Here is a 57671-nt window from a genome sequence, read left to right on the forward strand (position 1 = left end):
TGTAAAAATGCGTTAATTAGGGTTTCTTTTTGAACAGGATTGTTCCACGAGCACGGCTCAACGCCTGCTTGCGAACTTGACGGCCCTTCAAGTCGAAGGTTCTCGTTGGTAGGCGGAGTTGCTGCAATTTCATTATCTGTTTTGCGGCAATATCGGTCTTGGAAGTATCCTGTTTACTCGTATCCGCGACTGAGGTGTCAGCAGACGAGGTGTCGATTTCAGAAGTTTCAAGAAGCTGCCAAATAAAATCGTCGCCGGAGCCCTTCGGGTTCTGCACCACGGTCGTTCCTACCGCTTGGAGGTAATGTCCGCTTTTGAAATTCTTGAGGTAGAATGCGTTCGGCGTATCGACCATTGCCTCTTCAAAAATATACCGCTGGTGCGCGCCGCCGTTGTAGCCATAGGTCGATGCCTTCACGCCAGCCGCAGTCGATTCGTTCGGGATGTCGATTACGCGGCTCCCCATCTGAACATAATAGGTAACGGGGTTGTCGCCAACAGAGAAAATCTTCACGAAAGTCGCTGACTCACTACAATCCATCAATTCCAGTGCGTTGGAAGATGTAATCCCCATGCAATTTTTGGTGTCGCCGAGGGACTTGATTCTCCCCTCCTTAAAAAATGCCACCTTGAAAAGTTGCTGGTATATAGTCTCTACGATAAGCACGTGGTTTATCAGATCCTGTTCGGACTTGGCTTCGCTCGCCTGGTTCAAACCGTACGGCCAAATATGCTGACGGTCGCAATGGAGTTCCGCGTTCGGTCCGTCCATTTCGCGGAGTTTCGCCTGAACCTTGTCATTCCTGAAAACTCCGTCCACGCATGTTGCTGCGTATTCTGACGTGGTGCCAACACCCATCGTGTGCGCCATTTCGTGCATTGCGGTCGGCACGACCATGTAGCTGCGGTTCTCGCCAAAACGCAAGTCTCCGTTGCTGCTGGCCTCGGCCGTGGGCACGCCCGGCGCATAATACACGTTGATGTATTTCGAAAGGTTCGAGTAAGTATTGTAGAGCTTGACTGCTGAATCCATCACGGCCGTGATTCGTTTATAGGCGTCCTGCTCGTCGGCGCTCGGATTTGCCGATTTGTGGAGCGTATATTCTACGGCCGCTAGGGAGTTTGCCGCAAGGCATGCGACAAGCGAAAAGGACAAGGCGACGGGTTTAATTATAGCAGCAATATTCATCAGTTCTCCAATCCAGACACATGTTTAAATTTATATACAAAAATTTAATTTATCAAGTAAAATTTTAGTAGGAGAAGAGATGCCTGGTCAAGTCGGGCAAGACAATAAAAAGCCTGGCGTACGTGCTGGCGTATGAAGCCCAATGAGGGGGACTTCTCCCCCATCAATATTTTTTTGTACATTTATCATACCATAAATTAACCCGATGGGAGTATTAGATGAAAACAAAATATTTAATTGCGGGAACGGCTCTTGCCTCCCTCGCATTCTTGTCCGGTTGCGCCGCTAGCGTAAACGCCACAAAGTCCATTGAAGTTGCCGACAGCAACAAGGCTATTGCCGAAGAAACAAAGGCAGACACCGCCCAGATCGAAGCCGCCAACGCAAAATTGGATTCTGCGAAGGCCCTGCAGGCAAGTGGTGAAGAAGAACAGGCTGCCGCTCTCGCCGAAGAAAGTGTCCTGGATTACAAACTCGCTGTTGCAAACGCCGAACTGAAAGCCGCCAAGACCGAAGACGAAAAGGTCGAAAAGGAACTGAGAGGCGATGTCGAACGCAAGCTCATCTACCAGAGCATCCTTGACCAGGAAACCAAGAACGGAGGTGCCAAGTAATGAAAACGAGAAATCTTTTGATGATTAGCGCCATGGCAGCCGCCTTCACCTTCGCTGCCGAAGAAGCCGCCCCCGAACAGGCCGCACCGAACGCCGTGGAAACATGCCAGGCCGCCATCGATAACGCCGCAAAGGATATCCCCGCCAACGCCACTGCAGCAAAGTACTCCCTCGCCGGCGCCAAGTCGACACTCGCTGACCTGGACGCCGCCTACAAAGATGACCCGGAATCTGACCAGGTGAAATCGCTTTCTAGCAAGTGCGATACTCAGGTGAAGATCGCCGCTATCCAGGCAGAAACCCAGAAGGTCCGCAACAGCACTGCCGAAAAGTGGGAAAAGCGCGCCGCCACCGCCCGTTCTATCGAAGCGATCCAGGAGCAGATCAACCAGGCCCGTAGCGGTAAGGTGAATGACCTCGAAGCAGAAAAGGCCAAGATGAAGGACCAGGAAGCACGCCTCCAGGCCGAAATGCAGCAGAACCAGGAGAAGTTCCAGGCCGAAGCTGCCGCCCAGGAAGCTGCGTTGAAGGCCGCGAGCGAACGCGAAGCAGACCTGCAGAAGAAACTCGCCGAAGAGCAGAAGGCTCTCGCCGAAGAACGCGCCAAGGCCGAAGCACGCCAGCAGGAAGCCATGAACAAGCTGAACGAATTGCAGTCCCAGATGATTCAGGTGTCCAAGGACGCCCGCGGCATTATCCTTTCCATGTCCGACATCCTGTTCGCCGTGAACAAGGCTGACTTGAAAGCTGACCTGAAGACGAGCCTTGCCAAGGTCGCCGGCATTCTTTCCGTGTACCAGCAGTTCAACGTGTCCATCGAAGGTAACACTGACAACACCGGTTCTGCCGAACACAATATGAAGCTTTCCCAGCAACGCGCCGACAACGTGAAGGCATTCCTCGTGGAACAGGGTATCGCCGAAGACCGCCTGACCGCCAAGGGGCTCGGCATGACCATGCCGGTCGCCGACAACTCCACCAAGGAAGGCCGTCAGAAGAACCGCCGCGTGGACCTCGTGATCCAGGACAAGGCCCTGCAGCAGGAAGCGAAGTAATTTCAGATTTCTGATTTCGGAGTTCGGAATTGTTTTTTGGAGGTTAATTCTGAAATCTGAATTCCGAATTCCGATTTTTTTACTAAATTTAGCTCGTAACTTTTAACCGGCGATGCAAGTCGCCAAAGAATCAAGAGGTAAAACAAATGGCAGTTTCTTACAAGGAACTCGGCCTGGTGAACACCAGGGAAATGTTTGCAAAGGCTGTTAAGGGTGGCTACGCCATCCCGGCTTTCAACTTCAACACCATGGAACAGATGCAGGCCATCGTGCAGGCTGCTGTGAAGCAGAAGTCTCCGGTGATCATGCAGGTCTCTAAGGGTGCCCGCAACTACGCAAACGGCACCATCCTCCGCTACATGGCTCAGGGTGCTGTTGAATACGCCAAGGAACTCGGCTGCGCCAATCCGCAGATCGTGCTCCACCTCGACCACGGTGACTCTTTCGAACTCTGCAAGGATTGCATCGACAACGGTTTCTCTTCCGTGATGATCGACGGTTCCGCTCTTCCGTACGAAGACAACATCGCCCTCACCAAGAAGGTTGTTGAATACGCTCACCAGCACGACGTGACCGTCGAAGCTGAACTCGGCGTTCTCGCCGGTGTGGAAGACGAAGTCCAGGCTGAAGAATCTCACTACACCAAGCCGGAAGAAGTGATCGACTTCGCTACCCGTACGGGCTGCGACTCCCTCGCAATCTCCATCGGTACCAGCCACGGTGCTTACAAGTTCAAGCCGGAACAGTGCACTCGCGACCCGAAGACTGGCAAGCTCGTTCCGCCTCCCCTGGCATTCGACGTGCTCCACGCCATCGAAAAGAAGCTCCCGGGCTTCCCGATCGTTCTCCACGGTTCTTCTTCTGTTCCGCAGGACGAAGTCGATACCATCAACGCCCACGGTGGTAAGCTCCCGGATGCCGTCGGTATTCCGGAAGAACAGCTCCGCGAAGCTTCCAAGTCCGCTGTCTGCAAGATCAACATCGACTCTGACAGCCGTCTCGCCATGACTGCCGCTATCCGTAAGTATTTCGACGAACATCCGGAACACTTCGACCCGCGCCAGTACCTCAAGCCGGCTCGCGAAAACATGCAGAAGATGTACGAACACAAGATCGTCGACGTTCTTGGTTCTAACAACAAGCTCTAATGAGACCGCTCGGCTCTATCGCAGATTAAAAATGTGATATCGCCTCGCTCTCGCAAAAGCGTGCAAAACGAGCGTCACGAAATTATGCTTGCATAATTTCATGACCGAGTGAAGCCGCGGACGCTGAAAGCGTCAACCGCCCTCGGTTAACACCCGAGGGCTTTGTTGCTCACGGGCAAACTGTAATCAGTCATCCTGGAGGTCGCGCAGCGACCGATAGGATCCAAAGCCAAAAGCTTTAAAGACCGCTAGGCAATCGCCTGGCGGTTTTTTATATTTAAAGCAAATTAAGGAGAATATTTATGATTCTCAAATCATTATTTCTAGTTTCTGTTGCCGTTTTCGCCTTGAATGAAGCAGCTTCGGCAAATACGTGTACAGACGCCGTTTTCAAGTTGAAAGCGAGTATATACACGAATCAAGTATTCGGCATTTTTATTGATTCTATATACACCAAAGAAAATACGGGAGACGAAGACTTTCAAAAATTTTATTACAGCAATGAAAAATTAGACAGCATCCTTGAATATTCTTCAACAAAGGATAATAATCCTAGTGTTGAATATTTTTATAACGATACAAATGAAACTATTTTAAAAAATCGCAATCACGAGATAATCTCAAAAGATTGTAGTACACAAGATACAATATGTTTTCATTTATCTAAATATAATAACGGGATTAAAAATGAAATAAGCAACACAACAAAAGCGACCGATTCATACATAGCGACCATTGAATATGATGACGAATCCTATTTCGTTTACGAGTACTTTTTGCAAAAAGATTCCGTTATTGAAGTAAGGACATTGAATTACAGAGATTACGGAATGAATGATACTGAAATAGAAAAATTCTTTTATATTGCAGATAAAGAAGATGATTTTAAATGCAGCCGATACAATGAAAACGGTGTTCTAAAAGAAAGTACGCTGTATGTACCCAATCACCAGGGTTACTCACTAAAAATCACTTCGGACTATTCCTTTGAAGAAATATTTTTTATCAATAATCAACAAAAGACCACTTCCATCCGCAAGACTCTCAAGCCCGTCAAAATCTCCCCCAGGGCCCGCTACTTTGACCTCCTCGGCCGTTATAAGTACACGAGATAATCCCACGTTCTGTCCGCACTGCGGGGTCGATGTCAATAGGATTCAAACAAAAAACGTTGAAACCGTTAGGCACACGCCTAGCGGTTTTTTTATATTTAAAGCAAATTAAATAGGAGGAAAAATGGAACAACTCAAAAAAAGCGATTTTATCGCCTTGTTTTTATCGAGTGTATTCGCGATAAGCACCACTGTCTCAGCCAACACTTGCACAGACGCTGTTTTCAAAGAGATTGCTGGTTACTACATGATTGAAGATAGCGGACTCCAATTAGATTCCGTCATCTCGCCAAATTTTTACAATCAAACATACACATACTCCAATGGCAAAGTGAGCAGAAGCCTATTTTTCGAGAAAGAAAGCGGCTCGACCTCCACCATGAATTACTATTGGAACAAGGATGAAAGCACCTTGACAAAACAGGGCATCGAGTATTTCATGAAGGATTCCACCTCAGGAGATACCACATTTATTTTCGAGAATTATTATGTCCAGGGAGTCTTGGGGAACCAAAAGACCATAAAGGTGACAAGTCAGTCCGCAAGCGTTCTGACAAAAGATCTGGATTTCGGTCAAGAAATTTTCGAGGAAATCATCAACAAGGGCGATTCCGTCATCTTCAACAGATACTCCGGGAAGGACAACTCGGCTGCGCTCTCCAATGCAGAAATCTATGTCAGCGATACGGAAAATACCAAATGTCTTGAACTGAACCAAAACGGAACTATCACCAACACAATCACTTACGAACCTATGACCAACGGCTATTCGTTGTCATTTTATTCCGATGGATTCATAACGATACATTATTATTCAAAACCCGAAGGAACAACAGCCCTACGCAAGACTCCCAAGCCTATCAAGATTTCCCCGAAGGCCCGCTATTTCGACCTTCTCGGCCGCTATAAATTCACGAAATAACCCCTCACCTCAAAGGGGTTAAAGCCCTGACATCAAACTTCTCTACTATTTACTACATTTAAATCATGAACTTGAATATCGTTTCTTCCGAAAATCTCAAAAACACTGACAGCAAGGCATACGCCCTGTTTTATGTCAAAGAATCTGTTCAATTTTCCACCGTTCTCTCCCCCGAAGGCGAAGAACAGGTCGAAACCATTCTGAAGGGCATGAAGGAAGGCCCCTTCGAAGACCTCGAATACCTAGAAATTGACGGTTGCAATACCATCTTTGTGGACGCCGCCAAGGAACGCGGTCTTTCCGCCCTCGACCACCTGCGCATGGCCGCCTACCGTCTCGCCAAGAAGGCGATGAAGAAACAGATTCCCTGCGTAAGCCTGTTCCTCGCCGACGCGGCCGATGAGCAGTTCAAGGCCATTTTGCACGGCCTGCATTACGCTGACTACAAGTTCGATGCCTACAAGAGCAAACAAAAGCCGAACTTCCAGGTGACCTACGAAATCGTCGCCGGCGAACACGTCAAGGATTTCAAGAAGATTGCCGAAGACGTCGCCGTAGAACAGAAGGCCATTACACTTGCTAAGAACTTGATCAACACAAGTGCTTCCGACCTCTACCCCGCCGAATTCGTGGAACGCGCAAAGACCGTCGCCAAGTACACCGAAGGCTTAAGCATCAAGGTTCGCAACATGAAGCAGCTCGAAAAGGAAGGCTTCATGGGCCACGTGACCGTCGGTAAGGGCAGTTCTCACGAGCCGCACATGATTACGCTCGAATACAAGCCCGCAAAGCGCACCTCCAAGGACCACTTGGTGATTGTCGGCAAAGGTCTCACCTTCGATACCGGCGGCCTCTGCCTGAAACCGCCTAAATCCATGCCCGAAATGATTAGCGACATGAGTGGTGCCGCGACCGCGCTCGCCGCCATCCAGGCCATTGCAACACTCAAGCTCCCGATTCGCGTGAGCGCCGTCTGCTGCCTCGCCGAAAATGCTATTGGCAATAAATCCGTGCTGCCGGGCGACATCTTTACCGCCAAGAACGGCAAGACCGTCATGGTCGACAACACTGACGCCGAAGGCCGTCTGGTCCTCTCCGACGGACTTGCCGAAGCGGGCCTTATCGGAGCAACGCACATCGTGGACCTCGCCACCCTTACGGGCGCCATGGTCCGCGCCCTCGGCTATGCCGTCACGGGATTCTTCAGCAACGATGACGACCTTGGCCTCAAGGTGATCAACTGCGGCGAAGCCTGCTGCGAAAAATTCTGGAGCATGCCGCTCGAAGAAGAATACGCCGACGCGCTCAAGGATCACTTCGCCGACCTCAAGAATACCGGCAGCGACGCAGGTGCCATTTCTGCGGCCCTCTTCCTCCAGGAATTCGTGCCCGAAAACACCGCCTGGACGCATTGGGACATCGCCGGCACCGCCTTCGTCGACAAGAAGTGGAAATACACCGAATACGGCGCAACCGGATTCGGCGTGCAGACCCTTATCCAGCTTGCCCGCGAAATGTCCTGCGGCGAATAATCGCGCAGACGAACGCGGACCAAAGTCGATTAAAGGCTCTAAAAATGGATACAAAAGATCCCGCACAGACCGTGCGGGATTTTCAGTTTATAGACAAATTTACAATTTCAATCCGAAAAATTCATCAAGAATTATTTTCTCACAATCATAATTTTGAATGCTAAAGTATAGTAGATATTTTCATCGTCTTCGTCGGTACGGTCTGGAGAATCAAATGCCATTTGTACTCCGGCTCCAACATTCCACATATCTGTCATATACCATAATTTACCGAATTCAAAACCAACACTTCCTGCTGATTGAGAGAAATAGGCTTCATCTAATGGCCTAGTGCGCCTTTCTTCGTCAAAGTACGAATCATCGTCACCTAGGTTGAAGTAGGCGATGGCAAATGAAGCACCTGCATATAGACCATATAACGGATTAGATGGATCTCTGACAAAGTAAACATTCAATCCGCCTCCAATCGCAAATCGTATTCCGCCTTCGGAATTTTTTTCAACGTAGCGGATATCGCCATTTTGTCTTTCCGCATATTCATAATCAGCTACCTTGAGCGAAGATATTTCCAAAAGACAGAACAGGGCGACTCGGCTAGAAATTATTCCGCCAAACCGAGCAGAAAATTCAGGACCCATACCGGAAAAATCAGTTTCATAGATATTCCCACTGGATTCATAGAGGATTTCTTCTTCGTCTTTTTTCTCATCGCTGATATTCAGATACTGCAAGCCCAGCGATGCTTCAAAATAGAAGGCATTGTGGATATAGGAATACTGCCCCTGACTGGCATAAGTAGCTTGAGAAGGATTGTAATCGTAAACTCCAGCATAAGAAACGGCGGCAAGGCCAAACGTTAGAAGGAGCGCATTCAATACGGATTTTAGACGCATTTTATTTTCTTATGACAGCCAGGTTGGCCGACAACGAATAGTAGTCCGAGTCGTTTCCGCTTTCGCCGTCACGAATTCCGCCATCCAACGAACCCTTTACCGTAAGGCCTACGTTCCAGGAGTCATTGACCATCCAGACCTTTCCGAGCTGCAAACCGAAGGAGAGGTCGCTCTTTGAAATTTCAAGTTCATCGTGGTCGTTATACGAAGAGGTCAAGCCAGCTTCTTCAGCGACAATACTGACCGAAGCACCGATAAAGGTTCCGTAAAAAACGCTGTTCGGATCAGGGGTAAAGAAGAAATGGGTACCGCCACCGAATGCAAAACGGATGGCGTCTGTTTCAAAATCGGCACTGGATTTTTCCCAACCGTTTTCAGTGCGGGAAGCCTTAAAATTTCCATCCATAGACGAGAATTCCAGATTGCAGTAAAGCGCCAGGCGGCTAGCGACGATTCCGCCGAACTTGAGGCCGAAATCGGGACCGAATCCCTTGAATCGGCTCTCGGCTGAGTTTCCGTTATCGCCTACGATCAGTTCACCGTTCCGTTCATCGAAATAGTCGTCATATTCCTTATTTTCAAGCCTCATGTAACGCACGCCCAAATCGGCTTCGAAGAAGAATCCGTTATGGATGTAGTTCTTTTCAGGAACTTTTTCCGGAGTGTCCGAACGAGGTTGTTGCATCGGTTGGGCAACCGGCCGCTGTGCGTAAACAGGACTCGGCTGGACATATTGTGCCGTTGGATAGATTTGCGGATGCGGGGCATATTGCGGCTGCATCATCGGTTGTTGGGACTGCGGTGGTGGCAGAGGTTGCTGAGATTGCGGAGCCTGCTGCGAAATTTTTTGTGATTGCAGTGGTTGCTGAGAAGGTTCCTGAGACGGAGCGACCGTGGGCGCGACCTGGACTTCCGTTTGTGACGGTTCAGGTTGAGAAGTAACGGTTTCTGTCGAATCGACGGCAGCATAGGCCGAAACGGCCAATCCAAGAAAGAGATAATTTAAAATACGCATAAACTAAATATAATAAAGGAAATTCAAAGTGTTCAATGTGATATGTAAAAAAAACAAAAATCAGCAATATCCATCACATCGGTGGTATTTTTATCCCAAGAAACGCAAAATATTCTATTTTTGGAGCGTATGAAGAATGTCGATACTATTGCAGTTTTGGACTTTGGCGGGCAGTACGCCCACCTGATTGCTAACCGCGTGCGCCGCCTGGGCGTGTTTACCGAAATCCACTCCCCCGCTGCTCCCGTCAGCGAGCTCGAAGGCGTGAAGGGAATCATCTACAGTGGCGGTCCCAGCAGCGTGTATGCCGCGGACGCCCCGGAATACAATCCCGAGATTTTGGACCTCCCGGTGCCGAAGCTCGGCATCTGCTACGGTCACCAGCTCATTGCCCAACAGTTAGGCGGTCACGTGGAACCGGGCAAGGTCAAGGAATACGGCATTGCCGACCTCATCGTCGGCGACGAAAAATGCCCGCTTTTGAAGAGTCTCCCGAAGGCATCCCCGATGTGGATGAGCCACGGTGACCAGGTCACGAAGCTCCCCGAGGGCTACAAGATTGTGGCCAGCACCAAGGACTGCGAAATCGCCGCTGTCGCATTCGATAGCGACAAGCCCGAACGCCAGATTTTCGGCATCCAGTTCCACCCCGAAGTCACCCACAGCAAGTTCGGCATGAAATTGCTGGAAAACTTCGTGGACTTTACCGGTGCAAAGAAGACCTGGAACATGAAGAGCTACCTGCCGCTCATCACGGAACGCATCAAGGAACAGGTCAAGGACCGCAAGGTGTTCCTGCTTGTGTCCGGCGGCGTGGACTCCACCGTTGCATTCGTGCTCTTGAACCGCGTGCTGGGCCCCGAAAAAGTCCTCGGCCTGCATGTGGATAACGGCATGATGCGCCTCGGCGAATCCCAGAAGATTATGGAATTTTTGAAGGCCGAGGGAATGAACAACCTCAAGGTCCGCGACGCCAGCGAGCACTTCCTCGCGAAGCTCAAGGGAGTGACCGCGCCCGAAACCAAGCGCGGCATCATCGGTAAGGAATTCCTGACGGTCAAGGACGAGGAAATGGCGAAGCTCAACCTCGATCCGAACCAGTGGATGATGGCGCAGGGCACTATCTACCCCGACACCATCGAAAGCGGCGGTACCAAGAACGCCGACAAGATCAAAACGCACCACAACCGCGTGCAAGAAGTCCTGGACCTTATGGAAAAGGGCCTCGTCTTGGAACCCCTCGCCGACCTATACAAGGACGAAGTCCGCGCGCTCGGCGAAGAACTCGGCATTCCGCACAACCTCGTGTGGCGTCACCCGTTCCCGGGTCCGGGCCTCGGCGTTCGCCTGCTCTGCAGCGAAGGCAAGCTCACCGACGATATGGTGAAGTTCGAAGACGTGAAGGACACCGCTGGTCAGTCCCTCGCCGACTACTTGAAGGCAAACAACATCGCGGGCCGCCTGCTCCCCATCAAGAGCGTGGGCGTGCAGGGCGACGGTCGCACCTACGCGCAACCGTTCCTCATCACCACTCCGGGTCTCTCCTGGAAGTATTGCGAAAAGTTCTCCACCGAACTTGCCAACCGCTTCAAGGCCATCAACCGCGTGATTTACCAGATTGGTAGCGTGGCCGATGAAGACCCGAAGCTTGTGGAACAGTACGCCACTCGCGAAAACTTCGATACGCTCCGCAAGTTCGACAACATTTGTACCGAATTCTTGCAGGCAAACGACTTGTACGAAAAGATCTGGCAGATGCCCGTGGTGCTCGTCCCGCTCCGCACGGCAAACAAGCCCTGCATCGTGATGCGCCCGGTGAACTCCACCGAAGCCATGACCGCCAACTTCGCTGAAATCGACCAGGGAATGCTGGCCGGACTCTGGCGCAAGTTCGAAGCCGAAGGTGCCGGAAGTTTGTGGTACGACGTGACGCACAAGCCGCCTGGAACTATTGAGTGGGAATAAGGCGAGAGTCGCGACAAAAAGCAAGCTTTTTGTCATGACCGAGCCGCGTGAACACGCGCTTGAACAAAGTGAAAGCGCCGTGGGAGTAAATCCTGCTGTCACCCTGGAGCGAGTGTAACGACCGATAGGGACCATAGATTCTATCGGCCCGATGGGTCTCCAGAATGACAATGTTTCTGTCACCCTGGAGCGAGTGTAACGACCGATAGGGACCATAGATTCTATCGGCCCGATGGGTCTCCAGAATGACAATGTTTCTGTCACCCTGGAGCGAGGCCGCTGGCCGATGCGATAGGGTCCAGTCCTCTACAGTTTAAAGAACAAATCTTCCCATTCGGGATTCATTGATTGAATCAATTCAATCTTTTTGGCTCTTAACAAGTTCTTCATGGACTTTTCACGTTCTATGGCGTGACGCATATCCGTATGCTCTTCAAAGTACCCTAACTTGTCTATGCCGTACTTTTGGGTAAAGCCCTCAAAGATTTTTTGCTTGTGTTGAGCAATACGTTCTTTTAAATTACTCGTAACGCCGACATACAATGTGCCGTTCTTCTTGTTGAACAAGATATAAGTGTATCCCCTCTTTTGCATGAGTGTAAAATACAAAATCTATTCTGGAAAAACAATGGATTCTATCGCTACACTGCGTTCCGCTCCAGAATGACATTCCAGTTGTCACCCTAGAGGGAGCGTAACGACCGATAGGGTCCATGGATTCTATCGGCCCGATGGGCCTCCAGAATGACAGAATCCAGGGTGGATTCTATCGCGCTACGCGCTCCAGAATGACAATGAGGAAAACACTTCCAGACGCTCGTCAAACAGGGCGTCGTTCAATTAAAAATGCTTGCCAAGGAATATAGTAAAAAACTATTTTTTATGAGTGGATTCTATCGCGCTACGCGCTCCAGAATGACAATGAGGAAAGCACTCTAGAATGACAATGCAGTTGGTAATGACAATGAGGTAAAACATGGCAGGTATTACATACGAGATAGACGACAAGAATGTTGTCGAACAGATTCGTAACGACGCGATGAACGCCGCCAAGGAACTTGTGGAAAAGGCACACCTCACGGCGGGCCAGATTGTGGTCATCGGTTGCAGCACGAGCTCCACGCTCGGAAACGACATCGGGAGCCATTCCGTGCCCGAAGTCGGCAAGGCGATTTTCGAAGGACTCTCCTCCGTATTCAAGCCGCTCGGCATCAACATCGCGGCGCAGTGCTGCGAGCACCTGAACCGAGCCATCATCGTCGAGCATGCGGCAGTCCCCAATGCCGAAATCGTGAACGTAGTGCCGCAGCCCAAGGCGGGCGGTTCTTTTGCGACAGCCTGCTACAGCGCCTTCGAGCATCCGGTCGCCATTGAGCATATCAAGGCAGACGCAGGCCTCGATATCGGCGGAACGCTCATCGGCATGCACCTGAAAGAAGTCGCGGTTCCTGTCCACATGCAGCTAACGCATATCGGCAAGGCAATCCTGATTGCAGCGCGCACGCGCCCGAAGTTCATCGGCGGGGAGCGCGCACACTACGACGAAAGCCTCAAGGACGGCTACCCGAAATTCTAATCATGGCAGAAATTCTTCGTTTTTCGCATAGGAAGACGTAGAATATTCCAATTTGGAGTAATAAAATTGTAGAAAAATGGAGCTTTTTTTACAGAAAAGCTCCATTTTTTATTTTCATTAGTTAAATTAAATTTGCTGAACGGAGAAAATTTTTGAAATGAATGGTGAATTTGAAAATATCAATCAAACTCAAAATTCCTTTTCCCCACCGCAGATTAATAAAATGGGGATAGGACCAGGATCTCTTGAGAAAAACGACCCCATAACAGGCCTTAACCTTGTGGCGTGGTTCTTTGAACAGACTCAAAAGAATCCCGATTTTTTTCCTTTACTCAAGTCAACCATCATATTTTTCAATGTGATGAATTTCAAGGCGATTAACCAGCGCTTTTCGTATCAAGGCGGAAATGAATACCTGTGCGAGTTCAGGGATGAGCTCTTGCGGCTTTTTAAAGGAGAAAAGGTCTTACGAGCCGGAGCCGACCATCTCGTTGTTATCAGTCTGAACCTTACTGTCGACGAAATTGGCGATCGCATTAAGATTTTAAACGAAATCATGGGCAATTCACCCAAAGGACTCCGTAACCAGATCAAGGCCGGCATCTACATTGTAGACGGGTCTACGCACAAACCTGTCATCATGATGGACAGGGCCTCCCTCGCCTGTCGTGAAGTCCACGGCATATACAACAAGGCTTACGAAGTTTACGACAGTGAACTAGCCAAAAGGCACGAACAAAAACAATATGTTCTGGAGCATTTTGAAGAAGCTTTTGAAAAAGAGTACTTCAAAGTTTACTACCAGCCCGTTGTCCGTGCGCTAACCGGAAAAATTTGCGGATACGAAGCCCTTGCCCGGTGGATTGCCCCCGATCGAGGCATGATTTCTCCCCTAATTTTTTTTGATGTTCTAGAAAAAGTCCACCTGATTCATAAACTCGATGCCTACATTATTGAACACGCCTGCAAGGACTTGCGAGACGACATCGATAGCGGCTTTGCCTACCAGCCCATTTCTGTAAACCTTTCCCGTCTCGACTTCGAATTGAGCGATATCAAGAAAATCATAGACGACGCTGTAACAAAATACAATATTCCTAAGGAATACCTGGTGCTTGAAGTTACCGAAAGCGCCTTTGCCGCAGATCTCAGTAGCTTGGGTAAAATCATCCGGGAACTCAGGGAAGAAGGCTACCAGGTGTGGCTAGACGATTTCGGCTCGGGATTCAGTTCCTTCAACAACTTGCAGAGCTATGATTTCGATTTTCTCAAGATCGACATGAACTTCTTGCGAAGCTTCGACAAGACACCGAAAACCAAGGTCATCTTGGCGTCCATCGTAGACTTGGCCAAGAAACTGGGTATCCACACGCTCGTCGAAGGTGTTGAGACTCAGGAACAGTACGAGTTCATGAAAAAAATCGGTTGCGAGTTGATTCAAGGTTACTATTTTAGCAAACCCCTGCCGCTCGAAGAATTCCACAATAGGCGTGCCGAACTTTGCTCTTTCGATACCAACGAGTCCCCGGAAGAACGACTGTATTACGACGAAATCGGTCGAATCAACTTCCTGGACAATACACCACTGCGTGAAAAGAAGATGGACATCGCAAGCGACATTCCCATTGCAATCGTCGAACGCGAAGACAGGCATTACCGCACCATATATGCCAACGAAGCCTTTTTGCGAGAAGTCCATTCATTCGGTGCAAAGGATATTCAGGACGTACTCAGGATTCTTTGGAAGCAAAACACGAGCGAAGAGGTTCAAAAATATTACGAACACATTTTGTACACCGAAGAACACCGTGTAACAATCGAATACAATATGATGTTGAATAATTACAAGGTAAACACGATCGTGCGATTCCTGAGCCGAATGGGAAACAAGGCTGTCTATGCGTTCATGACGCGCAACCTTACCTTGCACGAAAATCTTTAGCTGTAATATTCAACAATTCTTTTTACGAGCGAATCCATGGTCGTTTCTTCGGAAACGACCGTTTTGTATCCGTATTTTTGGGCGGCAGATTCTGTCATTCGGCCGATGCAGAATGCGAGCGGATGGGCATCTTGACTCACGCAGGATTTATTCAAGTTCGCAAAATTTTCGACGGCACTCGAACTTGCAAAAACGACCGCATCGGCCGTAGCAACCGCCTCGCATTTCCATTCCGGGCATTCCGTAACAGGAAGTGTCTCGTAAACAATCCAGCGGGTGGCGTGCGGTAGATACCCGAGCAAGGTATCATCGGCGAGATTTCCCTGAAGGAGGAGGATTTTCGGTTCATCTTTTGACACCTGACGGCAGTCGGCGCATTGAGACGCAAGTAACTTTCCGAGACCTTCAGCGGTGTGGTCTTCGGGAACGTAGTCGCAACGGATACCATATTCAAGGAGCTTCTTTTCGGTAATTTTCCCGACACTGGCGATTTTCTTGCCCGCGAGGACACGCACGTCATAACCCGCGGCAAACAGTTGCTTGAAGAAACTGTCGACTCCGTTCGTACTTGTGAAAGCGAGAAGGTTGAAATCCTTAAGGGTGTTAAAAACAGCAAGCCTGGATTCTATCGTTTCGCTACGCTCCACTCCAGAATGACATTTTTCATTACGATCCCCCTGGAGACACCTTGTGTCGATAGAGGCCATGTTAGACCTAATTACAAACGGACCGTCAAGCGTACGGGTTTCAATCATCGGCGATTCAATGATTTCTGCTCCGAACGCAGAGAGTCGCGATGAAATGCCGCTGGACTGCTTTGCTGCACGGGTAACCACCAGACGCTTGCCCGACAGCGGCAGGTTCTTTTTCCAGGCAAGGGTCTTGCCGAGTTCAACGACGCCGCCCATAATCGTAATCGCAGGGGCAGTCACATTTTCACGGACAATAGTCTCCCCCGCCGTTTCAAGGGTCGCCATGACGGTTCGCTGGTACGGCGTTGTCCCCTTTTCGATAAAGGCGAGCGGAGTCTTGGGATCCTTACCGCATTCCATCAGTCGATGCGCGATAAAATCCATATTCGAGATTCCCATCAAGAAGATGAGGGTCCCCGGACACTTGGCTAGAGTTTCAAAATCAAGGGAGATTTCTGCGTTATCTTTTTCGTGGCCAGTAACGATGTGGAAACTCGTGGCGATTCCACGGTGGCTTACGGGAATGCCCGCGTAAGCAGGAACAGATATGGCAGAGGTAATTCCCGGCACGACTTCGAATTCCACGCCCGCGTCCACGAGTTCAAGGGCTTCTTCGCCGCCACGACCGAATACGAACGGGTCGCCCCCCTTAAGACGGGCGATAACACCATGCGGAATTTCGCGGGCAAACTGCACGAGCAGCTTATTGATTTCGGATTGTTTGACCTTATGGTGAGTTGGCGTCTTGCCCACATCCACCATCTTGGCCTTGGCATTGCACATCGAAAGAATTGCCGGAGAAACAAGACGGTCATAGACAACCACGTCGGCACGCTCCAGGACTTCTTTGCCACGAAGTGTCAAAAGGCCAGGATCGCCAGGACCAGCACCAATCAAGAACACCTTTCCAAAATCAGACATCTTAAAACCTTTATTAACAAAAAACTACATCTGTTCGCGAATTTTTTGAGCGAGCGCCACGCCTACCGCACGGGATTGCGCAATCAAGTCGGGAGATTCAAGACTCACGGAATGCAGGATTTCGGCTCGGAGAAGGCGTTTCGAAATTTCATCCCAGTAGATACCGCGAATTTTCAATTCGCGCACGCCATCGGCAGTTGCGGCGGTGTCGACAAATTCGGCGAAACTCGCCACGGGAAATTGACAACCGGCATCGAGAGCTTTGAGGTAGGCCATTTCGGCGACGGCGATGGCATACGATTCGGCGTCATTGACATGCGCAAGAATTGCGTCTATGGATTGCTTCGGGCTATTGCCCTCGCAATGACGCAGCTGAGAAAGTGTTTCGATTGCCAAGATGCCCTGGCCCGATGCCGGGAGCATGTGCTCGGTACTGAAAAACTCTGTCACCTGGTCGGCGAGGCCCATACGCTTGAGGCCTGCGGCGGCGAGCACCACTCCGTCAAGTTCAGCCAATTTAGAAAGGCGCGTCTGGATATTCCCGCGAATAGGCACATATTCGAGATCTGGGCGAAGCGCCTTCAGTTGCACGACGCGACGGATGCTTCCTGTACCGATGCGGGCTCCTGCGGGCAGCTCCATGAACCTGCAGCCGTCCACTCCCCCGCGCGCGACAAAGGCGTCGCGCGGGTCCTCGCGGTGTAACACCGCGGCAAGCTTGAATTCCGGTAGCACTTCAGCAGGCATGTCCTTCAAGCTGTGGACGGCAATATCGGCGCGGCCCTCAAGCAAGGCGACTTCCAGCTCCTTGATGAACACGCCCTTGCCGCCGAAACTCGCCAAAGACTTGTCGAGCCGGCGGTCGCCTTCGGTCGTCATCGAGACAAGTTCGTAGCTCAGACCAGGATTCGCCTGCACGATAGCCTCGGCAACCATGGTCGTCTGCGCCATGGCAAGGGCGCTCTTACGCGTCGCGACCCGTAGCTTGAACTCACTCATGGATTGCCTCCAGACACTTCAAGAAGACTTGCACATCTTCGGGTGAATTTTCCGCCTTGACCTTGTAAAGGTAATCGTTCGCCAGTTTCTTCGCAAAGCGCTCATACATCATCGAAATTCGGTGGCGGTCTTCTTCCGCCAAATCCGGCATGGAACGCAACAACTTTTCGGATTCCTCGTTCGCCACATTCAGCATCTGCTCCGCGTGCAGGCTAATCTGCTTCGAGACATTATCCATACGGTTCCAGTGCAAGAACTCGTCGATTCCTTCTTTCAGAATTTTCTGAGCCGCTTCGAGCTCCACCATACGCAAGCGACGGTTTTCCGATACTATCTTTTCAAGATCATCGACACAGACATATTCCACACCAGCAATTTCGCCAATAGAGGCTTCCGCATTGCGCGGGCTGCCCAGGTCAATGACCAGGCGTTTGGTGTTTTCTACGGTCCCAATCGCCTTCGCATATTCCTCTTTTGTGACAATCGGTTCGTGACAGGCGCTGCAAAGAATCACGACATCGCATTTACCAATAACGCTATAGCGATCTTCAAAACGCACCGGAGTCAATACATCCGCAAATTTTTCCGCATTCGCAAAAGTCTTACTGCTGGCAAAAATGTTGGTCGTATATTCCTGCACATACTTGAGCATCAGCGAACCCATTTCGCCAAGCCCCACGATATAAACGGTTCGATTTTCAAGATCATCGAATGTCCGCTGCACCTGTTTCATCGCAAGGAACGGAATATTGCAGCTGAGCTTGCTCAAGTTCGTTTCGGTCTTGATGCGTTTGGTCGTGTGAATCGCACTCTGGAAAAGCTTGTTCAGGCTATTTCCTGTAGCGCCGAGTTCACGCGCCGTCTCGTAGGCACGCCCAATCTGGTGCAAAATCTGGTCTTCACCCATGGCCACGGAATCGAGCCCCGCACATACGTTCATCACATGATGTGCGACATCGTCTCCGGACTTGAAATAAAAGAATTTCGCAAAATCTTTATAGTCCTGTCCCGCCAGATTACATACGTACCGCACCAGTTCTTCCCCCGAAATTTCACGGTCGGAAGCCGTGTACACTTCGGTTCGATTACAGGTCGCAAGTATCAAAAGTTCGTCGAACGGAGAATCTTTCAGAGCTTCCGTCTTGACATCCATCGGAATATAGAACTTCTCGCGGATTGCAATTTCAGCCACCTTGTGGCTCATTCCTGCCATGTAGATTTTGCGCATGGTCCAAATTTAGAAAAACTCTCTTTTCTAATTCCGATTTTCGAATTCCGAACTCTGAATTTCCTCATCGATCCACTCGAAGCGTTTGCGCATCCAGGACGCCATCGTTTCTACAGCTTCGTCATAAGAATCGTAGGGATCCTTGAGCGCCCAGTTTTCGGTATTGCTCATGATGGGCCATCGCCTATATTCATTCTCGATAGCGCGTTCAATAATCGAACGATAAACGGGAATACTGTCGATAAGTTCCTTGAATATTTCACGATGCTCTTTCCAGTAGACAGCAACCGCACTATCTACCACGGGATTATTCACGATATAGTAATTCAAGCGGTATTCCCTGATATACCAGTCCTCGGGGTTCTGGTTCTGCGTACGCGACGCGTTTCCGAAGGACAAGTCAAAATCCCACAATGGACCAAAATGAATCGGCTTCCCTTTTGTCCAGGTAAAGAAAACGCTGCGTGCATAATTTCCGTCTTCGTTCTTGGAGTATTCCTGAACCCAGTAATACAACAGGTAATCTTCCAAATCAATCCAATTCAGGATTTCTTCGTCCTCATATAGGTAGCGGTTCTTCAAAAATTTTTCAAATTCGTTCAGGTGATTCTGCAAAAGTTCCAAGGATTCTTCCGGAGGATTTTTCGGTGAACGGATATGATAAATGTTCTTATTGTCGGTAATCACATAAGGAGGATCGTATTTTTTCACATCTTCTTTTTCGACAAGGAACGTCGTGTCGTTTTCTTCGATGTGAACTCGATTTTTAGCCACCTTGACGGTTTCTGAAAGCAGGTAAAGCCCCATATACTTCCGGTTCAGATAAAGTTCAACGAACTGCATCCGAGGGGTATAACGAGCCCCAAGCCATTCCGAAAGACGCGTCATCATGTAGTTGCGCAAGTGAGTCTTATCTCCATAATTGGCAATAAGCGCCCAGTCACGGTTCTTGGGCATTCCAAAGAGTTCCACTTTGTCCTTAAATTCCAATTTCATGCCGTACTTGGGCATTTTGAAACTAGAATTGCCTCGACCGCGTACGGTCAGTTCCAGAACTTCGCTTTCGGGGGATTTTTCCCCGTAAATCTGGAGTTTTGAAGGGAATTCCGTTTCCCGATCTCGCAGCCCTGCAAAGTTTTCAATTTCGATGACGAGTCGTGGAAGCCCGGCATACGGGTACATCGAATCGTCCATCGGCAAGTAGTCTGGATTTTCTTCGGTTTCGGCCCAATAGCAAGCCGAAAAAACGATGCAACACAAGAGTGCGACAAGTCGTTTAAGCGAGTTAATCTTGAACAGAGCCGAAAACATCATTGGAAATATATATATTTAGAATATGAACAAATTTGTCGGATGCCTTCTATCGATTGGTTTTGTGACCTGTTTTGCCACAGAATCCCTGCATCCGATTTTGCCACCTACAAGTTCGATTTCCGTTCAAGGGACTGTCGAGTTAGACGAAGACGTTTACAGCGGCGACATGGAGGTCTCGGCAGAGTATGCGGTACATCCGCGGCTAAGTCTTTATGTAGACGGGGCGTTCCGATTCCTAAGCTACAGCTACGAATATTCCACCGAAGGCTACATCCACAATTACTGCAACCTACATGTCAACGGCTTTAACGAAACGTACCTGGGCGCAAAAGGGTTGATTTTCCCTTACCTGGGGCTAAATGCCGGTTGGCAGTTCCCGCCCGGCGAAGGCTCCCCAAAGAACCATTTTCACCGATTGAATGTGGAACCGTTCGGCTTGCTTCAGTTTTCAAAGAACCTCATTCTGGGAGCAGCCATCCGTTACAACACCTTCCTTGAAGACAAAAATTACAAGCCCGGCGACGAAATCGGTCTGAAGGCGTCTTTCGTGTGGCGGCCCGGCTGGAACGATTCACTAAAGACCGGTTGGGAATTCAGCGAAGTTTTCCTTTACCAGGCCAGAATTGAAGAATCCGAAAATCGCAATCTGGACAAGCGTTATCGCGGTATGAAGGACAAGTACCGCGGCACGAAAATGAAGTTCGACGCCATGCGCTACTTCAACATTTTAGGATTATCCGTCGGATTAGGGCTCAATTACGAAATCCACGAAGGAACGCTGTTCGGTTTCGAAACAGGCCACCGCGTGGGAATTGAAATAAATGTTAGATAACCGCCTTTTAGGCGAAAAAGCGGAAACTCGTTTTCTTGAGTTCATGCAACGAATGCAACACGGCGTAATCAGGGTTACCAATCGATGCGGCCGCCTCTTTGATATTGCGGTCCAGTTCTTCGGCGGACTGGGCATGCATCATAGCGTAAAGTGTATACGGGAAACCTTCGAAAGAAGGACGCTCATAGCAATGCGAAATATAACGCTTGCCTGCTAAAATTTCGCCCGCTTTTTTCAATTCCGAATTCTGAAATCCGAATTCGGAATTTGCAAAGCAGACCATGGCGTTAAAAGCAAAACCCGCTTCTTGATGCCGGAGAATAGCCCCGAAACGACGCATTCTCTTTTGCGCGATGTCGTCGCGGAGTTCGTCGCACGTAACGCCCCAATCCTTAAACGGCGTGAGGGTGTGCGGAATATCGGTGCAGGCAATGCGGATTCGGGCTCTGTCATTTGCGGATAAAAAGTGGGCAGGAGATTGCTTCGCCTTCGGCTCGCAATGACGTTTTTCGTCACCAATTCTGTTTGCTGGTGCGCCAGCACCCATCACCGTATTGATTTTGAACTTCTTGGTCGCATTCAGGATATGGACATCGTGCAGTTCTGTTTTTGAACAAACTTCATCTACAATCTTTTGAATTTCCGTTTCGGACCGGGCTATTATGGTAAACCAGACGTTGTATTCGTGACTGCGCACATAGTTGTGTGTAATCGCGGGAATTTCATTCACAGTGGCTGCGAACTCATTCAAGGCGGAATCATCGGAAGTTCCTGCCGAAATCGTTGGCACCTTGCCCGCACAAAGTCTCGAAATAAAGCCGAGCTTTTTAGAATCGTACACACCACCGATACGGCGAATAATGCCAGACTGGCGCAAATTCTCGACTGCAGCAAAAACGCTCTGTTCATCGGAGCCAAGCTGCTCCGCCAACACCAGATACGGACGTTCCTCCAAAGGAAATACGTCCTGGATGATAGCGAGAATATTCTGTTCAGGTTCGTTCATTTTTTGGATTCCGTCGGTCCTCTATCCCCTTACAGGGTCCAGAGTCCCTCCAGAATGACTTAAGCGGGAAAGTGTTTCTCGACTGAAGTGTGTGGTGTGAGATGATTTTCACTACACATTCCACACTCCACATTATCCATTAATTTCTTCGTCCGTCAGGTAGCAGGCCGGATCTTCTTCCCAGAAGTCTCCTGTCACCGCCTCGGCGCGAGTGCGGAAGTTGCCGTTGCAGAGGTTCAGGTAGGCGCACTTGGGGCAGCGTCCCTTCAGAATCGGCTTCCTGTTCTTGAGGCCCGCCATAATCGGATTCGATTCGTCACTCCAGATTTCGCCGAAACTGCGTTCGCGTACGTTGCCGAGCGTAATATACTGCGTAAACTGGTCGGGGTGAACGTTTCCGATGCTGTCGACGTTACCGAAGGCCATGCCGCTGCGGTTGCCGCCATTGCGCCTAATGAGTTCAAGCACCTTCTCGGCGCGAGCCGGATCTTCGCGCTGCATACGGCGATACAGGTAAATGGCATCGGCGTGGTTATCCACCGTCAAGATTTCCTTGTTGACTCCACGTTTCTTGAAGTCGAGCGTACGGTCAATAATCAAATCGATAGCCTTGCGGCTTTCTTCATGATTCAAATCATTTTGCACCATCGCCGAGCCGCGGCCGCTGTAAACCAGGTGATAGAAGCACACGCGGTCGATATTTTCGGCTTCGAGCAAGTCAAAAATCGCATTCAAGTCTTGCACGTTGTAGCGCGTAATCGTAAAGCGGAGCCCCACCTTCTGGCCCGTCGCCACACAATTGCGGATTCCGCGCAAAGCGAGTTTGTATGCGCCTTCCTTGCCGCGGAACTTGTCGTGGGTCGCTTCGCAGCCATCGAGGCTAATGCCCACGTAGCCCACACCCATGTCCTTGAGTTTTTGGGCGACCTCAGGCGTAATGCAGGTGCCGTTGGTGCTGATAGTCGGGCGAATTCCCTTAGAGGCCGCATAATTTGCCAATTCAAAAAAATCGGGACGGAGCAAAGGTTCACCGCCGCTAAAGAGAATTACCGGAACCTTGAAATCGGCCAACTGATCAATTAACGCCAAGCCTTCTTCGTGGGTCAATTCGTTCTGGTACTTAATAGCCTCGGAACGGGCATAACAGTGCACACAACTCAGGTTGCAAGTCTTGGTGCAATTCCACACCACCACGGGGCCGCGACCCGGAGCAACGCCGTTCTTGCATTCATGGGCCTTGGGTTCATAACGCAGCTGGTCGCCGTAATTCGGCGTATCCATCAAAAGCTTGGTAATACTAATCATAATTTTACAATGAATCCGATTGTTTTCCAAAGATAGAAAAATCAAGATACCGAGCCCATCAAATAAAATTTCAAAAAACTTTTTTCTACATTTCCAAACACTTTTATGAAATGGACGACCCTTACACTGACCGCCTTGTTGCCTTTTGCGCTTTTCGCAAAAGAAATCGATATTTCATCCACTTCAGAGACACTGATTGAAAACGGTAAAGAAAATGCGGCGAAAGAAATTATTGCCGTTGAAGACTCTTCACAAAAATGGAAAGCCACGGAAAGCCTCAATCTAAAAGATGCCGGAAACTCCCCCGTCATTTCTAACGAGGTGGCAAGCACTAATTCTCTCTCCGATTCTTTAACTGATTTCCCCCAAACAGATTCTCTTGCCTCAAACAACGATGAAAGCACCGAAGAAGGCAACGAAGAAGCTGGTGCTGAAAGTGAAGAAGCCGAAGCGGAACTCGAGGCCGACATGGCCGAAGCCGATTCCGCAACCATAGATTCGCTGCAAAAACTCACGCTTGACATGACAACCGCCTTTGTTCCGTCTGCAAGCAGGCGCGTTTCAGCCCCTTACGGCATCCGAACCTACCGTATGCACCGAGGGGTCGATTTGGGACTCTGCCACGGCGAAGACCGCACCATTGTCGCTGCATTCAAGGGAACAGTCGTCAAGGTCCGCAACCAAGGCCGTCGCAAGGGCTACGGAAAATACGTCATCCTCGACCACGGGAACGGCCTCACTACTTTATATGCACACCTCGCCAGCTGGCAAGTCAATGTCGGCGATACACTGCAGGCCGGCGATACTATCGGCGTCGGAGGCAACACGGGGCGTTCTTTCGGAGCGCACCTGCATTTTGAGATGCGATTCAACGGAAACTACATCGACCCCGCAACGGTCTTCAATTTCGAAGAAGGTACATTCCTCAACGCGATGACCGAAATCGACGAAGTCAAGCTACAACTCGTCGAAGCGGATTTCCAGAAAGAACTCGCCAAGCACCGCTACTACAAGGTTCGCCGAGGCGACTGCCTCGGAAAAATCGCCCGCAAGTACGGAATTTCAATCAGGCGCCTCAAGCAGTTGAACAACATCAAGGGCAACATGATCCGTCCGGGTCAAGTGCTCCGCTGTTCCTAATTTTCGTCTACCGCGACAAGCCGCCGGTACGTTTTATCGATGAAGATTGCCCCGAGCGGAGCGGTCACCATAATGGCTACCGCCGCAAGTGTCAACACGTCATTACCGCAGGCAAGCCCAAAACTGAGGGGGACTCCCCCGATTGCCGCCTGAACGGTCGCCTTGGGCACATAAGCCAACATGCAGAAGAGTCGTTCCTTCTTGCTCAAGGGTGTGCGCAACATGCAAACGAAGACACCTCCCATACGGAAAATCATCGCTCCGAGCACCACGATAATCGCCCCGATTCCCGCCGTAAAGGCATAAGCGACATCCAGGGTGCTACCCACCAGCACAAACAAAATAATTTCAGCAGCGACCCAGAACTTCGTGAATTTTCCGCTGATGCGTTTTGCAAGTTCCGGGTGTTTCCCGTAAATGCACGCCGCAATCGCCACCACCGCGATCATTCCGCTAAAAGGCACGATATGGCTAATATCATGTTCCAGTTCGTTCAAAAGGAATGCAAAACTGAGAATGATCAACACCTTGACGGTATCGCGCATGTGCCGGTGCTTGAAGAACCATACCAACGCAAATCCGCAAATAACCCCGACCAAAGCGCCCAAGGCAATCGAAACGGGTACTGCCAAGAAACTCGTTGCCGAAACGGCCTCCCCCTTAAGAAGCGCCAAAAATGCAGCAAATGTCACCAGGACGTAGACATCGTCTAGTGACGACCCCGCCAAAAGCATCTGCGGGATGCCATGTTTTACGCCGCGACGTTCTTCGAGCATCTTGAGCATTCGCGGCACGACCACCGCAGGCGAAACCGCCGCAATCGTGGAGCCCATAAGGGCCGCCTCCCAATAAGTGACACCCATCAGTGGCGGCGCAAGCACCACCACGCCAACGATTTCCACTGTCGCAGGCACAAAACACATCAGGAGTGCCGAACGGCCAATCCGCTTGAATTCGTGAATATCGAGAGTGAGTCCTGCCCGCGTCAAGATGATGACAAGCGCAAGCTGACGCAAATCGGCCGAAATATCGAGGAACGCAGGCCGCAACAAGTTCAATACATGCGGTCCGAGAATAATCCCCGTAAGAATCATCCCCAAAATACTCGGAAGTTTCAGTTTCAAAAAGATCGATCCGAGCAGAAGCCCCAATAAAAAGATGAGTGCAAGAGAGGTAAGCATAAGGCAAATTCAATCACTAAAAACAATCGTTCGATTATTTTCTAGGACAAAATTAGAAAAAAAAGGATATTTTCACAGTTTTAGCATCCTAATTTAAAATTTTGCCTTTCCCCTTTTCGTTTTTTTAAAGTTATATTTACAATCAAGATTAGGAAAAAATATGATTCGCGTATCAAGCTTCAATAGGGCGTCGGAAAATAACCGGCGCAAAAAGGGCTTTTCCCTTATTGAAATCATGGTCGTTATCGTGATCATGGGTGTCCTAGCAACGGTCGGCGTTCCAAAGCTGTTCAATGTCATCGAAAAGACTAAAGAAAAAACGGACCTCATGAAGCTTTATTACCTGAGGGATGCGCTCAACAAGGCTTTGATCGAAAACGAAACCGCCTTGACCAATACGGTTACCGCGAAAAAAATGAACGACGAACAATTCCAGAAACTGATCGACAAGATGTACGAGGGTTTCAAGTACGAAAGAGGAGCCACCCTCTTTGTCATCGAAGTGCACAACGGCCTTTCTGTCAATGTCCAGAATAGTCACAACAGTGCCAACAACACTTATAATGTAAGCGAAATCCTCGGAACAAGCGGAACCTGGTGCGACGCCCTCAGAGAAGCAGGATTCGAAGGGGTCGCCGACATTGTCGCCGACCGAATCAAAGGGACATACAAGAAAGAAACCGATACCTACACCTCGTTCTCGTGGAAAGACTCCAACAACAATAATGCCGAATGGCAAAGAACCGCTCCGAAAAAGCCCATGTTTACAAGTCTAGCCCTAAACAAGGGTAAAAAAAACGAAAACACCCGCTATACAATGAGTGCCCGCTGGACAGACGTCAATCACCCGGGAATTTCTTTAGAGATATACATCCTGCCTAACGGCAAAAAATGGAACCAGGCATTCTTCACCGATAACGGGACTTGTTTCTCCACTTATGGAGACAAAGGTTGCAACGGCCGTTAAGTCGTCGCTGACGACTTAATGTCCGACATAGAGTCGTTTCATTTCGTCGGGAATCGCCATCGGACGCCCACGCTTGACATCCACCAGCACCCACTGCGTATCCGATTCAAAAATAACTTTACCGTCGGAAATGCGTTCAAACCGGCAGCGACGCGAAGTCGCAACCTTGCCGTAAGCGGCTACCCAGGTCGTTCCACGAATCTCTTCGCCTAGGAAGGCCTGGTTCTTGTATTCCACATGCTGAATATGAATCATCCAGGCGGCACCGAGTTCATGCATCAGGGTCGTGCCACCGACAGAATCGGAATGGGCAATCGCGATATCTTGAATCCACTTGACAGACCACACATTATTAAAATGGTGGTTGTCATCAATCATCTCAGGTTCCACCTTGAACACCTGCGTATATTCCATCGGATTCACCGTTTCTTCCATCGCAATAGCCATAATGCCTCCAACACATTTTCATTCAGCGAAACAAATTTATAAAAGCAACAAGCCCCTGATAGGCTCGATCGATTGCCAATCAAACTTTTTCCTATTCTTCGTACATCTTCTCGATTTCTTCGGCATACCGCGCTTCGGCTACGGAACGCCGGATTTTCAAGGTCGGCGTCAGTAGCCCCGATTCAACCGTAAGTTCGTCACCGATCAAGGTCCACTTGCAAATCTGCTCCCAGTGATTCAACTTGCCGTTGACCCGTTCGATATGCCGTTCAATGGATTCGCGAATACGCTTGGACTTGAGCGCCCGTTGGACACTGAAATCTTTCTCGGTGCGTTGCAAGAAACGTTTCGCATTCACCGGGTTCAGGAAAATCAGCGCCGACGTGAACTTGCGGTCGTTGGCAATTACCAAAGCCTGTTCAATCAGCAAATGCCTAGAAAGTTCCAGCTCAATGGGATTGGGGCTGACGTACTTGCCAGTACTCGTCTTCAGGAGTTCCTTGAGTCGACCCGTCAGATACAGATAGCCGTCGCGGTCAAAATACCCCTGGTCGCCCGTTCTAAAGAATCCATCTTCCGTAAAGATTTCGGCATTCAAGTTGTCGCGGTTACGGTATCCTTTGAACACACTGTCCCCTTTCACCAGAACTTCGCTGTGTTCGCCAATCTTAACCTGCAAGTGTGTCAGCGGTTGCCCCACGCTTCCCGGACGAGCCATTCCCGGTCGATTCACGCTGACAACAGGAGAACACTCCGTAAGGCCGTACCCTTCGCACACGTTGAACCCGACATTCAAAAGGAATCGGCAAATAGACTTGTTCAAAGCCCCTCCGCCAGAAATCACCAGGCGAAAACGACCGCCCATGGCCTTGCGCAGCTTGTTGTAGACAACCTTGTCGTAAAATTTCCAAACAAAACTTTTATGCGCCAATGGATTTCGATTCTTGGCATAGGTAAGGGCGTGTTCAAAGACAAACTTCTGCACTCCGTGAATCTGTTCGCCCGCGGCAGTCATATTCTCGTAGAGCCGTTCCAGGATACGCGGAACCACCGTCATGACAGTCGGACTGATTTCGTGGATACATTCAGGAATATGCCGCGGCGTATCGGCAAAGTAGACCTTGGCCCCATACAAAATATAAAAATAGACCGACATACGCTCAAAAGCATGCGCCACCGGTAAGACAACCAGGCAGACATCTTCAGAACGGTTTATCTGCAAGAAATCGCACTTGATTACCTGAATTTGGGAAAGCATGTTTCGATGCGTCAGTTCCACGCCTTTCGGAGTTCCCGTAGAGCCGCTCGTATAGATAATCGTAAACACGTCATCCAAGGTGAGTGCATGCATCTGGTCGTTCAACCACAGAGAAGACTCGGGCCGCTTCGAGAGCGACTCGCCCTCTTTAAGAAGGTCCACCCAGTAGATTCCGTTCGGCGGAAGTTCCGACTCCGGATCGATGCAGATAACCGCCTTGAAACGGGACATCAACGTGCGGATGGACGGAGAAAGGTCACTTAATTTATAAAGGAGCAACACCTGCACCAAGGCGTCGTCGCATTGAAATGTGAAGTTTTCTGTCGAAATATTCGGGAAAAGCGGAACCACGCGAGCTTGGTTGAGTTGGCATGCCACATCGGCCATTATCCATTCGGGACTGCTGTTTGCAACGATTCCGATGCTTTCGCCTGCCGAAAGGCCTCGATTTCTTAAGGCAAGCGCTATGAACTGCGTTTCATTGCGCAGGCGCGTTCGCGAAAAATGTTCCCAGCCACCGGGTTTACGATGGAACCAGCCCGCGAAATCCTCGCGGTCACAATTCGCAAAGAACATCTGCGCAAGCGATGTATATTGCAACGACTCCATAACACAGATTCTCCTTCCCATAAAATACATTTATTCTAAACAAACAACAGTTTTTATTTGTTACAGAATCATTTTTTTTGCAATTATGCCATTTTTCGAATGTTTAGCTATATTTTTTTCCAGAGGGAATAAAATGTTTAAAAAACTGGTTTCTAAGTACAACGGCATCAAGCTGAACTATCGTATCGCCATTGCTATCGCAATTGGCACCCTTCTCGGAATCCTGCTTCCCGGACAAAAATGGATTGGTGAACTCGGTGTCCTGTTCGTGGGAGCAATGAAGGGCATAGCCCCCATCCTTGTGTTCATCTTGATCGTGAACTCGCTTGCCATGGGCAAAACCACACTCGACCGCCGTTTCGGAAAAGTTTTCGCCATCTACCTGGTCAGCACCATTCTGGCTTCGCTTATCGCCATTTCAGCCAGTTTCCTTTTCCCGCAGAACCTGCAGCTCGCCCACGAGGCGACCACCTCGGCGATACTCCCCAAAGGAATCGGCGAAATTCTGAACAACTTGCTTGTCCGTGCAGTTTCAAACCCCTTCGAGGCGATTACACAAGCGAACTACATCGGTATCCTGGTCTGGTCGGTCATTTTCGGTATCGCCATCAGGAACCATGCCAACGAATCCACGAAGAACCTGCTCAACGACTGCGCCATCGCCGTGACCGCCATCGTCCGTTGGTTCATCAATCTCGCCCCGTTCGGCATTTTGGGATTGATCCATTCGGCGACTGCTACAAACGGTATCGGCATCTTCAAGACCTACGGAGTCCTGATCGGACTCCTTGCCGGAACAATGTTCTTTGTCACTTTTGTTGTGGCCCCGTTGATTGTGAGCTTCGCCCTCAAGCGCGACCCGTATCCGCTCCTGATTTACTGCCTCAAGGAAAGTGGAATTACGGCGCTATTTACCAGGAGCTCCGCCGCCAACATTCCCGTGAACATGGAAGCCTGCAGCAAGCTAAAGCTTGACCGCGAATTCTATTCCGTCTCGATTCCCCTGGGTGCAACCATCAATATGAACGGAGCGGCCATCACGATCGCCATTATGACCCTTGCTACGGCGCATACCCTGGGTATTTCGGTAGATTTCCCGACGGCATTGACTCTCTGCGTGGTTTCCACCATCGGTGCATGCGGTGCAAGCGGCATTGCCGGTGGATCCCTCTTCTTGATTCCGCTGGCCTGTTCCTTCCTTGGAATTTCCAACGACATCGCCATGCAGGTTGTCGGAGTCGGGTTCATTATCGGTGTTGTTCAAGATAGCCTTGAAACGGCCCTCAACTCCTCTACCGACGTACTTTATACCGCCGCCGCCGAGTACAACGGGTGGATCGCCGAAGGGAAACCGCTCCCCCGCAGATTCCGCTAGCTTGAAATCTCATCCAAAAAGCCTCATTCCAACTTGGAGTATTCCGAGTTGGAATATTTTTTTTCAAAAAATTTGGATTGGGGAATTCCCTTTGTTTCGAAAAAATTTACTTTTCCATGTTAGATGGAGAACGTATGACCGCATACAAAAGACCTATTCAACAAAGCATCATTCTGGGGAGCGCACTGTTCATCACGTTCATGTGCTTCTTTCTTTTGTTGCAATCCTACCAGTCCTTTTCGAAATCTTTGTTCCAGCAATACGACGACCGTCTGGACAATATCTTGAACTATGTACACAGCCAGATTGATGCCGACGACCTTTATAATTGCGTCCAGACCAGGGAAACTTCCGAGAAATACAAGCAGCTTCAGCAGACGCTGAACGGAATGGTTGATGAATTAGAGCTATTTTACCTCTACATCGTTTTCACCAGAGATACGTTGATGGTAAACGTAATCTCTGCCACGAGCCAAGCCGAGCGCGACCGTGGCGAAACGGACATGCCGCTTTTGGATTATTCGGAAGCATACCCCTACGAAGAAATCCAGAAATACAACAAAGTCATGGAACAGTCCGACATTATGTTTTTCGAGGAAGATTCTGAATGGGGAGCCGCCTATACAGGCTGCAAGCCGCTAGCGAATTCCAGCGGAAAAAATTACGCCCTCATTTGCGCCGACATTTCTATTGCATCCCTGCATAATACAGTCAATTCCTACGTATTTTACAATGTGATGCTTACAATCATTCTGGGATTGCTATTCGGCCTTATCTTGATTGTCTGGCTCCGCCACAATATCACGGGACCGATTCTCGCCCTAGAAAAAAGTGCCCGTAGATTCGCAGAAAAAAGCCGTAACCACAAGGATCCCACAGAACTAGTCTTCGATACGCCGAACATTCATACGGGAAACGAAGTTGAATCGTTGGCCAGAGCCATTTCTCAGATGTCAGATGATATGCGGAAATATATACTGAGCATGATGTCTGCAGAAGAAAAAATCAAGTCTGCCCAAGAGACGGCTGCGGACATGACGCTCTTGGCCTACAAGGACGCCTTGACCCATGTTGGAAGCAAGATTGCCTATGACAGGGCCATCAGGGCGCTAGAAAAAGAAATTTCAGAAAACAAGATTCCCTTTGCCATTGCGATGATCGACCTCAACAACTTGAAGAATATCAACGACGGCTATGGGCACTCGAACGGGAACAGCTATATCTATGGCGCATGCCAAATCATTTGCTCAATCTTTAGGCACTCCCCCGTGTTCCGAATCGGAGGCGACGAGTTCGTAGTCATCCTCAAGAACACGGACTATGACAACCGTACTGAACTCATCAACCAGACAAAACAGAAGTTCTCCGAAACCGAGAGCGACAACTCGAGGGAACCCTGGGAAAGGTTCTCTGCCGCCGTGGGTATCGCTGAATACCGTAGCGGAGATTCCGTAGACATGGTTTTCAAGAATGCCGACAAGGACATGTACGAAAACAAGATGACGATGAAAAAAAAGAATTAACCGTTTTTACCGACGTTCCAAAATTCTATCTTTAGGCGGCCATGCTTGCCGCACTGAACCTACATTTTTCGCTTTACGACTGGCTCCTGATTTTCATGGTGACCGCTTTGGGCACCTTGAGCGCCTACCTGAAAGACCCGCAACTGAAGGCCGTCACGGCGACGATTCCGATTCCCTGCGGTTTCGCCTACATTGCAGTCGGTCTTCCGATGGGGGCCGCTAACGCTATTTCGGGATTCATGTGCTTTTTGTACGTGCATATCGTGCGCATTTTGCATTACAAAGTCAAAGTCCCTATCGTGCCGAGCATTATCGCAGGGCTCGCGTTTTTTGTGGCGCTCGGCACCTTCCTGATGCCGCGCATTCCCGATACCGAAGCGTGGTTCATCGGAGCGTGCGCCTTTGACTTTATCGTAGGGGTCACCATGTTCCAGACGCAGAGCTATAAATCTGGCGTGCGCTACAAGACTCCCCTGCCGATCTACATCAAGGCTCCGGCTATTGCAGGCGTCGTAAGCGGACTCATGCTGATCAAGCAACTTATGGGTGGCTTTTGCACCAGTTTCCCGATGATGAACTCCATCGTGAGCTACGAAAGCCGCTATTCTCTCGGTGACCAGTGCAGGCAACTGCCGCTGTTCTTGATTGCGGGCCCTTTCATGTTCATCGAGATGCGTTACCTGGAAATCGGTCTCGGTCTCAACCACTGGATTGTGCTCCTGTGCGGCTACGTGCTTTTTGCGGCTATCTACTGGCCCCTGAACAAGGAACTCAAGCGCCGTAACGAGCGTGCCGAGAAAAGTTACAAGAACATCCAGCATCCGGATACCGGAATCCAGGGTTAAAAAGCGTAATTTCTTTACAATCGTTGAGAATCCATAAACATAATTATATGTTAAAGGCCCTTTTTTTGTCCGATGAGGGCTTTTTTTAGGTATTTTCTAAAAGAAATGTACCCCTGGATCCCCGCATACGCGGGGATGACGATCGTTGTAGATGCACTCCGCGAGGAAGTGTGCGCGGATCCCCGCATACGCGGGGATGACGAAATTCGTGTGCTTGCGTGGGCGGCGTACCAACCTGGATCCCCGCATACGCGGGGATGACAGGAAGAAATGGAGATGGCATGTTTGGAAACATCAGGAACTTGACAATCGTTTCGGCTATGGCGCTCGGAATGTTCGCCACGGCCGTAAACGCCGAAAAATACGAATGGGGAAACGTCCGCTTTGACGGAGGCGGATTCGTTTCGGCCGTAATTTTCCACCCGAAGGCCGAAAACCTGCTTTACGCCCGCACCGACGTGGGCGGCATCTACCGCTTTGAATTTGACAAGAAGACCTGGGTCCCGTTAATGGACTGGATTTCCGAGAACGATGTGGGCCTTTACGGAACAGAAGCCTTTGCACTCGACCCGAACGACCCGAAGCGCATTTACGTGCTGGCCGGCACGGGTTACTTTAGCAAAGGGCGCACCGCCGTGCTCCGCAGCGAAGATTTCGGCAACACTTGGGACACTAGCTACGTGGAAATGCTCGCCCACGGCAACGGCATGGGCCGCCAGACCGGCGAAAAACTGGCCGTAGACCCGAACATGGGCAACATCGTTCTTTGCGGTAGCCGCACCAAGGGCGTGTACAAGAGCACCGACTACGGTAAAACTTGGACCAGCCTTTACAAGGTCGCCCTTTCCTCCGCAACCGAAAGCAGCCTGAACGGCGTGAATGGCGTGAGTTTCGTCCTTTTCGACCCGGCTCAGGGCAAGCTCGCCGACGGCAGCACCGCGACAATCTACATCGGCACTTCTGAAACCAAGGATAACCTGCAGGTGAGCCACGACGGCGGTGCCACTTGGGAAGTCGTCAAGGGAGTTCCCACAGGCCTGATGCCGCACCGCGCCAAAATCGTGGACGGCGACATGTATGTAACCTTTGCCGACGGCCCGGGCCCGTACAACATCGCCAAGGGCGGTGTCTACAAGTACAACATCAAGGCAGGCACTTGGACCGACATTACCCCGTTTGATGATAACGAAAAAGAAGGCGGAACCATCGTTCACGAAAAGAATGAATGTTCCTACGGTGGCATCTCTATCGACCCCAAGGACAAGAACCACATCATCGTTTCTACTCTCGGCCAGTACACCGGACGCCACGTGACCAAAGACGAAAAGGAAAACTACGGCGACCGCATCTACACCACGACTGACGGCGGCAAGAACTGGATTCACGGTCAACATTACAACGACATTCCAAACATCGACGCCAATGGTACCGCCTGGATTCCTGGTAACGCCATCCACTGGGCCGGTTCTCTGGAAATCAACCCCTTCAACAACAAGGAAGCCTGGGTCACCAGCGGCAACGGCATCTTTATGACCGAAGACATTACCGCCAAGGTTCCCGTGTGGAAGTTCATGTCCAAAGGTATCGAAGAAACGGTTCCGCTCGACATCGTGAGCATTCCAAACGGCCCGCTCGTCACCGCAATTGGCGACTACGATGGCGCTGCCTACGCGAACATCAATGAAAGCACCCCGCGCCACACCCCGACAATCGGCACCACGCAGAGCATGGGTTACGCCCCGCTCAGCGGATCATTGCTGCGTACCGGAACAATCACCAAGTACTACACCTACGAATCCAAGAACTTCTTCGTGATGTACCGCTCTGACGACATGGGCGCCACTTGGGATTCCCTGAAAACCGAACTCAAGGGGGAAAAGGGACTTGTCGTGCTTTCTGCTGACGGCAAGGTGATTCTCCACCGCCCCGACCAGAGTGCAACCGTCTACCGTTCCGACGACAACGGTGCCAGCTGGACCGCTGTCGAAACCGGCACGCAGACGCAGTACGCCCGCATTGTGGCCGACCCGGCTGACCCGAAAACATTCTACGTCATGAATGCCATGGGCACCCTCTACAAGTCTACCGACGCCGGCAAGAACTTTGTCGCCCAGGACGCCCGCCTGCAAAACGAAGGTGCTGGAGAATACTATAATGGCGCAGGTCTCATCCGCACCGTCCCGAAGAAAGAAGGCCACCTGTGGGTTCCGATGGACCAGGCACAAGTCTGGCTCCCCAAGGGCTTTAGCGAAAACGGACTTGCCTACACCGAAGACGGCGGCAAGAGCTGGAACCACTGCGAAGGCGCATCTACAGCGATTTCCGTGGGTATCGGCAAGGCAAAAGAAGGCTCCGATTACGAAACCATCTTTATCTGGGGTGCCGCAAAATCGGGCGACCCGATCGGCATCTACCGCAGCACCGACAAGTGCAAGACCTTCGAACGCATTAACGACGACATGCACCAGTTCGGCGGCCCGGGTAACGGACAGTTCGTACAGGGCGACATGAACAACTTCGGCGTCGTGTACATGAGCACGGTCGGCCGCGGCACCATCGTGGGAGCACCCGAAGGCACCAAGTTCGTCACAAAGATTTCCCGCATCAATGTTTCGAGCAGCACCTTCATGCAACTTGAAAAGCGTACGCTCCATGTGAACGCCCCGGCAAACAGTACCGTCGAACTCTACGCCGCAAACGGCAAGCTCGCCTTCAGTACCGAAATCGGCAGCAACGCTGCTATCAGCCTGAACAAGCTCCCCGTAGGCAAGTACATGGCCCGCCTGAAGGATGCTAGCGGCAAAACGCTCCAGCACAGGGTTCTCGTTATCAAGTAAGAAATAGCGGTCGACTTACGCCTAAACGAGGCTGACCGTCCCAAGTTCCAAATACACACAAAAATCCCCGACAGTCTTTTACTGCCGGGGATTTTATCAGAGCAAAGTTCTTAAGCCCTTAACGGGAGGCAACTACTTGCAGGTATAAACTTCGCCCGTCGAGTTAAAGAAGGCCACGTCATCGGTTGCCTGGGATTTTCCACCCATCATCAACAACTGCGGGATAACCATCTTGACGACGGCACCTTCGGAGCTGAATTCCGGCACGACCGTGATGGAACTCGAGGAATGCTTAGACTGCTTCACAAAGATGTTTTCCAATACGCACATCTGGATGTTATCAAAGTTCTGGGTAACATTCTTGACCTTCAAGGCTCCCCCTTCGATACTCCAGGATCCCTTGATTGCAAGACAATCGGCGTCCGCCATCAAGTCTGCAGGGGCATTGGTGGGGTACGAAAATTCCAAGGTACCGTCAGCCTTAAATACCAACTTGCCAGGAGCAGACGCATAATCAAACGCGGGCCAGACCGCATGCGGCATAGCCTGCATGTTGACCAAACCTTCCATGTTCCAGGTTCCGATCAAGCATTCATCCGTAAGTCCATTAGCACACTTTTGCACTCTGCTCTTGGAAGGAGATGAACTGGAATCACCACATCCGACCAGCAATGCTGTTGCACAAACTCCGGCGGCAACTACGGCAAAAAAACTTTTTTTCATATTAAACCTCTAAGTTTTCATTGAATATAAGTAATTCTTGTTGTAAAAATCAACAACATAATAAAGTTTACAATTATATTTCCTCCATAGTAATGGATTATTTTTAATTTAAGGGAAATTATTCCCTCTTGTTTGGAGTATATTATGAAAAAATTTCTTTTAGGAGCAGCCTTCGCAATGGCTCTTTCTCAAGTAAACGCAGCCCCGGACCCGAATTTCCACATCTATCTCGCCTTTGGCCAGTCCAACATGGAAGGTCAGGGCGATGTCGGGCAACAGGACAAGACGGTTGACGAACGTTTCCAGGTTCTCTGGGCGGCCGACAATGGCTCCTGTTCCGGGAAGACCAAGGGCAAATGGTCTACTGCCGTGCCTCCGCTTGCGCACTGTCAGGGTGCAAAACTCGGCCCCACGGACTATTTTGGTCGTACCATGGTCGAAAAGACGGACCCCCAGATCAAGGTGGGCGTCATTGTGGTCGCTGTCGCAGGGTGCAGCATCCAGTTGTTCGACAAGGACTCCTACGCAAATTATGCTAAAACACAGCAGAGCTGGATGACCCAGCGAATCAACACCTATGGCGGCAACCCTTATGGTCGCCTGATTGAGATGGCCAAGAAGGCCCAGGAAGAAGGCGTTATCAAGGGCATCATCTTCCACCAGGGCGAAACCGATGCCGGCGATGGCCAGTGGCCTTCCAAGGTCAAGAGGGTCTACGACAACATTATCAAGGATTTAGGCCTCGAAAACGACATTCCGTTCCTCGCGGGCGAAGTGCTGCGCAGCGGCGTGAGCAAGGGCGCGAACAACAACATTGCCAAGCTTCCGCAGCAGTCCAAGAACTTCTACGTGGTGTCTTCCGAAGGCTTCAACCAGGCTCTGAACGATGGTCAGAACGTACACTTCACCTCGCAGGAATACCGCGACTTCGGCAAGCGCTACGCCGAAAAGATGATCGAGGTCCTGGGTGACAAGCTCAAACCCGTTGCAGAATCCAGCAGCAGCGCGGCTGAATCCAGCAGTAGCGAAGTCGCCTCCAGCTCTAGCGAAGCAAAATCCAGCTCCAGCCATAGCCATCACGGAGTTTCTTCTTCGTCAGAGGCAGGTACGGGCATTGCGCAGGCAAACCACTTTGCGGGCGGGGCGCTTACGGTGAACAAAGCCGGCAATGTGCAGTTGAGCCTCGCCAAGGCAACGCAGCTCACCGTCAAGGTTTACTCTAGCCTCGGCAAGGAAGTGCTGGACTTGAGTGGCAACTACGCCGGAACCAACACCCTGGTGCTTGCAGACAGACTCCCGGCCGGGCGCTACGTAGTCAGTGCCCAGGGCGAGGGGTTCAAGGCCACTAAGCCTGTAATGGTAAAATAGCGACGACCGTCAGGTGGTCGCCCTGCACTTGAAACTTGATTTCGAAGCCGGCGAACCTGATGCCGTAAATGCGGTCGGCGGACCTCTGGTACGCGGGCCGCGGGTCTTCGGAAAGCAGCTCCACAAGAGCTGCCTTTTTTTCTGCGGGGAATTTTACGCCGGCGGCACCAGATACTTCAGGGATACCGGCAGCATCGGGCGCAAATCTCGTGCCTTCGAGCAATTCCGGAGCCAATTTTCCGGGCGCAAATCCCGTGCCTTCAAGAACTGCTTGCGCCTCGGCGGCAAATTCGACTTCGAGCTTTTTAAAGCGCACCGCCTCGGCAAAACCGCCTGTGGCCTCGGGCACGGAATCGGCGTACGGCAAGTAGGGCTTGATGTCTACTATAGACGTGCCGTCCATGAGGTCGGCGCCGCTGACCGTAATGGAGGGCGCGCCCTCCCCCATCAGGTTGATTTTCTCGATTTTGACGCAGCTCATGGCCAAGGGATTCGGCCTAAAGCTACTGCGCGTCGCAAACACGCCCAGCCGCGTATTGCCACCAAGACGGGGCGGGCGTACCGTCGGCTTCCAGGTATCGCGAACGTTCTCCGAAAAAATCCACAAGAGCCACAAGTGGCTAAAGCCTTCCAGCCCGCGCAACGCGTCGGCATTCCTGAATTCCGGCTCAAAGACAATCGTCGAACGCAAATTCTTCAAGAGCCCGCTCTGCCGCGGAATCCCGAACTTGTCCGGAAAATCGCTCCTGATGCGGGCAATGACCTTGAAAGTTATCTCGTCAAATTGCACAGCGAAATAATAGAAAAATGGACCTACGTTTTTCAACTATCCAAAATCAATAGCTAAAAGAACATCAGAACTAACACTGGATGATTTTTCCTCAAAAAAAAGCCGTTCTTTATATTTTCATATAAAAAACGGCAAAAATTGGCCTTTCTTTTTTATCTCAGGTGGCGACCTACCACCCTGTTTCATCAATTTGGCCTTTCTTTTTTTCTCAGGTGGCGACCTACCACCCTGTTGCTGATTATAATATACAAAAGAAGATGTTATACAAGACTGTTTAGGCAATCAGGCTCCGCGCTTGTGTAAACAATTTCGCCCATGAATTTGCGGAAATAAACACCGAAGTAAAACATCTTCACGTCGTAATATAGATTTTTAAAGCGTTAAATTATGACATTTGTAAAATTTATTAGCTGCGGTGGATGGAAGTCCTTGAGACTGTTGGTCCTTGCGGGCATCCTCTGGGATGCTTATGTTGACTAAAACACATCAAGTTTAAAGATTATTTCTTTCGTCCTGGACGTGTTTCGGTTGAGATGATTTCCAATTCTCCGTCGGCGCAATTAAATTCCAATTCTCCAGAAAGAAATTTTTTTTTCATATTATTTTTGGCGGTGTATTCGTTGTCGGCTATTGTTTTCCGGACATAGATCGTTGCATCGCCTTTCTTTTTATATGTTACGGTAAACGTCGTTCTTCGCTCGCATCTCTCTGGAGGCGGACATCTATTCCTATTTTCGTCGAAGTAGGCTACTTTGGCCTTGTATTTGTGATTGAGTTCGGTTTCGTTTTTTTTTAAAGCCCATTTTGCAATCCAATAAGCATTGCCATTCGTTACATCTTCGTCTTTTCCGAAGTAAGCCATTTCTGGAATGACATCTTTGTGCCCGTTATAATCGTAAGCTATGTAGACCGCTTTTCCATTGATTGGGAAAAAGCTTTTTAGCCTTACGCTGATGCATATTGTAGGTCTTTTCGGTCTAGCCATTTGTTTCCCTTTTAGTAATTCGTATTCAATATATCCATTTTTATCCCGTTCCGCAAGTGAAAATAAATTTTTGGGGGTGCATATAAACCCGCTTTTTGCGCGAATGAATGTTCTGTTCGCATTTCTTTTAGCAATGGCATTCGGTTGGGGATGACGAAAGATGAGGTCTTAAAGAAAAATCTTGATTATAAGCAAGAATGCGATTCTGTATGAAAATGAGAAAAATGGAAACATTTGGGACCAAAGATGCCTAAGGACCCCAATGATTGGCAGGGGTCTGAAATTCATTTTTGCAAAAAAGCGTTTTTTTTCGTCAAACCTTACTTTTGGGGAAAGGGGACTGTAGTTGATCGAGATGGTTATGAGGTGGACGATGGACTACATCGGTACGGTTATCAATCTGTCCGTTGCACGAAGGACTATTAAACAAATAGTCTTCTAAAATGCCCTAAGGCGGAAGAAGATAAGTCGTCGAGCGAACATTCGTCGGCCGAAGGCCGAGGCCATGTGAGCTTACAGCCCCATGCGTAAAGCTGGGGCTGTAGCGAGAGTGAGACGTGAGTCGAACGGTCGTGTAAGAGCGAGGCGAGCTTAGCTCTGGAGCCGTGGGCAATTTCTGGAAAACATATAAGCGTGCGGAGCAGGCTGAGCCGGAGCGTTGTTTTTTTTGGGATGGGAGAAGAGAAGCCGGGGCGTTGCGGGGCGGCGAGCGCCCGCAGAGGGGGTGCTGGAAGCCACGGCTATGGATTGCTTCGTCGCTTTGCTCCTCGCAATGACGTATGCCGGGGCTGCAAGCAGGGGGAGCCCTCCCCCCTTTTTTTCTATCTTTAAAAGCATACATAAAGGAGACGACAAATGGTCTTAACCGTTTTCATTTTATACCTGTTGATGATGCTTGGCATCGGCTTTTACTTCTCCAAGAAGGCGAACAGCCTGAATGCCTACTACCTGGGCAACCGCGGCATGAACAAGTGGGTCGTGGCCATGTCCGCACAGGCCTCCGACATGAGCGGCTGGCTTTTGATGGGCCTCCCGGGCGCCATCTTCGTGAGCGGTTTTTCCGAAGCGTGGATCGGCATCGGTCTCGTGATTGGCACATACCTCAACTGGAAAATCGTGGGCCGCAGGCTCCGCAAGTACAGCCACTTCTGCGGCGACTCCATCACGCTCCCCGACTTCTTTGCGAACCGTTTCCGCGACAACAAGGGAATCATCCGCGTTATCGCCTCCATCTTCATTCTCGCGTTCTTCCTGTTCTACACGGTTTCGGGCTTTGTGGCTAGCGCAAAGCTCTTCGGCACCATCTTCGGTATGGACTACACCACCGGCCTTATCATCGGTGCGGTTGTCGTGGTGAGCTACACCTTCATGGGCGGATTTTTCGCCGTGTGCTGGACGGACTTTATCCAGGCGACCATGATGCTTATCGCCGTCATCGCGATTCCCTCGATTATCATGACCGGCTCGGGCGGTTTTGCAGCGACCATGGATGCCGTGAACGCACAGAACCCCTACCTGTTGAGCCTGTTCACCAACGCCACCACCGGCAAGTCCATCGGGCTTATCGCCTTGATTTCTAGCCTCGCGTGGGGCCTCGGCTACTTCGGCATGCCGCACATCCTGGTGCGCTTCATGAGCATCAAGAACGCCGAAGACATCAAGTTCTCCCGCCGTATCGCCATGACCTGGGTCACCATCTGCCTCGGTGCCGCCATCATGATTGCCATCCTCGGACGCTACTACGTAGAAGCGAACGGCATTACCGTCGCCGACCCCGAACGCATCTTCATGATTCTTTGCCAAGCGCTCTGCCACCCGGCTGTCGCCGCCATCCTCATGGCAGCCATTCTCGCCGCTATCATGAGTACGGCTGACTCCCAGCTGCTGGTTTCCGCCTCTGCCTTCAGTAACGACCTCTACAAGCACCTGTTCCGCAAGAATGCGAGCAACAAGGAAGTCATGTGGGTGAGCCGCGGCGTGGTCGTGCTCATTACGGTTATCGCGGTCATCGTCGCCATGCAGGGCGCTCCCAGTGCCGACGGAGTGAAGCACGGCAAGAGTTTCTTGGATGTGGTGATGAGCCTCGTGAGCTTTGCCTGGGGCGGTTTCGGCGCCACCTTCGGCCCGATTATGCTCCTTGCCCTGTTCTGGAAGCGTACCACGCTTCCGGGCGCCATCGCGGGCATGCTCGTGGGCGGCATCACCACCTTCGTGTGGAAGTTCTACCTCTCCGGATTCTCCGCCGAAATCTTCCAGATTTACGAGCTGGTGCCCGGCTTCGTGCTTAGCTTTGCGACCATCGTGATCGTGAGCCTCTGCACCAAGGCCCCCAGCAAAGAAATTATTGAAGAGTTTGACGCGGTGGAACATACCCGCCTGAGCGATATGAAGCTGTAATCTAGAACGGGGCTTGCACCCAACAGACGAAAGTACAAAAGAGGCCCGCAAATGCGGGCCTTCATTTTATTTCCAGGGTTTCACCCTAAATCAGTCGTCGTATTCCGGCGCTTCGAACGAATACGGAATGCGCGGCGAGTCCTTATCATGATGAATGAACGAGAATCCGCTAATCTTGCCCGTTTCACGGTCAACCGGTCCGGTCTGCAACTGGCCATACGTGCTTGTCGTACTGCCCGGATTCAATAACGTATTGTAGTCCATCACCATATAGTAGCCGTAAACTTCCCAAGTGCCCGACTTGAGTTCGACTCTCTTTGAGCCTTCGAATGCTTCCAGCTTGGAAGTTCCGTCGGCTTTCAACGTAAATGTCCAATCTACACCGTCTTGTGTCTTCACCCATTCGCCGACAAAATCTTCGGCATTTTCATACTCGTACTCGACTTCTTCAACCGTACAGTCCATGCTCTCGCCATTGTACGCCGTAATCTTATTGTCGGTGCCCACGGAATAGGTGAACATCGTACGCGAAGACCCCACATAGTAGAGCGGGATCATCAACAGCGTGCTGCGCTGGATATCATACCGACCGGCATGCCAGTTCACTACTTGGCCGTCGACCGAGGTCTCATAGACATACGAACCGTCAAAGAACTTGAAGGTCCTCGTGGAATCGCCATCGGCACATTCATAGATTTTCTTCTGAATTGTTTCGGCCTTGGAGACCTTGCTCTTCTGGACAGCGACGCTAGCCTTAATCGCTTCGCTGTAATCGCCACCGTCTACAGAGTACAGAATTGTGTCGTCTTCATCGGCATTGTCGGCTGCTTTGACGACAAACGAAATCTTGAAGCCGGCGTCCATTTTTCCTATAATCTTTTTGACGGCATCGGTTTCACTATACTGCAAGCCAGCTTTATCTTTTTTAAAGCTCACCACGCCACCTGCAAAATCCGTATAGGTGACCACCCACAATTCGTCCGGAATGCGGAGTGCCAAAACGCCCTGCTTGCTGCCGGTCGACAGGTAGACGGTCTGGTCAAACAGCTTGAGTTCATAGTTCTTCTGTAAATCGGTGAGTTTCGCGGCACGGGCACCTTCCGGAGTTACTACAGAAGAAGACGAAACTTCAGTGGATGAAGATTCCGGCGTTTCGCTAGACGAGGACTTCGGGGACTCGCTCGAAGAGGACTTGTCTTTACTTACGCTAGAAGACGACTTGGAATCATCTTTCGCAGAAGACGAGGAATTGTCGGAAGACTTTTCCGAAGAAGAAGAGTTCCCTGAAGATTTTTCACTGGACGAAGACTTGTCGCCATCCTCGGACGACGAAGACTTGGCATCCTTTTCGGAAGAAGAAGAGTCATCGCCTTCTTCCACGGAAGAAGAAGATTCTTCGGAAGAAGGGGCCGCCGAAGCAGAAGAGGAATCGTCGCCGCAAGCCGTGAACAGGAATGCCGACGAAATCAAAAGAGCTAAAAATTTATTTTTCATGCCACAAATATAGTTTATTCTAAATAAAGATTCAACTAGAGATTGCTTCGTCGCTCTCGCTCCTCGCAATGACATGGGTACCGAATCTACTATAAAAAAGAACCCCGCCGCTTGGGCAGGGTTCCTAAAAGGTTTCTTAGCGGAAGTGCGGAAAACTAAGTGGCGTCCGCACGACTAACGCTATCTAGAAATCTTACTTGCCGATGATTACTTGGCAATAACACGGGCCATTTCGCAAACCTTGTTGCTGTAGCCCCATTCGTTATCGTACCAGGACACAACCTTAACGAAGGTCGGGTCGAGCTGGATGCCAGCCTTGGCGTCGAAGATGGAGGTCTTCGGGCAGTTGCGGAAGTCGGTAGAAACAACGGCTTCGTCGGTGTAACCGAGGATGCCCTTGAGTTCGCCTTCAGAAGCTTCCTTCATGGCGGCGCAGATTTCTTCGTAAGTGCAAGCCTTCTTGAGTTCGACAGTCAGGTCAACAACGGACACGTCGGAAGTCGGCACGCGCATAGACATACCGGTGAGCTTGCCGTTGAGCTGCGGGAGAACCTTACCCACGGCCTTTGCAGCACCCGTAGAAGACGGGATGATGTTTTCGAGGATGCCACGGCCACCGCGCCAGTCCTTCTTGGACGGGCCGTCAACGGTCTTCTGAGTAGCAGTTGCAGCGTGAACGGTGGTCATGAGGCCACGGACGATGCCGAACTTTTCATCGAGAACCTTGGAGATCGGGGCAAGGCAGTTGGTGGTGCAGGAAGCGTTGGAGATGATCTTCTGGCCAGCGTAGGTCTTGTCGTTCACGCCGTACACGAACATCGGAGTAGCGTCCTTAGACGGAGCAGACATGATCACCTTCTTGGCACCAGCCTTGAGGTGAGCAGAAGCGAGTTCTTCGGTCAGGAAGAAGCCAGTGGATTCCACAACGACGTCAACATCGAGGGCACCCCAAGTGATAGCGGACGGATCCTTTTCAGCGAAGATCTGGATCTTGTTGCCGTCGACGATGAGGAAGTTGCCTTCGACCTTGATGTCGTGGTTGAAAGCGCCGTGGACGGAGTCATACTTCAGCATGTAAGCGAGGTAGTCAGCGTCGAGAAGGTCGTTGATACCGACAACAGTAATGTCCTTGGAGAAGTTTTCCACAGCAGCGCGGAAGACCATACGGCCGATACGACCGAAACCATTGATACCGAGTTTGAGAGCCATTATTGGATCCTTTTGTTTGTTTGTTGAAATTGCTAACCACCTAAGGTGGTGCGATCTTGGCCGTAAAGATACAAAAATCCGAGGCTTTTGTGTAGTAAAAAACATAAAATTTCGGATTTTTGCCGACGAAAGGGGACCAAACCGCCATGGGAGGTCTTGGTTACACCGGGGCAGCTTCCAGCATCTGCTTCATGAGCGTCTGGTAGCCGATGCCTACGGCGGCGGCACGCTTCTTGTAGCGTTCAATAACACGAACCGGGACTCGAATGGTAATCGCCTTGGTGGCATTGGCCGCCATTTTCGCCTTTAGTGCCTTGACCGTTTCGTCCCAGTTACCTTCGGCAACAACAATGGTACCGTTCTTTTCCGCCTCGCGGATGTCCTCGGAAAAATCGCGGTTATCCAGTTCCTCGAGTTCTTCTTTCGATAAGAAATCATCGATTATTTTGAATTCCATTTTACCACCTCACTGTTATGCGAACGTCTAACCGACACGACTGAATACATATCTTTTGCCAAGACAAGTGTCCAAAAATTGCCATCAGCCTTACCTATCAGAAGAAACTTATCATCTCTAGTAGGTAATATGGTGTATTTTCCATTCATCAAGGCAACAAGCATTTCCGGTGTAAAACCGCGCTCAGCCATTCGTTCTAAAGCATGCTTTGTTATGTTCATAGTTAATATACATTATGTATGTACAGATTGTCAATATGAATTTATTTTGCAGGGTGAAATTGGATCACCCCAATCTATTAACACGCAACATTCAGAAAAAATGGGAATTTTGGCACCTTTTTAATGATTAATTATGGGTATACAAAAAAAGCCCCCGCAGAACCATTTGGGGGTGCGGGGGTATTTCGACAGAAGGTTTTTCGCAGTTATTTCTTTTTGTACCACTTGGGAGGTTTCTTTTCCAAAGGAGATTCCTCAAACATATCGGACATATCAACGCCTTTCGGCACGTTCCATTTATCAAGATTCCCTTGAAATTTAGAAGAAGCGAACATTTCACTCATTGCCTCAACGTTTGACACATTCCATTTGCTAATATCGCCATTAAAATCAGAATTTCTAAACATCATGACCATATTGATTACTTTGGACACATCCCATCTGCTGATGTCGCCGTTGAATTGAGAATCTTGAAATATTCTACTCATATTTGTAACATTCGATACATCCCATTGACTGATATCACCGGTGAATTGTGAAAGATCCTCATCAGAAAACAAATCACTCATATCTGTAATTTTAGATACATCGATGAAATTCAAGTCACAATTCGCACCATTCTGTTTTATGGCTGCTAAAATTTTTTTCCTTAAATCATCTTTATTTTTTGCAACAACCATTTTTTGTTCAGTGGTCTTTTTAACTACAGTCCCCTTTGGGGATTCTTCAGCTTTATGAGGTTTAGAGTACTTCTTATAGGCATTTTTCTTAAGGTGATATTTCCCTTCGTCGTCTTCAACCAAGTCATCTTCAGGGAATGCACAATAGTTTTTGAACTTGGAATGATCAAAGTCCTTCAATACTTTTAGGGGCTTGTCGTTTTTGGTCAGTTTCCAGTTCTTCGATGCGTTCAAGGAGTCCCCGAACTATCGCCATAAGGTGCAGCTCCGCAATCAGGAGCAGCGTGTATATTTCGAACGGCAGACGGTGACGCTTATCGAAGTGAACAAGTTCCTCAAGCAGAAGGAAAAGTTCGAAGGCGACAATAGCCGCATTGCACAGTGGCTCCGTGCCATCGATACGCTCAACCGTGAAGCCGATTTCAGCAAGTTTGCTGCGGATCCCGTGTTCAAGGTCTTGCAAAACGAGGTAAAATTGTGTAATTTTAGTGCTAGGTATATGATTAGCACGATGATGAGAGATGTTGAGAAGGCTAGCTGGGAATACAGTGGTGGCCTTAAAAAAGCTCGCGAAATTGCGAAGAAAATGCGCGATAAGGGAGTCGATATTTCCATTATAAAGGAAACGACTAATCTTTCCGAAAAAGAAATTCGCGAGCTCTAATTGCTCTAAAAATACAATGCTTGGCGGTCAAATGGCCGCCTTTTTGCTGTATAACGAGCTGATTTCCCCAAACATTGCCGAAGGGTAAAACAGAGATCTTATTAAAACGAAACCTTCTTTCGGTTTTTAGGGTCGATTCGCTTCTGGATTGCGGTAAGCACTCGGGTAAGGAGCCAGGCAATCAAGAAATAGATGATTGCGGTCGTCACCAGCGGGAAAAACGCCTCGTAGGTTCGGCTGCGGATAATGTCGGAGGCCTTGGTCAGGTCGAGAATGGCGATATAGCCCACCACCGAGGTCATCTTGACCATGCTGATGAATTCACCCTGGTAAACGGGCAGGAAATGCCTTGCCGCCTGCGGGAATACAATCCTGAAAAACGCCCTCACCTTGGTGTAACCGAGCGAAAGGGCGGCTTCCATCTGTCCCCTATCCACAGCCTCGATTCCTGTGCGCATCATTTCAGACACATACGCCCCGAAGTTCATGCCAAATCCGATAATGGCGACCCATACCCCATCGAGCCCCGTGCGGGCGAAAACGACGTAGAAAAGAATCATCAACAGAACAACCGATGGCGTCCCCTGCAATATACGGATGTAGGAGATGGCAATGGCATCGGCAATTTTATTCTTCGAAAGTCTCATCAGGCAAATCAGGAATCCAAGAACAGTTCCAAAAATTGCAGACATAATCGAGATAAACACCGTAACGCCAATACCGTCTACAACGAGTTTCCAGCGATCTTCACGAATGAAGGTTCTCTCGAAGCTGGACTTCAACGAAACCCACAAGGTTTCTTCATCGGAGGCAACAGTCTCCCCTTCTGCAGCCCGTTTCACAATGGCAACGACTCCGCCATCATAAACAGGGACCGAGAAATCAATGCTTTGCTTTCTTTCCTCGGTAATGGTGATCTCGCCCACAGCCAAATCACTTGCACCCGACACAAGCGAAGGCAAAATGGATTCAAAATTCATATTCACAATTTCGAGTCCATAACCATAGGCCTCGCAAAAACGGACTACCCAGTCAATATCGTAACCGACAATGGCATTGTCCTTGATATAAACAAACGGGGCAACCTCCGTATTCGTGGCCAAGTGAAGTGTTCCATTTGTCGCTTTCAATTTCGACAGATCAATTTTCTTGACAGATTCATCGGAGCCAAACCAGACAGCCTCCAAATCCGTCTTCAATCCCTGTTTGTTGGACTTCTGGATAAATTCCGTCATCTGTGCGCGCAACTTTTCGCCTTTTTCATTCTTGGGGAACGCAAAAGCGTAGTCGGCCTCTTCCAAAAGCTTATTTACAATTTCAATTCCTTTATAACTTGCAACCACGAGCCTTGCAGTGGGCTCATCAACAAGCATGGCGTCCAGCTTTCCGGCTTCAATCGATTTGGCTATATCGGCATAGGTATTGAAAAACAGGCTTTTTGCTTTCGGGAAGAAGGTATCCAGCACTTTATTGAAGGCACATCCTGTCCCAAGACCAATCTTTACGCCATCACGATTCAATCCCTCTATAATTTCTTCTGGACTTTTCGCAACCTGCTGCGTTTTTTTGCCATCGAGAATCTGAACCGCCATCACGCATTCTGAAACATAGAAGGCATTAGAGAGGTAGTTTTTCTCCTTGAACGCGGGAGTGGCGCTGAGCGTTGCCGCCGCAAAATCGTATATTCCCGTTTCAATACCGAGAATCACCGATTCAAATTCCACATTATGGACATCAAGGCCATACCCCATTTCTGTGGCAAAGCGGGCCATCAGATCCATCTCGTAACCGACAATTCGCCCATCCTTGATGTATTCAAAGGGCGCAGTCGTGGCATTTGTCGCCATCTTGAGTGTGGGCATTCCCTCTTTTGCCTTCGGGAAATTCACCACTTTCCGGGTTTCATCGTTACCCAGCCAAAGTTGGTCGATCGAGTCCAAAAGACCCGCTGCACGATACTTTTCGATAAAGACGTTCATCTCGTCGCGAAGCTTACGTCCCTTTTCATTCTTCGGGAACACAGCCACGACATCCATCGGTTCAAAGCCGGCGTGGATATAGCCGAGATTCGGATTTTGAAGAGCAGCATAACGAATAATCGGTTCGTCGTTGACAAAGCCATCCAACTTACCGTTTGCCACCAGATAGGCCATATCGGGCGTGGACTTGTAATAGTCAATTTTTGCGTTAGGAAGAAGGCGTCGCGTTTCCTTGTCGACAAATACAAAACCCGTCTGCATACCGAGTCGCAAGTTCGCATTCTTGTTCATATCGGCAATGGAATTGTACTTGAGATGTTTGTCCCTGAATTGCAGCGGAACATCCTTCAAAGAAGAGTCTTCTGTGGCAGCTAGGACACCGCTTGCGAAAAGCATTACGAAAAGCAGAACTATCCAAAATTTCAAAGTCGTTTTCATATTCTCGCCTACTTCACCTGGAAATAAATTTGATTTACGCCATCAACGACACATTGCCTGTAATTTTCAACGGCAACATCCACCAATCTTCGGGAAATTTCATCACAAGTTTCAAGCGGATTTATATTTTCCCCTACAAAGTCAATCTTGATTTCCACACGGCAGGATTCATCGGAATATTCAGCCACCAAATGGATGCTAGATTCTGGGGGCAATTTCATCAGCAAATTCTGCGCGACGAGCTCGTCAAATACAAAATTGACATTTCGGGCAGTCCGCTTGTCAATTTGATTTTTCTCGACAAATTCAAAGAATTTTTGCACCACATTCGTAAAATCAGTCAATCCATGTTGCAGGCGAACATCAAACACCTTCAGGCGTTTGATAAACTGTCGAGTCTTATCTTTTTGCGGATGATCGAAAACCTGTTCCGAAGAACCTTCTTCGTAAATAACGCCCTCGTCCATATAGAAGACGCGAGTCGATATATCCTTCGCAAATTTCATTTCGTGCGTGACAATGAGCATGGTCAAGCCCTGCTTTGCCAAGTTGCGAATCACCGAAAGAACCTCCCCCACCATTGTCGGGTCAAGGGCGCTCGTCGGTTCATCGAACAGGACAATTTCTGGATCCATGGCAAGGGTTCGCGCAATCGCCACGCGCTGTTTTTGACCACCGGAAAGTTCCTCGGGCAAGTTATTCGCCTTGTCGGCAAGTCCCACCGTGCGGAGCAAAGCCATTCCCTTTTCGTAGGCTTCCTTTTTTGTCCGGTGCAGCAAATCCACTTGCGCCACCATGATATTTTCGATGACGGACAAGTGATTGAACAAGTTGAAGGACTGGAAAACCATTCCCATTTTTCGGCGAAGCATCGGGACATTCGCCCCCGGTGCCGTAATGGATTTTCCATCGATTAAGATTTCTCCCGAAGTCGGGTTTTCCAGCCTATTGATGCAGCGAAGAAGTGTCGATTTACCAGTTCCCGAAGGGCCTATAATGGAAATAACCTCGCCTCGGTGAATTTCTGCATTCACATCTACAAGCGGAGTTACGTTGGGATACACTTTTTTCAAATGCCGGATCGAAATCATAACCAAATATATTCCTTCTTAGATACATTCAATTATAGAAAAAGATTGCCATATTTTTACATTGAGGAATCCATATTCCACATTGGAACATATAATCGTTGGGCTACAGCTTTTCGTTTTTTTATTTTTGTTGTCATGAGCAATTCTTTGTTTAAAAAATTTGGTCGTATTCCCAATTTTTGCGCCCCGCTGTTTGGGCTGTTAGTTGTTGCATCTTTAATTTCTTGCGCCGGTAACGGAAAGCCGCTGACTGAAACTGAACCGCAGCCAGCAGCAGACGAGAGCGACGGCGGATCCAGCTACACCGACGACTATTTTGACGAAGGCTCGTCGCAGAATGCGGACAGGTCAAGTAACAAGGCCCTTCGGCAAGCTCAAGGACCTAATTCCGCAAGAGCTTTCAGCTCCGACGGATTCAACTTCATTTTGCCGCAGGGAGGCTCTGGAGACTGGGCGCTTGTGGGCGACGAGAGCGGCGCCCACGAGAGCGGCGTCCCCTACGAATTTTACAACGCCAGCACGGGACGCCGCGCGGTCCTGGTCGAAATCGAACTTCCGAAGGGCGAACCCATGCGACTCATGGACCGCGCCCAGATGGAAATGCAGGCTTTTGAAAGCAGCGGCAAGAAGGCGACTCTCGCCGAGACCTACCCCGAAGAAAATTTCGGCGGTACAGGCGTATTCTTTGACGTGGCGGGCAAGCGCTACGACAGCCCCTACGAGGCCGTCGGCTTTGTGACAGGCGCCGGGAGCCGCGTGTACACGCTCACACTTTCTGCCACCGACACGCCGCTCCAGCCGGGCGAACTCAAGAACGAATGGAAGGAATTCTTCGCGAACTTCAGCATGCGCGAAACTGCTGCAAGCGAAGGCCCGGAACTTTCGCCGAACAACGTGCAAAGCTTTGACTCCCCCACACTCGGCTACACTTGGGCAGTCAAAGACACCCTCTGGCATCACTGGACAGGAATCGCCCGCCAGAACGACGACCCGGACCTGGTGCTTAGCAACAAGGCCGAAGACGTTTCGCTGTTCGTTTACGGCGCGACTGTAGAAAGCGACGCCGTCAATTCGCAGGATTTGTTCAAGGTATTGCTCGTGCGCCTGGGTGTCGACCCCAACAATCCCACACTTGAAATGCACCGCCAAAAGGTCGGCGACCGCTACGCACAGGACTTTAGCCTGACTCACGTAGTCAACAAGTTCGACTTCTACTACACAGGCCGCTATTTCTATGACGACGGCCGCGGAATCTTGATCGTGAGCTGGACCCAAGGCGTGAACAAGAAAAAGTACGCCAAGGTCATGCAACACGGTATCGAAGGCCTGACCGTGGGCGAAAATCCGGCCTCCAAAAACGCAGCCGCCGACCCCGAATCCGCCAAGAAACTCGCCAAGTTCAACGCCGCCATCATGAGCCAGGTGGGCATTCTGCGCCTGCTCGAAAACCAGCCGCTGGTGGCGCTCAGCTACTTTGAACGCGCGAACCGCATGGACCTCGAAGAGCCTCTCTACCTGATCAACTGCGGATTCGTGTACCAGATGAAGGAACTTTACGGCCCGGGCATCAGCCACTTTGAAAGCCAGCGCGAACTGGTGCAAAAGAACGGCAAACTGCTCTCAATTTTGGGCGAAATGTACGAAGCCCTGTTCGACTACGGCCGCGCCCGCGAATGCGCCGAAGCAGCCCTCCGCTACACGCCGAACAATCCGGAATACGTGATCAACTTGAGCGACGCCCTCTGGGGCCTCGGTCAGCGAAACCAGTCGCTGGTGGTCGTGCAACGCCTTTACGACACGCAGCCGAGCAGCCGCCTGGGCGTCTACCTCGCAAAGACTTACATGGGCCTTGACCAGTACGCCGAAGCCGTCGACATTCTTTACCAGGTGCGCCGCCGCTTTGGTATGAGCGTGGAACTCGGAAGCACCTTGATGGATGCCCTCATGTTCCTTGGCCGCTACGAAGAAGCCCGCGCCATTAGCGAAGAAACCTTGGCCAAGGACCGTAACGACTACAAGATTTGGACCACGCAGGGCAAGATTCTATTCTACAGCCGCAACTACCGCGGCGCCGAAAAGTCGCTCACCAAGGCACTCGCCTTAAAGCCCGATAACGAAGACGCCAAGAGTTTCCTCTCCGCCACGAAGGCATTCCTCGGCAAGGCAGACAACCGCACGCTGCAAAAGCCAATTACGCCGGTAGAAGAACGCACCAAGAACCTGAAGGGTCTCCTCAGCGAAAGCGCCAAGAAGCAAGGCACCGAAGGCGATTTTCCCGCCGTGGTGCATTACAACAAGCAGACCTTGAAAGCCGAAAAGGGCGCAAACTGGGTCCGCACCGACGAAATGCTCATGGAAATCCTCGACATTCGCGGCGCCGCCATCTATCGCGAATTCACTTTCGACTTCTTGCCGGGATTCGACCGCATTTACCTGAACGCCCTCGAAGTCTACGACAGCAACTGGAACCTGAAGCAGAAGGCGAACCTGAATGGCGCCTACATTACCTACGCCACCGAAATCGGCGGCCAGAACGAATCGCAGACGGCGCATTTCCCGCTCTCGGAACTGGAGCCGGGCGACTTTATTTACCTGCAGTTCAGCCGCACCAACATCGAAAATAAGGGCATGATCCCCTACACCGACTTCGTGAGCAGCAAGGACGTTCCCGTAGGCCAGTCCAGCTTCCGCATTTACGCCGACACCTCCCGTTTTGTGACCGAAGAATACGGCCCGCTCGAAAAGAAGGCCATCAAGGGCGGCATCGAATGGAAGATCGAAAACCCGGTCATTATCCGCAAGGAACTTTACATGCCCGTGTACCGCGACTTTGGCGCAGGCCTGATGCTTACCGGCAAGCAGGAATGGAAGAACGTGGGCGAAGATTACCAGAACCTGATCAAGCACCAGTTCAAGCAGGCCGTGAGCGTGCGTGAAAAAGCCCGCGAAGTCCGCGGCAGCAAGGCAAACGACAACGCCGTCAAGGCCATCGTGAACTTTGTACGCCACGATATTCGCTACCGCGACATTCGATTCGGCGGACACAGCCTGATTCCGCAAACCGCCGAAGTCACGCTGAAAAAACACCAGGGCGACTGCAAGGACATGGCGCTTTTGCTCAAGGAAATGCTCGAAGCCGTAGGCATCAAGAGCTACCTCACCGCCATCCACCTGACCGAAGAAGGCTTTGCCGGCCTCCCGACGATTCAGCAGTTCAACCACATGATTCTCTACATTCCGGCGCAGGGTCAAATCACCGAACGCTGGGTCGATGCTACCGACAAGACCGGCAACGATCGCCCTGTACCGCTCGACATGGAAGGCAAAGTCGCACTCGTCATCAACGACGACAGCAGCCACGTGGTCACCACGCCGATTTTGGAAGACAATCAGGAACACCAAATCGGTATTGAACACCGCCTGTTTATCGGAAACGACGGCGCCTGCGAATTCCGCGACTCGATTTCGCTGCAGGGCAAGTTCGCAAGCGTGATGCGTAACCGCTTCTTTGGCCGCGACGCCAAGGAACAGGAAAAGCTGATGGAAGACTTCCTCGCTTCGGGTATCCCCGACGTAAGCATCGGAAACATCCGCATCGAGAACTTGGCCGAATTCAACAAGCCGCTCGCCCTGATTGTGACTTACGCCTCCAAGGGCTACTTTGGCCAGGGCGGCTCCGAACTCAAGGGACGATTCCCGAACGTGTGGGAACGCAGCCTGTTCAAGCTCCCGAAGGTATCGAAGCGTCACCACCCGATTCGCATGCCGCACGAAACGCAGTTTGCATACAAATTAAGTGTCACAGCAGCGAACGGCAAGACGGTCAAGATTACCGGCCCCAAGAAGCTGAATCGCGAACCGGATTACGTGAGTTTCGAGAAAAATTACGACGGCAAGAACAGCATCAAGTGGACCACCTTCGCTCTCTACGCCGACCCGGCTGAATACAACAAGATTCGTGAGGAATGGACCTACTTGCTCAGCGAAACGAGCCCGATGATCGAGGTCAAATAAACTGCTCAAAAATTAACAGAGAATGCCCCGGAAAAATTCCGGGGCATTTTCACATTCAACTTAAAAACGAAACTAGTCGTCGGCAGTCGAAGCGCCAATGGCCTGTTCGAGCGTGGTATGGCCGTTCAACGCCTTCTGGATACCGTCCATACGCAAGGTAATCATGCCGCATTCCTGGATGGCGGCGCGTTTGATGACATCGCCCGAAGAACGCTTGATGATAAGGTTACGCACGGTTTCGTTCGGCACCAGGAACTCGTAAATACCGCAACGGCCCTTGTAGCCCGAACCATCGCACTTGTCGCAACCCTTGCCGTGGTAGAACTGCATATCGGGAGTCAAGTGGAATTCGTCGCGCATGGCCTGCGAAATTTCGACAGGTTCCTTACAGTACTTACAGATACGGCGCACAAGACGTTGGGCAAGCACGCCCTTGATGGCGGTAGACACAAGGAAGGGTTCCAGGCCCATTTCGAGCAAACGCGGGAATGCGCCGGCAGCATCGTTGGTATGGAGCGTACTGAAGACCAAGTGACCCGTCAAAGCAGCTTCGATAGCCATGGACGAAGTTTCCTGGTCACGCATTTCACCGATCATAATCACGTCCGGGTCCTGACGCAAGAGGGCGCGGATGCCCGCCGCAAAGGTAAAGCCCGCGGCGTTGTTAATTTGTCCTTGGTTCACACCGTCAATATTCAATTCCACCGGGTCTTCCATCGTAGAGATGTTGATGGTGGAATCCAAAATTTCTCGAATAGAAGCATAAAGCGTGGTAGACTTACCGGAACCGGTAGGACCGGTCACCAGCACAATACCGTTAGGAGCATTAATCGCATCGATAAACTGCTTGAGTACGCGCGGGTTAAAACCCATATCCTTCAGCGGGAACTGACCGGAGTTCGGGTTCAAGATACGCATAACGATCTTTTCGCAAACACCGCGCTTACGCAATGAAATCGGGAACGAGCTCACACGAAGGTCCACTTCGGAACCCTTGTAACGCACGGTAAAGCGGCCGTCCAACGGTTTACGTTTTTCGGCAATATCCATCTTCGAAAGGAGCTTGATACGCGAAAGAATCTGCGGCATCAAACGAGCCGGAATCGGGGACATCACCTGCAGGTCACCGTCAATACGGTAACGCAGCTTGAGGAAGGTTTCCTGCGGTTCCAGGTGAATATCGGAGGCCTTACGGGCAATGGCTTCGTGAATCAGCGTCGTCACGATCTTCACCACCTGACGACCTTCTTCGTCACTCAGTTCGGGTTCGTCGTTACCACCCTGACCGCGTTCCACCGTTTCCAGTTCATCGCTGTCCTTGGATTCGCTGATCAAGTCGGCCAAGGATTCCTCGGCAGGACCGTGACCGGCGAACACGCGTTCAATCGCCTTCATCACGTCGGCTTCGGACGCCATCACCACGTCAACATCCATACGGACCTTGAACTTCACGATGCTGATCGTGCGCATGTTGGTCGGGTCCGTCATGGCAATCGTCATCACGGAGCGAACCTGGCGGCGTTCATCTTCACCCTTCTGCACGAACAGTGGCACCACCTTGTACTGCTTGCACATATCTTCGGGCAAGAAGGTATAGGCGTTCGGGTCAATATTGAAATTGTCGAGCTTTACATACGGAACTTCGAACTGCCTCGAAAGAATTTCAACAAGGCGTTCCTCGGGCATGTAGCCCAGGTCCACCAATGTACGGCCAAGGCGCTTACCCGAAGTTTTCTGGGTTTCAAGAGCCTTGTCTAGCTGCTCCTGCGTAATGTACCCTTGAGCGAGGAGCATTTCACCGATACGCATCTTGGTCGAAGACTGCATCTGCGACCCGAGGATGTTCGTTAGCGTTTCTTCGCTCACCATGCCAAGGCGCACCAGAATCTTACTGAGCATGAGACCGGTACGTTTATGTTCGGCCATGGCGTGGGCCAACTGGTCTTCGTCGAGGACTCCCTGACGAAGCAACAACTGGCCAAGGTTCATCTTGTTATTGTTCATCATATATGCGACCACGCCCGCGGGGGTACGGGCAAAAACTCTCCATCTTGACGCAGCATGCAAACTTCAGGTGCACCAGACTTTTCTAGCGCATTCCCTATTCTACACACCTTGCCTAATCGAACATTTTCTTCAAATATACTATTTGGGCATGAATTTGCAAACAGAAGTTCGTATTCTTCGCCCCCATTTAATGCAAAATCAAGAGGATCAAGGTGATATCTATCACACAGGCGAAGGACTTCCGCGTCAATCGGAAGCAAGGATTCCTCGATTTGCAGGTTCACCCCCGAAGCAACTGCCAGATGGTTCAACTCCGAAGAAAGACCATCGCTAATGTCCATCGCCGCGCCATAGGCTCCCAAACGAATCAGTTCGGCCCCCGCCGATTCACAAATCTGCGGAGAAAGATGGTATTCCACCAGCTTGGGGAATTCGGATGCCGCTTCGGGGTGGTTCATCAGGAGCCAGAGCCCCGCCCCGGACTTGCCGAGAGTCCCGTTTACAAATAAATTATTCCCCGGTTTGACCGCCGAACGCAAAAGGGGACGCGGAAACTCAAACGCACCGTCGGGTGACGCGCCTGATGAGGCGTCTGGTGATGCGTCGCCGAGTACTCCCAAAAGCGTCGTCGAGAACATCCCCACCTCGCCCACCACGGTGTCGCCGCCAATCAAGGCGATTCCACGTTTGGCAAAGCCCTGCGAAAGGGCGGCCTGCACGCGGTTGCGGGTTTCAACGGACCAGTTCCTGTTCAAGCACAAACCTAGCAGGGCAAGTTTCGGAATTCCACCCATCGCCGAAATGTCTGACACATTAGAAACAATATGCTTTTCGACAGCCTGTTCGGGAGTCGACCAGTCCAGTCTGAAATGCGTATTTTCGACCGACAAGTCCTTGGTCACAAGCCAACCGTCAAAGATGGCGCAGTCATCGCCCACGCCGAGCCAGCCGCGGCGCTGCGGAGCGTCGTGCTTAAATTCAGCGGCGCCTTTCAACAACGAATCAATGAACTTGAATTCAGGTACGTCGGGGAACATACACTAAAAATAGGAATTTAATGACGGGTTAATATTTGCCGCCGTCGGCTTGCGTCACCTAGGGGACTCCTACGGAGTCCCTCGCTGCTCGGCTCACCTATACGGAAATGCTAGCAATTCCGTGCAGGGTTCGCCTCACTGCTAGTCATGGCGCTACTGCGTAGCGCAGACCACTGCGCCTCGGAAATGGTCGCTCAAGTAAACTTGGCGACCGCATCACTCGGCTGGTTTATCCTTGAGACAACGAACTGAAAACCCGTAATACTTGGCGCAGGTGGCCAGGTACGTAACCTCGTACTTGAAGTGCAAGTATATGTAGTGCGCGCTGTAGCCATTGTTCTCAGAAGAACTCCAGATGTACGCGGCGTAGCCTTCGTAGCGGTAACGGCCATCCTCCTTGTAGCCTGCGGGCAACGCGGAAAAGCCGAAAGCATCCTCGTTGTTGATGCCACTAGGCTCCTTCCCGCCAGTCTTGGACCTGAGGAACTGGCCCGCAACGTTTTTATCAGTATATTCTGTAATGTTATCATCCACGGCAACAATCAACTTTTCCCATTCATCTCGGCTTGGCAGGTGCCAGCCTTCGGGGCAAACGCCTTGTACATTACCATCGCCCAGATTGCATTTTCCTCCATTACCGCACTCCTCTTCGGTCTTCCCGAACGCCGCAGCCCA

At 50.4% G+C, this 57671-nt stretch carries 46 protein-coding genes (1 of these 46 cut by a window edge); 20 read left to right on the forward strand and 26 right to left on the reverse strand.

What is annotated here, in order from left to right; genetic code table 11:
- Nucleotides 1–16: 16 nt before the first annotated feature.
- Nucleotides 17–1189, reverse strand: coding sequence for an RICIN domain-containing protein (locus tag BUA93_RS15905; RefSeq protein WP_072978444.1), 1173 nt, complete (start codon nt 1187–1189; stop codon nt 17–19).
- 218 nt (nt 1190–1407) lie between these two features.
- Here BUA93_RS15905 and BUA93_RS07035 point away from each other — a divergent pair, with 218 nt between their 5' ends.
- From BUA93_RS07035 to BUA93_RS07060, 6 genes are all read left to right on the forward strand, one after another.
- Nucleotides 1408–1803, forward strand: a complete 396-nt coding sequence (locus BUA93_RS07035) for a DUF4398 domain-containing protein (RefSeq protein WP_072978445.1) — start codon at nt 1408–1410, stop codon at nt 1801–1803.
- Nucleotides 1803–2858 carry an OmpA family protein gene (locus BUA93_RS07040; RefSeq protein WP_254793893.1) on the forward strand — a complete coding sequence of 352 codons (1056 nt, stop codon included), beginning with the start codon at nt 1803–1805 and terminating at the stop codon, nt 2856–2858. The genes BUA93_RS07035 and BUA93_RS07040 overlap by 1 nt, the downstream gene beginning before the upstream one ends.
- Before the next feature lie 146 nt (nt 2859–3004).
- A complete protein-coding gene (locus BUA93_RS07045; protein WP_072978447.1) occupies nt 3005–4006 on the forward strand; it encodes a class II fructose-bisphosphate aldolase in 1002 nt (333 codons plus the stop codon).
- 302 nt (nt 4007–4308) lie between these two features.
- The gene (locus tag BUA93_RS07050; protein ID WP_072978448.1) at nt 4309–5121 is read left to right on the forward strand and encodes a hypothetical protein; all 813 of its coding nucleotides are present in this window, start codon (nt 4309–4311) and stop codon (nt 5119–5121) included.
- 121 nt (nt 5122–5242) lie between these two features.
- On the forward strand, nt 5243–6040 hold the full coding sequence (locus BUA93_RS07055; protein ID WP_072978449.1) for a hypothetical protein: 798 nt from the start codon (nt 5243–5245) through the stop codon (nt 6038–6040).
- A gap of 65 nt (nt 6041–6105) precedes the next feature.
- Entirely contained in the window at nt 6106–7572 is a 1467-nt protein-coding gene (locus BUA93_RS07060) for a leucyl aminopeptidase family protein (RefSeq protein ID WP_072978450.1), read from the forward strand.
- Nucleotides 7573–7703: 131 nt separating this feature from the next.
- Here BUA93_RS07060 and BUA93_RS07065 read toward each other — a convergent pair whose 3' ends face one another.
- Both BUA93_RS07065 and BUA93_RS07070 read right to left on the reverse strand, forming a co-directional pair.
- Nucleotides 7704–8465, reverse strand: a complete 762-nt coding sequence (locus tag BUA93_RS07065; protein ID WP_072978451.1) for a hypothetical protein — start codon at nt 8463–8465, stop codon at nt 7704–7706.
- Nucleotide 8466: 1 nt separating this feature from the next.
- Nucleotides 8467–9480 carry a hypothetical protein gene (locus tag BUA93_RS07070; RefSeq protein ID WP_139257856.1) on the reverse strand — a complete coding sequence of 338 codons (1014 nt, stop codon included), beginning with the start codon at nt 9478–9480 and terminating at the stop codon, nt 8467–8469.
- Nucleotides 9481–9609: 129 nt separating this feature from the next.
- Here BUA93_RS07070 and guaA point away from each other — a divergent pair, with 129 nt between their 5' ends.
- Complete coding sequence (guaA, locus tag BUA93_RS07080; RefSeq protein WP_072978454.1) at nt 9610–11445, forward strand: glutamine-hydrolyzing GMP synthase; 1836 nt, start codon at nt 9610–9612, stop codon at nt 11443–11445.
- A 306-nt stretch (nt 11446–11751) separates the two neighbouring features.
- Here the strand turns inward: guaA and BUA93_RS07085 are convergent, their stop codons facing one another.
- Nucleotides 11752–12039 (reverse strand): GIY-YIG nuclease family protein, encoded by a 288-nt coding sequence (locus tag BUA93_RS07085; RefSeq protein WP_072978455.1) that lies wholly within the window; start codon nt 12037–12039, stop codon nt 11752–11754.
- Between the two features lie 382 nt (nt 12040–12421).
- On the opposite strand from BUA93_RS07085, the gene BUA93_RS07090 reads away from it, so the two are divergent.
- Both BUA93_RS07090 and BUA93_RS07095 read left to right on the forward strand, forming a co-directional pair.
- Nucleotides 12422–13021 carry a TIGR01440 family protein gene (locus BUA93_RS07090; protein WP_072978456.1) on the forward strand — a complete coding sequence of 200 codons (600 nt, stop codon included), beginning with the start codon at nt 12422–12424 and terminating at the stop codon, nt 13019–13021.
- A gap of 223 nt (nt 13022–13244) precedes the next feature.
- Entirely contained in the window at nt 13245–14963 is a 1719-nt protein-coding gene (locus tag BUA93_RS07095) for an EAL domain-containing protein (RefSeq protein ID WP_072978457.1), read from the forward strand.
- On the opposite strand, the gene cobA is transcribed toward BUA93_RS07095, so the two are convergent.
- From cobA to BUA93_RS07115, 4 genes are read right to left on the reverse strand one after another with little or no spacing between them, the layout of a single operon-like run.
- Nucleotides 14960–16576: a uroporphyrinogen-III C-methyltransferase gene (gene cobA / locus BUA93_RS07100; protein ID WP_072978458.1), complete on the reverse strand. Its 1617-nt coding sequence runs from the start codon at nt 16574–16576 to the stop codon at nt 14960–14962. The genes BUA93_RS07095 and cobA overlap by 4 nt on opposite strands.
- Nucleotides 16577–16600: 24 nt before the next feature.
- Entirely contained in the window at nt 16601–17575 is a 975-nt protein-coding gene (hemC, locus tag BUA93_RS07105) for a hydroxymethylbilane synthase (RefSeq protein ID WP_072978459.1), read from the reverse strand.
- Complete coding sequence (gene hemA / locus BUA93_RS07110; protein WP_072978460.1) at nt 17568–18803, reverse strand: glutamyl-tRNA reductase; 1236 nt, start codon at nt 18801–18803, stop codon at nt 17568–17570. Before hemA ends, hemC begins: the two co-directional genes overlap by 8 nt.
- 27 nt (nt 18804–18830) lie before the next feature.
- On the reverse strand, nt 18831–20117 hold the full coding sequence (locus tag BUA93_RS07115) for a CotH kinase family protein (RefSeq protein WP_072978461.1): 1287 nt from the start codon (nt 20115–20117) through the stop codon (nt 18831–18833).
- Between the two features lie 22 nt (nt 20118–20139).
- Here BUA93_RS07115 and BUA93_RS07120 point away from each other — a divergent pair, with 22 nt between their 5' ends.
- Nucleotides 20140–20949 (forward strand): hypothetical protein, encoded by an 810-nt coding sequence (locus BUA93_RS07120; RefSeq protein ID WP_072978462.1) that lies wholly within the window; start codon nt 20140–20142, stop codon nt 20947–20949.
- 7 nt (nt 20950–20956) lie between these two features.
- Here BUA93_RS07120 and BUA93_RS07125 read toward each other — a convergent pair whose 3' ends face one another.
- Both BUA93_RS07125 and nirJ1 read right to left on the reverse strand, forming a co-directional pair.
- A complete protein-coding gene (locus BUA93_RS07125) occupies nt 20957–21955 on the reverse strand; it encodes a siroheme decarboxylase subunit alpha (protein WP_072978463.1) in 999 nt (332 codons plus the stop codon).
- Nucleotides 21956–22087: 132 nt separating this feature from the next.
- Entirely contained in the window at nt 22088–23260 is a 1173-nt protein-coding gene (gene nirJ1 / locus BUA93_RS07130; protein WP_072978464.1) for a putative heme d1 biosynthesis radical SAM protein NirJ1, read from the reverse strand.
- A 105-nt stretch (nt 23261–23365) separates the two neighbouring features.
- Between nirJ1 and BUA93_RS07135 the strand changes: the two genes are divergently transcribed.
- The gene (locus BUA93_RS07135) at nt 23366–24400 is read left to right on the forward strand and encodes a M23 family metallopeptidase (protein ID WP_072978465.1); all 1035 of its coding nucleotides are present in this window, start codon (nt 23366–23368) and stop codon (nt 24398–24400) included.
- On the opposite strand, the gene BUA93_RS07140 is transcribed toward BUA93_RS07135, so the two are convergent.
- Nucleotides 24397–25581, reverse strand: coding sequence for a cation:proton antiporter (locus BUA93_RS07140; protein WP_072978466.1), 1185 nt, complete (start codon nt 25579–25581; stop codon nt 24397–24399). The two genes, BUA93_RS07135 and BUA93_RS07140, sit on opposite strands and share 4 nt — an antisense overlap.
- 160 nt (nt 25582–25741) lie before the next feature.
- Between BUA93_RS07140 and BUA93_RS16700 the strand changes: the two genes are divergently transcribed.
- Complete coding sequence (locus BUA93_RS16700; protein WP_072978467.1) at nt 25742–26548, forward strand: type II secretion system protein; 807 nt, start codon at nt 25742–25744, stop codon at nt 26546–26548.
- Between the two features lie 15 nt (nt 26549–26563).
- Here BUA93_RS16700 and BUA93_RS07150 read toward each other — a convergent pair whose 3' ends face one another.
- Entirely contained in the window at nt 26564–26995 is a 432-nt protein-coding gene (locus tag BUA93_RS07150) for an acyl-CoA thioesterase (RefSeq protein WP_083597214.1), read from the reverse strand.
- A gap of 91 nt (nt 26996–27086) precedes the next feature.
- Nucleotides 27087–28862 (reverse strand): AMP-dependent synthetase/ligase, encoded by a 1776-nt coding sequence (locus BUA93_RS07155; RefSeq protein ID WP_254793895.1) that lies wholly within the window; start codon nt 28860–28862, stop codon nt 27087–27089.
- Nucleotides 28863–28995: 133 nt separating this feature from the next.
- Between BUA93_RS07155 and sstT the strand changes: the two genes are divergently transcribed.
- The 4 genes from sstT to BUA93_RS07180 all read left to right on the forward strand — a co-directional run bounded on the left by sstT (nt 28996) and on the right by BUA93_RS07180 (nt 35442).
- Nucleotides 28996–30237, forward strand: a complete 1242-nt coding sequence (gene sstT, locus BUA93_RS07160; protein ID WP_072978469.1) for a serine/threonine transporter SstT — start codon at nt 28996–28998, stop codon at nt 30235–30237.
- A gap of 134 nt (nt 30238–30371) precedes the next feature.
- Entirely contained in the window at nt 30372–31760 is a 1389-nt protein-coding gene (locus tag BUA93_RS07165; RefSeq protein WP_072978470.1) for a sensor domain-containing diguanylate cyclase, read from the forward strand.
- 41 nt (nt 31761–31801) lie between these two features.
- On the forward strand, nt 31802–32605 hold the full coding sequence (locus BUA93_RS07170) for a hypothetical protein (protein WP_072978471.1): 804 nt from the start codon (nt 31802–31804) through the stop codon (nt 32603–32605).
- A 281-nt stretch (nt 32606–32886) separates the two neighbouring features.
- A complete protein-coding gene (locus BUA93_RS07180; RefSeq protein WP_072978473.1) occupies nt 32887–35442 on the forward strand; it encodes a VPS10 domain-containing protein in 2556 nt (851 codons plus the stop codon).
- A gap of 132 nt (nt 35443–35574) precedes the next feature.
- Here the strand turns inward: BUA93_RS07180 and BUA93_RS07185 are convergent, their stop codons facing one another.
- The gene (locus BUA93_RS07185; protein WP_139257858.1) at nt 35575–36165 is read right to left on the reverse strand and encodes a hypothetical protein; all 591 of its coding nucleotides are present in this window, start codon (nt 36163–36165) and stop codon (nt 35575–35577) included.
- A 144-nt stretch (nt 36166–36309) separates the two neighbouring features.
- Between BUA93_RS07185 and BUA93_RS07190 the strand changes: the two genes are divergently transcribed.
- On the forward strand, nt 36310–37533 hold the full coding sequence (locus BUA93_RS07190; RefSeq protein WP_072978475.1) for a sialate O-acetylesterase: 1224 nt from the start codon (nt 36310–36312) through the stop codon (nt 37531–37533).
- Here the strand turns inward: BUA93_RS07190 and tsaA are convergent.
- Nucleotides 37511–38323: a tRNA (N6-threonylcarbamoyladenosine(37)-N6)-methyltransferase TrmO gene (gene tsaA, locus BUA93_RS16390; RefSeq protein ID WP_217650992.1), complete on the reverse strand. Its 813-nt coding sequence runs from the start codon at nt 38321–38323 to the stop codon at nt 37511–37513. The genes BUA93_RS07190 and tsaA overlap by 23 nt on opposite strands.
- Nucleotides 38324–38822: 499 nt before the next feature.
- The gene (locus BUA93_RS07200) at nt 38823–39308 is read right to left on the reverse strand and encodes a hypothetical protein (protein WP_072978476.1); all 486 of its coding nucleotides are present in this window, start codon (nt 39306–39308) and stop codon (nt 38823–38825) included.
- Nucleotides 39309–40163: 855 nt separating this feature from the next.
- On the opposite strand from BUA93_RS07200, the gene putP reads away from it, so the two are divergent.
- Entirely contained in the window at nt 40164–41705 is a 1542-nt protein-coding gene (gene putP, locus BUA93_RS07215; RefSeq protein ID WP_072978479.1) for a sodium/proline symporter PutP, read from the forward strand.
- A gap of 90 nt (nt 41706–41795) precedes the next feature.
- On the opposite strand, the gene BUA93_RS07220 is transcribed toward putP, so the two are convergent.
- From BUA93_RS07220 to BUA93_RS07240, 5 genes are all read right to left on the reverse strand, one after another.
- The gene (locus tag BUA93_RS07220; protein ID WP_072978480.1) at nt 41796–43199 is read right to left on the reverse strand and encodes a hypothetical protein; all 1404 of its coding nucleotides are present in this window, start codon (nt 43197–43199) and stop codon (nt 41796–41798) included.
- A gap of 207 nt (nt 43200–43406) precedes the next feature.
- Entirely contained in the window at nt 43407–44408 is a 1002-nt protein-coding gene (gene gap, locus BUA93_RS07225) for a type I glyceraldehyde-3-phosphate dehydrogenase (RefSeq protein ID WP_072978481.1), read from the reverse strand.
- A gap of 160 nt (nt 44409–44568) precedes the next feature.
- On the reverse strand, nt 44569–44865 hold the full coding sequence (locus tag BUA93_RS07230; protein WP_072978482.1) for a CopG family antitoxin: 297 nt from the start codon (nt 44863–44865) through the stop codon (nt 44569–44571).
- Nucleotides 44850–45086 carry a DUF4258 domain-containing protein gene (locus tag BUA93_RS07235; RefSeq protein ID WP_139257860.1) on the reverse strand — a complete coding sequence of 79 codons (237 nt, stop codon included), beginning with the start codon at nt 45084–45086 and terminating at the stop codon, nt 44850–44852. Before BUA93_RS07235 ends, BUA93_RS07230 begins: the two co-directional genes overlap by 16 nt.
- 206 nt (nt 45087–45292) lie before the next feature.
- Complete coding sequence (locus tag BUA93_RS07240) at nt 45293–46000, reverse strand: BspA family leucine-rich repeat surface protein (RefSeq protein WP_254793896.1); 708 nt, start codon at nt 45998–46000, stop codon at nt 45293–45295.
- Between BUA93_RS07240 and BUA93_RS07245 the strand changes: the two genes are divergently transcribed.
- Entirely contained in the window at nt 45969–46430 is a 462-nt protein-coding gene (locus BUA93_RS07245) for a PD-(D/E)XK nuclease family transposase (protein ID WP_175547387.1), read from the forward strand. The genes BUA93_RS07240 and BUA93_RS07245 overlap by 32 nt on opposite strands.
- A 101-nt stretch (nt 46431–46531) precedes the next feature.
- On the opposite strand, the gene BUA93_RS07250 is transcribed toward BUA93_RS07245, so the two are convergent.
- Nucleotides 46532–48847 (reverse strand): ABC transporter permease subunit, encoded by a 2316-nt coding sequence (locus BUA93_RS07250; protein WP_083597216.1) that lies wholly within the window; start codon nt 48845–48847, stop codon nt 46532–46534.
- Nucleotides 48848–48855: 8 nt separating this feature from the next.
- The gene (locus BUA93_RS07255) at nt 48856–49938 is read right to left on the reverse strand and encodes an amino acid ABC transporter ATP-binding protein (RefSeq protein ID WP_072978487.1); all 1083 of its coding nucleotides are present in this window, start codon (nt 49936–49938) and stop codon (nt 48856–48858) included.
- A gap of 135 nt (nt 49939–50073) precedes the next feature.
- Here BUA93_RS07255 and BUA93_RS07260 point away from each other — a divergent pair, with 135 nt between their 5' ends.
- Nucleotides 50074–53952, forward strand: coding sequence for a DUF3857 domain-containing protein (locus BUA93_RS07260; RefSeq protein WP_072978488.1), 3879 nt, complete (start codon nt 50074–50076; stop codon nt 53950–53952).
- A 72-nt stretch (nt 53953–54024) separates the two neighbouring features.
- On the opposite strand, the gene BUA93_RS07265 is transcribed toward BUA93_RS07260, so the two are convergent.
- From BUA93_RS07265 to BUA93_RS07275, 3 genes are all read right to left on the reverse strand, one after another.
- Nucleotides 54025–55959 (reverse strand): GspE/PulE family protein, encoded by a 1935-nt coding sequence (locus BUA93_RS07265; RefSeq protein WP_254793897.1) that lies wholly within the window; start codon nt 55957–55959, stop codon nt 54025–54027.
- Nucleotides 55956–56996 (reverse strand): thiamine-phosphate kinase, encoded by a 1041-nt coding sequence (thiL, locus tag BUA93_RS07270; RefSeq protein ID WP_072978489.1) that lies wholly within the window; start codon nt 56994–56996, stop codon nt 55956–55958. The genes BUA93_RS07265 and thiL overlap by 4 nt, the downstream gene beginning before the upstream one ends.
- A 216-nt stretch (nt 56997–57212) precedes the next feature.
- On the reverse strand, nt 57213–57671 hold the 3' end of the coding sequence (locus BUA93_RS07275) for an FISUMP domain-containing protein (protein WP_072978490.1). It continues 1167 nt past the right edge of the window; 459 of the gene's 1626 nt are visible here — the last part of the coding sequence; its start codon lies beyond the right edge, outside the window; it ends in the stop codon at nt 57213–57215.

The sequence above is a fragment of the Fibrobacter sp. UWH4 genome, assembly GCF_900142475.1.
Classification (GTDB): Bacteria; Fibrobacterota; Fibrobacteria; order Fibrobacterales; family Fibrobacteraceae; genus Fibrobacter.

Coding starts and splice junctions, on each gene's coding strand:
- BUA93_RS07055 (WP_072978449.1), top strand. CDS start 5,243: ATGGAACAACTCAAAAAAAGCGATTTTATCGCCTTGTTTTTATCGAGT.
- guaA (WP_072978454.1), top strand. CDS start 9,610: ATGAAGAATGTCGATACTATTGCAGTTTTGGACTTTGGCGGGCAGTAC.
- BUA93_RS07200 (WP_072978476.1), bottom strand. CDS start 39,308: ATGGCTAGACCGAAAAGACCTACAATATGCATCAGCGTAAGGCTAAAA.
- BUA93_RS07095 (WP_072978457.1), top strand. CDS start 13,245: ATGGGGATAGGACCAGGATCTCTTGAGAAAAACGACCCCATAACAGGC.
- nirJ1 (WP_072978464.1), bottom strand. CDS start 23,260: ATGATTAGTATTACCAAGCTTTTGATGGATACGCCGAATTACGGCGAC.
- BUA93_RS07220 (WP_072978480.1), bottom strand. CDS start 43,199: ATGAAAAATAAATTTTTAGCTCTTTTGATTTCGTCGGCATTCCTGTTC.
- hemC (WP_072978459.1), bottom strand. CDS start 17,575: ATGAGTGAGTTCAAGCTACGGGTCGCGACGCGTAAGAGCGCCCTTGCC.
- BUA93_RS07135 (WP_072978465.1), top strand. CDS start 23,366: ATGAAATGGACGACCCTTACACTGACCGCCTTGTTGCCTTTTGCGCTT.
- BUA93_RS07150 (WP_083597214.1), bottom strand. CDS start 26,995: ATGGCTATTGCGATGGAAGAAACGGTGAATCCGATGGAATATACGCAG.
- BUA93_RS07085 (WP_072978455.1), bottom strand. CDS start 12,039: ATGCAAAAGAGGGGATACACTTATATCTTGTTCAACAAGAAGAACGGC.
- BUA93_RS07265 (WP_254793897.1), bottom strand. CDS start 55,959: ATGATGAACAATAACAAGATGAACCTTGGCCAGTTGTTGCTTCGTCAG.
- BUA93_RS07070 (WP_139257856.1), bottom strand. CDS start 9,480: ATGCGTATTTTAAATTATCTCTTTCTTGGATTGGCCGTTTCGGCCTAT.
- BUA93_RS07125 (WP_072978463.1), bottom strand. CDS start 21,955: ATGAACGAACCTGAACAGAATATTCTCGCTATCATCCAGGACGTATTT.
- BUA93_RS07255 (WP_072978487.1), bottom strand. CDS start 49,938: ATGATTTCGATCCGGCATTTGAAAAAAGTGTATCCCAACGTAACTCCG.
- BUA93_RS07235 (WP_139257860.1), bottom strand. CDS start 45,086: ATGAACATAACAAAGCATGCTTTAGAACGAATGGCTGAGCGCGGTTTT.
- BUA93_RS07250 (WP_083597216.1), bottom strand. CDS start 48,847: ATGAAAACGACTTTGAAATTTTGGATAGTTCTGCTTTTCGTAATGCTT.
- BUA93_RS07140 (WP_072978466.1), bottom strand. CDS start 25,581: ATGCTTACCTCTCTTGCACTCATCTTTTTATTGGGGCTTCTGCTCGGA.
- hemA (WP_072978460.1), bottom strand. CDS start 18,803: ATGCGCAAAATCTACATGGCAGGAATGAGCCACAAGGTGGCTGAAATT.
- BUA93_RS07115 (WP_072978461.1), bottom strand. CDS start 20,117: ATGATGTTTTCGGCTCTGTTCAAGATTAACTCGCTTAAACGACTTGTC.
- BUA93_RS07040 (WP_254793893.1), top strand. CDS start 1,803: ATGAAAACGAGAAATCTTTTGATGATTAGCGCCATGGCAGCCGCCTTC.
- BUA93_RS07050 (WP_072978448.1), top strand. CDS start 4,309: ATGATTCTCAAATCATTATTTCTAGTTTCTGTTGCCGTTTTCGCCTTG.
- BUA93_RS07230 (WP_072978482.1), bottom strand. CDS start 44,865: ATGGAATTCAAAATAATCGATGATTTCTTATCGAAAGAAGAACTCGAG.
- BUA93_RS16700 (WP_072978467.1), top strand. CDS start 25,742: ATGATTCGCGTATCAAGCTTCAATAGGGCGTCGGAAAATAACCGGCGC.
- BUA93_RS07090 (WP_072978456.1), top strand. CDS start 12,422: ATGGCAGGTATTACATACGAGATAGACGACAAGAATGTTGTCGAACAG.
- BUA93_RS07060 (WP_072978450.1), top strand. CDS start 6,106: ATGAACTTGAATATCGTTTCTTCCGAAAATCTCAAAAACACTGACAGC.
- putP (WP_072978479.1), top strand. CDS start 40,164: ATGGTCTTAACCGTTTTCATTTTATACCTGTTGATGATGCTTGGCATC.
- thiL (WP_072978489.1), bottom strand. CDS start 56,996: ATGTTCCCCGACGTACCTGAATTCAAGTTCATTGATTCGTTGTTGAAA.
- BUA93_RS07120 (WP_072978462.1), top strand. CDS start 20,140: ATGAACAAATTTGTCGGATGCCTTCTATCGATTGGTTTTGTGACCTGT.
- gap (WP_072978481.1), bottom strand. CDS start 44,408: ATGGCTCTCAAACTCGGTATCAATGGTTTCGGTCGTATCGGCCGTATG.
- BUA93_RS07180 (WP_072978473.1), top strand. CDS start 32,887: ATGTTTGGAAACATCAGGAACTTGACAATCGTTTCGGCTATGGCGCTC.
- BUA93_RS07065 (WP_072978451.1), bottom strand. CDS start 8,465: ATGCGTCTAAAATCCGTATTGAATGCGCTCCTTCTAACGTTTGGCCTT.
- sstT (WP_072978469.1), top strand. CDS start 28,996: ATGTTTAAAAAACTGGTTTCTAAGTACAACGGCATCAAGCTGAACTAT.
- BUA93_RS07045 (WP_072978447.1), top strand. CDS start 3,005: ATGGCAGTTTCTTACAAGGAACTCGGCCTGGTGAACACCAGGGAAATG.
- cobA (WP_072978458.1), bottom strand. CDS start 16,576: ATGTCTGATTTTGGAAAGGTGTTCTTGATTGGTGCTGGTCCTGGCGAT.
- BUA93_RS07155 (WP_254793895.1), bottom strand. CDS start 28,862: ATGGAGTCGTTGCAATATACATCGCTTGCGCAGATGTTCTTTGCGAAT.
- BUA93_RS15905 (WP_072978444.1), bottom strand. CDS start 1,189: ATGAATATTGCTGCTATAATTAAACCCGTCGCCTTGTCCTTTTCGCTT.
- BUA93_RS07035 (WP_072978445.1), top strand. CDS start 1,408: ATGAAAACAAAATATTTAATTGCGGGAACGGCTCTTGCCTCCCTCGCA.
- BUA93_RS07165 (WP_072978470.1), top strand. CDS start 30,372: ATGACCGCATACAAAAGACCTATTCAACAAAGCATCATTCTGGGGAGC.
- BUA93_RS07170 (WP_072978471.1), top strand. CDS start 31,802: ATGCTTGCCGCACTGAACCTACATTTTTCGCTTTACGACTGGCTCCTG.
- BUA93_RS07185 (WP_139257858.1), bottom strand. CDS start 36,165: ATGAAAAAAAGTTTTTTTGCCGTAGTTGCCGCCGGAGTTTGTGCAACA.
- BUA93_RS07190 (WP_072978475.1), top strand. CDS start 36,310: ATGAAAAAATTTCTTTTAGGAGCAGCCTTCGCAATGGCTCTTTCTCAA.
- BUA93_RS07260 (WP_072978488.1), top strand. CDS start 50,074: ATGAGCAATTCTTTGTTTAAAAAATTTGGTCGTATTCCCAATTTTTGC.